This window comes from Streptomyces sp. f51 (assembly GCF_037940415.1).
GTDB lineage: Bacteria > Actinomycetota > Actinomycetes > Streptomycetales > Streptomycetaceae > Streptomyces.
The window spans coordinates 6,070,499-6,126,050 of the sequence record NZ_CP149798.1 but is presented as its reverse complement, the minus strand read 5'-3'; the positions used below and the strand labels follow the sequence as shown (position 1 = coordinate 6,126,050).

General features: G+C 72.3%; 54 protein-coding genes. 16 read left to right on the top strand and 38 right to left on the bottom strand.

Annotation, left to right across the window (positions count from 1 at the left end; all coding sequences use genetic code 11):
* Positions 1-205: 205 nt before the first annotated feature.
* Entirely contained in the window at positions 206-862 is a 657-nt protein-coding gene (locus WJM95_RS26560) for a response regulator transcription factor (RefSeq protein WP_339132319.1), read from the top strand.
* A 111-nt stretch (positions 863-973) separates the two neighbouring features.
* On the opposite strand, the gene WJM95_RS26555 is transcribed toward WJM95_RS26560, so the two are convergent.
* The 28 genes from WJM95_RS26555 to WJM95_RS26420 form a co-directional block, all read right to left on the bottom strand.
* Entirely contained in the window at positions 974-1,252 is a 279-nt protein-coding gene (locus WJM95_RS26555) for a hypothetical protein (protein ID WP_339132318.1), read from the bottom strand.
* A 76-nt stretch (positions 1,253-1,328) separates the two neighbouring features.
* Positions 1,329-1,766, bottom strand: a complete 438-nt coding sequence (locus WJM95_RS26550; protein ID WP_339132317.1) for a DUF6069 family protein — start codon at positions 1,764-1,766, stop codon at positions 1,329-1,331.
* 116 nt (positions 1,767-1,882) lie between these two features.
* Entirely contained in the window at positions 1,883-3,412 is a 1,530-nt protein-coding gene (locus WJM95_RS26545) for an FAD-binding protein (protein ID WP_339132316.1), read from the bottom strand.
* Between the two features lie 227 nt (positions 3,413-3,639).
* Positions 3,640-4,314, bottom strand: coding sequence for a DsbA family oxidoreductase (locus WJM95_RS26540; protein ID WP_339132315.1), 675 nt, complete (start codon positions 4,312-4,314; stop codon positions 3,640-3,642).
* 41 nt (positions 4,315-4,355) lie between these two features.
* Complete coding sequence (locus WJM95_RS26535; protein WP_339132314.1) at positions 4,356-5,948, bottom strand: acyl-CoA carboxylase subunit beta; 1,593 nt, start codon at positions 5,946-5,948, stop codon at positions 4,356-4,358.
* Entirely contained in the window at positions 5,945-6,790 is an 846-nt protein-coding gene (locus WJM95_RS26530) for a 4'-phosphopantetheinyl transferase superfamily protein (protein WP_339132313.1), read from the bottom strand. The genes WJM95_RS26535 and WJM95_RS26530 overlap by 4 nt, the downstream gene beginning before the upstream one ends.
* A complete protein-coding gene (locus WJM95_RS26525; protein ID WP_339132312.1) occupies positions 6,787-7,743 on the bottom strand; it encodes a Gfo/Idh/MocA family oxidoreductase in 957 nt (318 codons plus the stop codon). Before WJM95_RS26525 ends, WJM95_RS26530 begins: the two co-directional genes overlap by 4 nt.
* Positions 7,740-9,140, bottom strand: coding sequence for an NDP-hexose 2,3-dehydratase family protein (locus WJM95_RS26520; RefSeq protein WP_339132311.1), 1,401 nt, complete (start codon positions 9,138-9,140; stop codon positions 7,740-7,742). The genes WJM95_RS26525 and WJM95_RS26520 overlap by 4 nt, the downstream gene beginning before the upstream one ends.
* Before the next feature lie 107 nt (positions 9,141-9,247).
* Positions 9,248-9,994, bottom strand: coding sequence for an NAD(P)-dependent oxidoreductase (locus WJM95_RS26515; protein ID WP_339132310.1), 747 nt, complete (start codon positions 9,992-9,994; stop codon positions 9,248-9,250).
* 54 nt (positions 9,995-10,048) lie between these two features.
* Positions 10,049-11,353 (bottom strand): lipopolysaccharide biosynthesis protein RfbH, encoded by a 1,305-nt coding sequence (rfbH, locus tag WJM95_RS26510; protein ID WP_339132309.1) that lies wholly within the window; start codon positions 11,351-11,353, stop codon positions 10,049-10,051.
* Positions 11,350-12,402, bottom strand: coding sequence for an NAD(P)-dependent oxidoreductase (locus WJM95_RS26505; protein WP_339132308.1), 1,053 nt, complete (start codon positions 12,400-12,402; stop codon positions 11,350-11,352). The genes rfbH and WJM95_RS26505 overlap by 4 nt, the downstream gene beginning before the upstream one ends.
* On the bottom strand, positions 12,392-13,375 hold the full coding sequence (gene rfbB / locus WJM95_RS26500; protein ID WP_339132307.1) for a dTDP-glucose 4,6-dehydratase: 984 nt from the start codon (positions 13,373-13,375) through the stop codon (positions 12,392-12,394). The genes WJM95_RS26505 and rfbB overlap by 11 nt, the downstream gene beginning before the upstream one ends.
* Complete coding sequence (locus WJM95_RS26495; protein ID WP_339132306.1) at positions 13,372-14,439, bottom strand: glucose-1-phosphate thymidylyltransferase; 1,068 nt, start codon at positions 14,437-14,439, stop codon at positions 13,372-13,374. The genes rfbB and WJM95_RS26495 overlap by 4 nt, the downstream gene beginning before the upstream one ends.
* Positions 14,440-14,464: 25 nt before the next feature.
* The gene (locus WJM95_RS26490; RefSeq protein WP_339135858.1) at positions 14,465-15,592 is read right to left on the bottom strand and encodes a nucleotide disphospho-sugar-binding domain-containing protein; all 1,128 of its coding nucleotides are present in this window, start codon (positions 15,590-15,592) and stop codon (positions 14,465-14,467) included.
* A gap of 2 nt (positions 15,593-15,594) precedes the next feature.
* The gene (gene rfbC / locus WJM95_RS26485) at positions 15,595-16,176 is read right to left on the bottom strand and encodes a dTDP-4-dehydrorhamnose 3,5-epimerase (RefSeq protein WP_339132305.1); all 582 of its coding nucleotides are present in this window, start codon (positions 16,174-16,176) and stop codon (positions 15,595-15,597) included.
* On the bottom strand, positions 16,158-17,381 hold the full coding sequence (locus WJM95_RS26480) for a nucleotide disphospho-sugar-binding domain-containing protein (protein WP_339132304.1): 1,224 nt from the start codon (positions 17,379-17,381) through the stop codon (positions 16,158-16,160). The genes rfbC and WJM95_RS26480 overlap by 19 nt, the downstream gene beginning before the upstream one ends.
* Positions 17,382-17,425: 44 nt before the next feature.
* Positions 17,426-18,709, bottom strand: a complete 1,284-nt coding sequence (locus WJM95_RS26475; protein WP_339132303.1) for an activator-dependent family glycosyltransferase — start codon at positions 18,707-18,709, stop codon at positions 17,426-17,428.
* A gap of 102 nt (positions 18,710-18,811) precedes the next feature.
* Positions 18,812-20,014 carry an MFS transporter gene (locus tag WJM95_RS26470; RefSeq protein ID WP_339132302.1) on the bottom strand — a complete coding sequence of 401 codons (1,203 nt, stop codon included), beginning with the start codon at positions 20,012-20,014 and terminating at the stop codon, positions 18,812-18,814.
* 19 nt (positions 20,015-20,033) lie between these two features.
* Positions 20,034-22,010: an SDR family oxidoreductase gene (locus WJM95_RS26465; protein ID WP_339132301.1), complete on the bottom strand. Its 1,977-nt coding sequence runs from the start codon at positions 22,008-22,010 to the stop codon at positions 20,034-20,036.
* A 2-nt stretch (positions 22,011-22,012) separates the two neighbouring features.
* Complete coding sequence (locus WJM95_RS26460; protein ID WP_339132300.1) at positions 22,013-22,948, bottom strand: aromatase/cyclase; 936 nt, start codon at positions 22,946-22,948, stop codon at positions 22,013-22,015.
* A gap of 20 nt (positions 22,949-22,968) precedes the next feature.
* The gene (gene fabG / locus WJM95_RS26455) at positions 22,969-23,754 is read right to left on the bottom strand and encodes a 3-oxoacyl-ACP reductase FabG (RefSeq protein ID WP_339132299.1); all 786 of its coding nucleotides are present in this window, start codon (positions 23,752-23,754) and stop codon (positions 22,969-22,971) included.
* A gap of 66 nt (positions 23,755-23,820) precedes the next feature.
* Positions 23,821-24,090: an acyl carrier protein gene (locus WJM95_RS26450; RefSeq protein WP_339132298.1), complete on the bottom strand. Its 270-nt coding sequence runs from the start codon at positions 24,088-24,090 to the stop codon at positions 23,821-23,823.
* 174 nt (positions 24,091-24,264) lie between these two features.
* Positions 24,265-25,488, bottom strand: coding sequence for a ketosynthase chain-length factor (locus tag WJM95_RS26445; RefSeq protein ID WP_339132297.1), 1,224 nt, complete (start codon positions 25,486-25,488; stop codon positions 24,265-24,267).
* The gene (locus tag WJM95_RS26440) at positions 25,485-26,765 is read right to left on the bottom strand and encodes a beta-ketoacyl-[acyl-carrier-protein] synthase family protein (protein ID WP_339132296.1); all 1,281 of its coding nucleotides are present in this window, start codon (positions 26,763-26,765) and stop codon (positions 25,485-25,487) included. The genes WJM95_RS26445 and WJM95_RS26440 overlap by 4 nt, the downstream gene beginning before the upstream one ends.
* Positions 26,762-27,088, bottom strand: a complete 327-nt coding sequence (locus WJM95_RS26435; RefSeq protein WP_339132295.1) for a TcmI family type II polyketide cyclase — start codon at positions 27,086-27,088, stop codon at positions 26,762-26,764. The genes WJM95_RS26440 and WJM95_RS26435 overlap by 4 nt, the downstream gene beginning before the upstream one ends.
* A 13-nt stretch (positions 27,089-27,101) precedes the next feature.
* Complete coding sequence (locus WJM95_RS26430; protein ID WP_339132294.1) at positions 27,102-28,589, bottom strand: FAD-dependent monooxygenase; 1,488 nt, start codon at positions 28,587-28,589, stop codon at positions 27,102-27,104.
* A gap of 328 nt (positions 28,590-28,917) precedes the next feature.
* Positions 28,918-29,781 (bottom strand): hypothetical protein, encoded by an 864-nt coding sequence (locus tag WJM95_RS26425; protein WP_339132293.1) that lies wholly within the window; start codon positions 29,779-29,781, stop codon positions 28,918-28,920.
* Positions 29,782-29,911: 130 nt separating this feature from the next.
* On the bottom strand, positions 29,912-30,649 hold the full coding sequence (locus WJM95_RS26420; protein WP_339132292.1) for a TetR/AcrR family transcriptional regulator: 738 nt from the start codon (positions 30,647-30,649) through the stop codon (positions 29,912-29,914).
* Between the two features lie 118 nt (positions 30,650-30,767).
* Between WJM95_RS26420 and WJM95_RS26415 the strand changes: the two genes are divergently transcribed.
* The 3 genes from WJM95_RS26415 (at position 30,768) to WJM95_RS26405 (ending at position 34,243) form a co-directional block, all read left to right on the top strand.
* Positions 30,768-31,367: an NAD(P)H-dependent oxidoreductase gene (locus WJM95_RS26415; RefSeq protein WP_339132291.1), complete on the top strand. Its 600-nt coding sequence runs from the start codon at positions 30,768-30,770 to the stop codon at positions 31,365-31,367.
* Between the two features lie 37 nt (positions 31,368-31,404).
* Positions 31,405-33,018: an MDR family MFS transporter gene (locus WJM95_RS26410; protein WP_339132290.1), complete on the top strand. Its 1,614-nt coding sequence runs from the start codon at positions 31,405-31,407 to the stop codon at positions 33,016-33,018.
* 106 nt (positions 33,019-33,124) lie between these two features.
* Positions 33,125-34,243: an NADH:flavin oxidoreductase gene (locus WJM95_RS26405; RefSeq protein WP_339132289.1), complete on the top strand. Its 1,119-nt coding sequence runs from the start codon at positions 33,125-33,127 to the stop codon at positions 34,241-34,243.
* A gap of 59 nt (positions 34,244-34,302) precedes the next feature.
* Here WJM95_RS26405 and WJM95_RS26400 read toward each other — a convergent pair whose 3' ends face one another.
* Complete coding sequence (locus tag WJM95_RS26400) at positions 34,303-35,778, bottom strand: IucA/IucC family protein (RefSeq protein ID WP_339135856.1); 1,476 nt, start codon at positions 35,776-35,778, stop codon at positions 34,303-34,305.
* A gap of 147 nt (positions 35,779-35,925) precedes the next feature.
* Here WJM95_RS26400 and WJM95_RS26395 point away from each other — a divergent pair, with 147 nt between their 5' ends.
* From WJM95_RS26395 to WJM95_RS26385, 3 genes are read left to right on the top strand one after another with little or no spacing between them, the layout of a single operon-like run.
* Positions 35,926-37,437, top strand: a complete 1,512-nt coding sequence (locus tag WJM95_RS26395) for an IucA/IucC family protein (protein ID WP_339132288.1) — start codon at positions 35,926-35,928, stop codon at positions 37,435-37,437.
* A gap of 54 nt (positions 37,438-37,491) precedes the next feature.
* Positions 37,492-38,754, top strand: a complete 1,263-nt coding sequence (locus WJM95_RS26390; RefSeq protein ID WP_339132287.1) for a VWA domain-containing protein — start codon at positions 37,492-37,494, stop codon at positions 38,752-38,754.
* Positions 38,754-39,596, top strand: a complete 843-nt coding sequence (locus tag WJM95_RS26385; protein WP_339132286.1) for a hypothetical protein — start codon at positions 38,754-38,756, stop codon at positions 39,594-39,596. Before WJM95_RS26390 ends, WJM95_RS26385 begins: the two co-directional genes overlap by 1 nt.
* Before the next feature lie 159 nt (positions 39,597-39,755).
* On the opposite strand, the gene WJM95_RS26380 is transcribed toward WJM95_RS26385, so the two are convergent.
* Entirely contained in the window at positions 39,756-40,394 is a 639-nt protein-coding gene (locus WJM95_RS26380) for a helix-turn-helix domain-containing protein (RefSeq protein ID WP_339132285.1), read from the bottom strand.
* An 84-nt stretch (positions 40,395-40,478) separates the two neighbouring features.
* On the opposite strand from WJM95_RS26380, the gene WJM95_RS26375 reads away from it, so the two are divergent.
* The 4 genes from WJM95_RS26375 to WJM95_RS26360 all read left to right on the top strand — a co-directional run bounded on the left by WJM95_RS26375 (position 40,479) and on the right by WJM95_RS26360 (position 43,633).
* Complete coding sequence (locus WJM95_RS26375; RefSeq protein WP_339132284.1) at positions 40,479-41,696, top strand: pyridoxal phosphate-dependent aminotransferase; 1,218 nt, start codon at positions 40,479-40,481, stop codon at positions 41,694-41,696.
* 102 nt (positions 41,697-41,798) lie between these two features.
* On the top strand, positions 41,799-42,449 hold the full coding sequence (locus WJM95_RS26370; protein WP_339132283.1) for a histidine phosphatase family protein: 651 nt from the start codon (positions 41,799-41,801) through the stop codon (positions 42,447-42,449).
* Positions 42,450-42,503: 54 nt separating this feature from the next.
* On the top strand, positions 42,504-43,139 hold the full coding sequence (locus WJM95_RS26365) for a hypothetical protein (RefSeq protein ID WP_339132282.1): 636 nt from the start codon (positions 42,504-42,506) through the stop codon (positions 43,137-43,139).
* A gap of 71 nt (positions 43,140-43,210) precedes the next feature.
* Complete coding sequence (locus WJM95_RS26360; protein ID WP_339132281.1) at positions 43,211-43,633, top strand: acyl-CoA thioesterase; 423 nt, start codon at positions 43,211-43,213, stop codon at positions 43,631-43,633.
* A 40-nt stretch (positions 43,634-43,673) separates the two neighbouring features.
* Here the strand turns inward: WJM95_RS26360 and WJM95_RS26355 are convergent, their stop codons facing one another.
* A complete protein-coding gene (locus tag WJM95_RS26355; protein ID WP_339132280.1) occupies positions 43,674-44,075 on the bottom strand; it encodes a helix-turn-helix domain-containing protein in 402 nt (133 codons plus the stop codon).
* Between the two features lie 212 nt (positions 44,076-44,287).
* Here WJM95_RS26355 and WJM95_RS26350 point away from each other — a divergent pair, with 212 nt between their 5' ends.
* Together WJM95_RS26350 and WJM95_RS26345 are read left to right on the top strand one after the other, a co-directional pair.
* Complete coding sequence (locus WJM95_RS26350) at positions 44,288-45,730, top strand: MFS transporter (RefSeq protein WP_339135854.1); 1,443 nt, start codon at positions 44,288-44,290, stop codon at positions 45,728-45,730.
* Positions 45,731-45,833: 103 nt separating this feature from the next.
* Positions 45,834-46,649 (top strand): chitosanase, encoded by an 816-nt coding sequence (locus WJM95_RS26345; protein ID WP_339132279.1) that lies wholly within the window; start codon positions 45,834-45,836, stop codon positions 46,647-46,649.
* A 146-nt stretch (positions 46,650-46,795) separates the two neighbouring features.
* Here WJM95_RS26345 and WJM95_RS26340 read toward each other — a convergent pair whose 3' ends face one another.
* The 7 genes from WJM95_RS26340 to WJM95_RS26310 form a co-directional block, all read right to left on the bottom strand.
* A complete protein-coding gene (locus WJM95_RS26340; RefSeq protein WP_339135852.1) occupies positions 46,796-48,145 on the bottom strand; it encodes a nucleobase:cation symporter-2 family protein in 1,350 nt (449 codons plus the stop codon).
* Between the two features lie 307 nt (positions 48,146-48,452).
* A complete protein-coding gene (locus WJM95_RS26335) occupies positions 48,453-49,829 on the bottom strand; it encodes an 8-oxoguanine deaminase (protein ID WP_339132278.1) in 1,377 nt (458 codons plus the stop codon).
* Between the two features lie 74 nt (positions 49,830-49,903).
* Complete coding sequence (gene pucL / locus WJM95_RS26330; RefSeq protein ID WP_339132277.1) at positions 49,904-50,851, bottom strand: factor-independent urate hydroxylase; 948 nt, start codon at positions 50,849-50,851, stop codon at positions 49,904-49,906.
* A 5-nt stretch (positions 50,852-50,856) separates the two neighbouring features.
* The gene (uraH, locus tag WJM95_RS26325; RefSeq protein ID WP_339132276.1) at positions 50,857-51,264 is read right to left on the bottom strand and encodes a hydroxyisourate hydrolase; all 408 of its coding nucleotides are present in this window, start codon (positions 51,262-51,264) and stop codon (positions 50,857-50,859) included.
* Positions 51,265-51,355: 91 nt separating this feature from the next.
* Positions 51,356-51,886, bottom strand: a complete 531-nt coding sequence (gene uraD, locus WJM95_RS26320; protein WP_339132275.1) for a 2-oxo-4-hydroxy-4-carboxy-5-ureidoimidazoline decarboxylase — start codon at positions 51,884-51,886, stop codon at positions 51,356-51,358.
* 287 nt (positions 51,887-52,173) lie between these two features.
* On the bottom strand, positions 52,174-52,542 hold the full coding sequence (locus WJM95_RS26315; RefSeq protein ID WP_339132274.1) for a helix-turn-helix domain-containing protein: 369 nt from the start codon (positions 52,540-52,542) through the stop codon (positions 52,174-52,176).
* A complete protein-coding gene (locus WJM95_RS26310) occupies positions 52,539-52,799 on the bottom strand; it encodes a thiamine-binding protein (protein ID WP_339132273.1) in 261 nt (86 codons plus the stop codon). The genes WJM95_RS26315 and WJM95_RS26310 overlap by 4 nt, the downstream gene beginning before the upstream one ends.
* A gap of 239 nt (positions 52,800-53,038) precedes the next feature.
* Here WJM95_RS26310 and WJM95_RS26305 point away from each other — a divergent pair, with 239 nt between their 5' ends.
* From WJM95_RS26305 to WJM95_RS26295, 3 genes are all read left to right on the top strand, one after another.
* A complete protein-coding gene (locus WJM95_RS26305) occupies positions 53,039-53,878 on the top strand; it encodes a TIM barrel protein (RefSeq protein WP_339132272.1) in 840 nt (279 codons plus the stop codon).
* A gap of 47 nt (positions 53,879-53,925) precedes the next feature.
* Positions 53,926-54,819, top strand: coding sequence for a 2-hydroxy-3-oxopropionate reductase (locus tag WJM95_RS26300; protein WP_339132271.1), 894 nt, complete (start codon positions 53,926-53,928; stop codon positions 54,817-54,819).
* 467 nt (positions 54,820-55,286) lie between these two features.
* A complete protein-coding gene (locus WJM95_RS26295; protein WP_339132270.1) occupies positions 55,287-55,529 on the top strand; it encodes a hypothetical protein in 243 nt (80 codons plus the stop codon).
* Positions 55,530-55,552: the final 23 nt, after the last annotated feature.

Sequence of the window (55,552 nt, the reverse complement as noted above, 5' to 3'; positions counted from 1 at the left end):
CTTTGACGGATCGACTAAGTGGTCTGTACCCTCAAGGGGACCTTCTATTGCTTGGCGCGACGCTCGCTTGAACGGATGAATATAGGGGGAATCACGGATGGGGCACCATTCCATAAGGTTTGCGCAACCAAGCCATTCGGGGCAGGCCGCCGCGCGAAGTACGCAGGTCAGGCCAGAGACAAGGCGAGCTCGCAAGGCGTTACGCGTGCTCTCCGTCGACAGCGAGCCGCAGGTCGCGAAAGCACTCATCCGCAACCTGTACCGGCACGGATTCCAGGCGGAGAGCGTGCCGACCGGAGCGCAGGCGTTGCAGCGTTTCCAGAGCGCGGATCTGCTGCTCGTGGACCTCGATCTGCCCGACCTGGACGGGGTCGAACTCTGTCGCAGTATCCGGTCCGTCTGCGATGTGCCGATCATCGTCGTGACGGCACGTGACTCGGAACTGGACCGTGTGCTCAGTCTGCGCGCGGGTTCGGACGACTATGTGACCAAGCCCTACAGTCTCGCCGAACTGATCGCCCGCATCGAGGCCGTCATGCGCAGGGCCTCCTGGCGGCCGGCGTCCACCGAGGAGGCCATCACGGTCGGCCCGCTCGGCATCGACCCGCACGCGCGGGAGATAAGCCTCGACGGCCGGCCCGTGGACGTGACCCGCAAGGAATTCGATCTACTCTATCTGCTCGCCTCGCAGCCGGGCAGAGTGGTCACCCGCCGGCAGATCATGGCGCAGGTCTGGAGGGACTCCCGGTCGGAGCCGGGGCGCACCATCGACACGCATGTCAGCAGCCTGCGGAGCAAACTCGGATCGAGCGGCTGGATCGTCACCGCCCGCGGTGTCGGCTTCCGGCTGGGGCGCGCCTGACCCCTCCCCGAGGGTCACCCCGGCGACGGTCCCCCCAGGACACCCACCGCGCGCGTTCGCGCCGTGTTCCGCGGTGTACGCGGCCCGGGAGCCGGCCGGAGCAGGGCGTGCTCACGCCGCCCCGCGCCAGCCCGGCCGAGGGTCGGCGGCCCAGGACGTGGCCGTCCTGCGCCGCGCCGAGAACGGAGTCCACTGGGCCCCGGCCCGAGAGCCGAAGCCGGTCCCCGGCTGCGCGTGCTCCGTGGCCGACGCGCGTGCGGCCAGCACGGTGGAGAGCGCGACCGCGATCGCGGCGACCTCCTCGGCCGTCGGCGAGCCGCTGACGATCCGCCAGGCGTGCTCGGTCAGCCGCCGCGAGACACCGGCCGTGCCGTCTTCCTCTGCTGCCATGCTTCCTCCCCGTGAAGATGCCGGCGGCCCTGCGGAACCGGTCCGGTTCCGCAGGGCCGCGGGCGGGCCCCGTGCGTCAGGCGCGGGACCGGCGGATCGCCTCCAGCGCGCTCACCGCGACGAAGCCGACGAACAGGTGCATCGTGACCAGCGTGGCGGCGGTGCCGCCGTCGGTGTCCACCGTCAGCGGGCCGATGGCGGTGAGCAGCGCCACCGCGCCGCCCGCGAACTGCCCCACCCGGAGGAACACCGGCTTCCAGCGGGCCAGCAGCACGGCGGCGGTGACACCCAGGACCGGCGCGGCGATCGACATGAAGATCACGCCACCGGCGTTGATCTCGTCGGACTTGCCGTTGAGCTTCAGGACCAGCGAGGCGCCGGCGGCGTCACCGACGAACAGGACGATGAGATTGACGATCGCGGCGAGAGCAGCGGCCCCCGCCACCGCCTGCCACACGGGCAGCGCTCTTCGTCCACGGGCGGCGGGGTCGGCGGCGGGGAAACTGCTGGTCATGGAGCCCTCCGGGCTGTCGTGCCGTGCCCGGACCGGGAGCCGCCCGGTCCCGGCACGGCGGTCGTGGAGACGGTGCGTTCGCTTCCGGCGCGAGGACCGGACGCCCGGACGGTTCGTCAGGCGGGGTCCAGGGACAGGGCGTGCCGGAAGACGTTCTTGGGGTCGTAGGTGTTCTTGACCCGCTGGAGCCTGGGGTAGTTGTCCTTCCAGAACAGCGAGTACCAGGGCACCCCGGTCGTGTTCTGCGCCGGGTCGCGCATGTCGATGTCGGGGTAGTTGATGTAGCCGCCGTCCTGCCGGTCGTTGGGCACCGGGAAGCCCCCGGTCTCGGCATGGACGTTCTTGCGCAGCGTGCGCACCCAGTCGACCTCGGCCTCGTCCTGCGCGGGGTCGGACCAGTTGTTGGAGTACCAGAGCTTGATGACGGAGTCGCGCTGCGGGATCGCCGTCGCGGACGAGGGCACCGTGTTGATCCGGCAGCCGTAGGCCGCCAGATACACCAGGCCGACGCCGTAGTGGGTCGGATCGCTCAACGACCGGTAGACGGCGCCGACCTGAGTGGGCGTCAGAGGCTTGCGCAGGTGGCCGCCCATGGACTTCTGCCGCGAGTACGCGCCGTAGCTGGCGGTCGGCTCCAGGGCGATCTCCAGCCATGTTCCTTCCTTGACGTCGATCGTCGGCTGCACCCCGACCCCCGCGTTCACCGCGTTGATGTAGTCGTCGTGGAGCTGGGCGGTGTTCGGGAGCGTGGCGTCCATGCGGATCTCCAGCTGGATCGACCCCGCGATCGAGGAGTGCAGCTGGAACGAGCTGTGCATCACCGAGTACGGGGATCCCGGAGCGCTGTTCGCCGCGTGCCAGGCGCCGTGGTTCAGCACCAGACGGGTGAAGGCCGCCTCGGTCAGCTGGGCCCAGGGCCAGGTCACATACGTCTCCCGCATCCGCGCGGGCGGCTTGGGCAGCAGCGAGGACGGGCCGCCCGAGGCACCCGGGCTGCGGAACCAGAACCTGGTCACGATGCCGAACCCGCCGCCGCCACCGCCGGTGTGCGCCCACCACAGGTCGCGGTGCGGGTCGTTGCCCTCGCGGGTGGCGATGACCGTACGGGCCCTGCCGCCCCTGTCGGCGACGACGACCTCGACGGCGTACAGGTGGTCGACGACCAGGCCGAACCGGCGGGACAGCGGGCCGTACCCGCCTCCGGAGACATGGCCGCCGACGCCGACCTCGGGGCACACACCGCCCGGGACCGTCACGCCCCAGCCCTCGTACAGCGCCTTGTAGACCTCGCCGAGCCGGGCGCCGGCCTGGACGGCGAAGGCGTTCATCGCCGGGTCGAAGGTGATGTCCTTCATCTCGGACATGTCGACGAGCACCCGGAACTGGGGGTCGTCGACCAGCTTCTCGAAGCAGTGGCCGCCGCCGCGCACCGTAATGCGCCGGTTGTCGGCGATGGCCCGGTTGACCGCCTTCTCCACCTGGGAGGCGCAGTGCACGAGCCAGATCTCGTCCGGCGAGGCCACGAAGCGGGTGTTGTAGCCGCGCCCGGCGAGTGCGGCGTACCGGGCGTCACCCGGCTTGACGATCACCTCCGGATCGACCCGGGCGGCGACCCTGGCCGCGGCCTCGGCCGCGGTCGAGTTCAATGCGGTGAACCCCGCAGTGGCACCGGCCACCGCAATCGCGGAGCCCAGGAACGTGCGTCGCGAAAACATGTTGAGCCCAATCTGTTCTGGGATGCCGACAAATCACCGCATTGGCGGATGCGGGCCGGGGGTGGACTTCAGCCAACCAGTCCCCGTGGTGCGTCACCATGGGCTTGACATGGATCTGTCGTGCCTCGATGCCAAAGCTGATGTTCCGGACGGTCCCGTCAGCCGTCGGAGGCGGATCCCACCGCCTCACGCAGTGCCGACAGCAGCACGGCCTCCGGCTGGGATCCGGTCAACTGCCGTACGCCGTCGATGAAGAACACCGGCACACCGGTGATGCCGAGCCCGCGCACCCGGTCGAGTTCGGTGCGCAGCCGCTGGGTCTCCGCGGCCGTCTCCGGTACGGATCCCGCCGCCCCGGGGTCGTCCGCCGTGACGCCGGCCTCGGCGGCGAGCCGGGCGAGGGTGCCGGAGTCGCCGATGTGCAGTCCGTCGGTGAAGTGGGCGCGGAAGAGCCGCTCCACCATCTCCTCGGCCCGTCCCTGCCGGGCGGCCCGGGCGATGAGCCGGTGCGCCTCGAACGTGCCGGTCGCCACGGCACGTTCGTAGTGCAGTTCCAGCCCCTCCGCGGCCACCTGGCCGGCGAACTGGAGTGTCTGCCGTACCGCCTGCGGGCCGAACGCCCGCTCCAGGACGGGGAGCAGGGGCGCCCCCTCGGTGCCCGCGCCCGGCGCGAGTTCGAAGGGGAGGAACTCCACCTGGATCCGGTGGCCTTCGGCGCGCAGCCGGTCCGCCGCGCGGGTGAAACGGGTGTAGCCGAGGTAGGAGTGAACACAGATCACGTCGAGCGCGATCCGGACGCCCACCGTCGCGCCGCTCGTCGGTTGCTGCTCCATGTCGTGGTGCCTCCATCGGGCCTGTGTGGTCAGGTGCCCTGTCACTGTGGCGGATTGCCGTGTTTGCGGGAGGGCAGGTCCGCGTGCTTGGAGCGGAGCATGGCGAGGGCCCGGACCAGGACCTCGCGGGTCTCCGCGGGGTCGATGACGTCGTCGACCAGGCCGCGCTCGGCGGCGTAGTACGGGTGCATCAGCTCGGCCTTGTACTCCTTGACCATCCCGGCCCGCATCGCCTCGGGGTCCTCGGCTTCGGCGATCCGACGGCGGAAGACGACGTTCGCCGCGCCCTCGGCGCCCATCACGGCGATCTCGTTCGTCGGCCAGGCGTAGGTGAGGTCGGCGCCGACGGACTGGCTGTCCATGACGATGTAGGCACCTCCGTACGCCTTGCGCAGGATGAGCGAGATCCGCGGCACCGTCGCGTTGCAGTAGGCGTAGAGCAGCTTCGCGCCGTGCCGGATGATCCCGCCGTGCTCCTGGCCGACACCGGGAAGGAACCCGGGCACGTCCACCAGTGTGACCAGGGGGATGTTGAAGGCGTCGCACAGCTGCACGAACCGGGCCGCCTTCTCCGATGCCTCGATGTCGAGGACGCCGGCGACGGACTGCGGCTGGTTGGCGACGATGCCGACGACCTGGCCGTCGAGGCGGGCCAGCGCGCAGATGATGTTGCGGGCCCAGCGCTCGTGGACCTCGAGGTAGTCGCCGTCGTCGACGAGCTCCTCGATGACCTTGGTCATGTCGTACGGGCGGTTGCCGTCGGCCGGGACCAGGTCCAGCAGCGCCTCGCAGCGGCGGTCCGCCGGGTCGAGGGTCCGCTGCACCGGCGAAGTCTCGCGGTTGTTCTGCGGCAGCAACGACAACAGGAAGCGGACCTCCTCCAGACAGGTCCGCTCGTCGTCGTAGGCGAAGTGGCACACGCCCGAGGTCTCGGCGTGCACGTCCGCGCCGCCCAGACCGTTCTGGGTGATCTCCTCGCCGGTGACCGCCTTGACCACGTCCGGTCCGGTGATGAACATCTGCGAGGTCTCACGGACCATGAACACGAAGTCCGTCAGGGCGGGGCTGTAGGCCGCGCCGCCCGCACACGGGCCCAGCATCACCGAGATCTGCGGGATCACACCCGAGGCGCGGGTGTTGCGCTGGAAGATCCCGCCGTAACCGGCGAGCGCGGAGACGCCCTCCTGGATCCGGGCGCCCGCGCCGTCGTTCAGCGACACCAGCGGCGCACCCGCCGCGATCGCCATGTCCATGATCTTGTGGATCTTCGTCGCATGGGCCTCGCCCAGCGCCCCGCCGAAGATCCGGAAGTCGTGCGCGTACACGAACACCGTCCGGCCCTCGACCGTGCCCCACCCGGTGATCACACCGTCGGTGTACGGCTTCTTCGCCTCCAGCCCGAACCCGGTCGCCCGATGCCGGCGCAACTGCTCGACCTCCTGGAACGAGCCCGCGTCCAGCAGCAGCTCGATCCGCTCCCGCGCGGTCAGCTTCCCCTTGGCATGCTGCGCCTCGGTCGCCCTCTCGCTCGGGCCGGCCTGTGCCCGGGCACGGCTCGCGTGCAGTTCGGCCACCCGGCCGTGGGCGTCCGTGGGCTCGATCGCCGCCAGGGGCCTGTCGTCCAGTGCGGTCAAGGGAGTTCCTCCTCGGATGCGTAGGGAGCGTCACGCGCGTCGGGGTCTCCGCGGGCGTGACCGCCGTCAAGGACATGACGGACTTCCCCGGGCCGCGGTCGGCCGTACGGGACGCGACCGCCGACGAGCACGGCCTCGGGCGGGAGCCGGCGCACCGTGGCGCGGGGGGCCGGGCCCCGCGCCGCCACGGCCGCCGCGTGGCCCGGGCCGCAGGGCACGTCGAGGACGGTCCAGCCCTCGGGGCGCGACGGGGCGCCCGGGCCTCCGTCGCCGATGTACACCTCCGACGTCCAGCCGCCCACGCCGATACCGGTTCCCTTCAGGAAGGCCTCCTTGCGGGCCCAGAGCCGGGCGAACCGTGCCGGCCGCTCCGGGGCCCGCAGTGCCTCCAACTCCCTTTGCTCCCAGGGGTGGAGAGCCGACCGGCAGACGTCGACGCGTTCGGGGCGCGGCACCTTCTCGACGTCGACGCCCACCGGGACGCGGGCCACGCCGACGACGACCTCGCCACGGCTGTGCGACAGCGAGAAGTGCGGGGCGCCGGGCCCGGCTCCGTGCAGAACGGGACGGCCGTGCGGACCTCCGCAGCGCGGGCAGGCCGCTCGGGCGAACTCCACCTCCCGTGCCGTCGTGCGCAGATACCCGGCGAGAAGTCGGCGCAGCGCGATGTGCGCGGCCACGTAGAGCGCGCGGTCGCGGGGCAGCCGGAACGCGTCGGCGCGGCGCCGCTCGGCCCGGTCGAGTTCCTCGGACGCGAGCGGCCCGTCAGCGGGCGGCGTCAGCAACCACACCTCCACGGCGTCCTGTTCGGGATGCGGTGCGGACGCAGGGGCGGCTGTCACGCGGAGCCGCGTACGTCGTGGAGCAGCACCGCCTGTCGCAGGGTGTCCGCGCACGGGGCGCTTCCCTCGCGGACCGCGTCGACGAACGCGGCGACGGTGGCCGCGACCTGGTCGGCGGGTTCCAGGCGGATCTCCTCGGTGCCCGCGCCCCCGTGCAGGCCGATCACCGGCACGTGGTCCGCAGGCGGGGTGAAGGCCCGGTCGACGGTGATCCGCCCTTCGCTGCCCCAGAGTTCGTACCGGGAGGCGTAGGCGTGCTCCATGCCGAAGGTGAGGTGCGCGGTGACCCCGCCGGGGGTGGCCAGCAGCGCCGCCCCGGCGGTTTCGACCTCGCGTCCGGCCCGTCTGACCAGACGGGCGCCGACCACGTCGAGATCGTGTCCCAGGAAGTGCAGCGCGGCCCGCAGTGGATACAGGCCGACGTCCGAGAGCGCGCCGCCGCCGAGTTCGGCGGAGTAGCGGATGTCGCCGTCGGCGAGCGGGGGGATGGCGAACTCCGCTCGGAAGGAGCGGAGTTCACCGATCCGTCCGTCGGCGACCAGGCTCCGCACCGCCTCGTGCCGGGGATGGTGGACGAACATGACGTTCTCCATCAGGGCCACACCCCGCTTCGCGGCGAGGCCGAGGAGCCGCTCGGTGCTCTCCGGGTCCGTGGTCAGGGGCTTCTCGGCCAGCACATGCTTGCCCGCCTCCAGCGCGGCCTCCACCCAGGGGGCGTGCAGCGCGGCCGGCAGCGGCACGTACACGGCCTCGATGTCGTCGGCCGCCAGCAGTTCGGCGTACCCGTGGACGGGCCGGCAGCCGAAGCGCAGGCCGGCCTCCTTCGCTCTGGCCGGGTCGCGGCTGGCGATCGCGGCGAGTTCGAGACCGGGGGCGGCGGTGAACGCGGGGAGCATCCGCCGCAGCGCGATGTCGGCGCAGCCGAGCACCCCGACGCGTACCGGCCCGCTCATCGGGCCCGCGCCGCGGAGGCGTTGAGGCAGGCCAGGAGCGTGCGGGCCTGGACGTTGAGGTAGTGGCCGTGGCGCACCAGCCAGGTGAGCTGGTCCGGTGTGACCCAGGCGTAGCCGGCGGGAGGGTCGGAGGGCACGTCAAGACCGTCGGCGTCGACGAGGAGATACCGGCTCTCGGCGTTGAGGAAGCGGCCGCCCTCCTCCGAGTGCACGGCCTCGTACCGGACGCGGTCCGCCGGGGCGTCGAGCACCGTGTCGAGGAACGCCGGGCGCGATGTCCCGCGCAGGTGGGCGTAGTTGCCGGGGGTGTACTGCACCGTCGGGCCCAGCTCGACCGTGTCCAGGAACCCGCCCTCGACCCGGGCGTGCACCAGGACGTGGGGAATGCCCTCGAACGTGCGGGTGAGGAAGGCGGTGACGCCGAGACCCACCGGCTCGAACAGCGGCTGGGTCCAGCCGGTGACCTCGCGGTTGCCGGCCTCCACGGCGACCGCGACCACCTTGAAGTAGCGGCCCTCCTCGTGCTCGACGGTCATCTCGTCGCGCCGCCAGCCGGGCAGCCCGGCCAGCGGGACGCGTTCGGCGTGCACGTCGTGCCGGGAGCGCTCGCCGGTGATCCAGGACAGCAACTGGGCGTCGGACAGCAGCGCGTCGGCCGTCGTCTCCGGAACGGGCAGGCAGGACAGGACCGTACGGGAGTCCATGTTGATGACGTTGTCCTGGTGCAGGAGCTCAGCAATCTGCCCGAGGGTGAGCCAGCAGAAGTCGTCGAGGAGCGGTACGTCGTCGTCCGTCAGCACGATCATGTTGCGGTTCGACTTGCGGAAGAACCAGGAGCCGTGTTCGGACTGGAGGACGTCGGCGACGATCCGGCCGCGGCCCGGGCCGACGAAGTGCTCCAGATACTTCACGTCCGCGCCCTGGTGGACCTTGGTGTAGTTGCTGCGGGTGGCCTGCACGGTCGGCGACAGCTGGAGCAGGTTCGGGTTGCCGGGCTCCATCTTGGCCTGCATCAGGAAGTGCAGGACACCGTCGATCTCCTTGCCCAGGATCCCCAGGATGCCGACCTCGGGCTGCTTGATGATGGGCTGGTGCCATTCGGCGTACGGCCCGTCGCCGTACGGGTCGCCCCGCTCGGTGACGTGCAGGCCCTCGACGGTGAAGAACCGGCCGCTGCGGTGGCGGAGGTTGCCGGTGGTGTCGTGGAACGACCAGCCGTCCAGACGGGCGAAGGGGATGCGGTCCACGCGGAAGGCGTTGGCGCGGCCCCGCTCGGCGAGCCAGTCGGCGAATCCGGCGGTCGCCAGGTGCGCGCCACCGGTGGTGGCGGCCGACAGGGCGAGCCGGTCCGCCGACAGCTTCGCGTCTTCGCGCGGTTGAGGGACGAGAGGCAGCATCAGAGGACTCTCTCCGTGTTCGATGGGCCGGGTGGGCCCGGATGGGTGATGTCGGCTCACTCGGCGTCGGCCCCCGGTGGGCGGTCCCGGGCGATGTCTCTGCGTCGTCAGACGTACACGGACGCCGTGAAGTCGCCGAGGATCCGCCGGTGGTAGTCGGGGCCGAAGCCCATCTCCGCGACCCGCGGAACCAGGGCCCGCAGCTTCTCGGTGGAGATCACGTGCTGGCGGCCGCCCGTGTCGAGGTACTCCCGGCGCGCCCGCAGACCGAGGTCCTTCGCGAGCAGGTCGACGATCTCCTCCACCGGGGCCGCGAAACCCGACGCCACGTTGACCGTCTCGGCCCGCAGGTCCGCGGCGAGCAGGTGGTCGACGACGGTGACGACGTCGCCGACGTCGATGAGGTCGCGGGCCGCCCCGCGGTGCACGCGGACCACTCCCTCCCGCAACTGCCGTACCAGGGTGGGCAGCAGCTGGTGTTCGGGCTGGCCGGGGCCGACCAGATGCCCCAGCCGGAGAACGAGGTGATCGGCGCCGGTGTCGCGCAGGAGTTCCTCCAGGGCGAGTTTGTGCTCGCCGTAGGGGGTGCAGGGCGTCACCGGGACGTCCTCCCTGCCGGGGCCGTCGGCGAGTCCGTACATCCCGGTCGCCGCGGTGGAGAAGAAGAGCACCCGGCGTCCCTCGGCCGCGCAGCGCTTCGCGACCTCGCGCAGCAGCGCGGCCTCGCGGGCGAAGTCGGCGTCCGAGGTGCCGCTCGCCCAGGACACCCCCGCCGCGAGGGCCACGGTGTCCGGATGCCGGGCGGCCAGCGGACGCAGGTTCCGCGCCAGGAAGCCGTTTCCCACAATGTCCATACGTCGTCGTCCCGATCTCTAGGAGTTTCTCCGGGGGTGGGAGGGCCGGCCGGCTCAGCCGCGCGCGGCCACGAACTCCTTGATCGAGGCGGTGACGTAGTCCAGCATCTCGTCGGTGAGCGCCGGGTAGACCCCGATCCAGAAGGTGTGCTCGGTGATGAGGTCGCTGTTGGTCAGCTCGCCCACGACCCGGTGCGGCTGGTCGGTGTAGGCGGGGTGGCGGGTCAGGTTGCCCGCGAACAGCCGACGGGTGCCGATCTTGCGGTCCTCCAGGAAGTCCACCAGCTCGGCACGGCTGAACGGCGCCTCGGGGTCCACGGTGATCACGAAGCCGAACCAGCTGGGCTCGGAGCGCGGGGTGGGCTCGGGCAGCAGCAGTCCCGGAACCCCGTCCAGCCCCTCGCGCAGCCGCCGCCAGTTGCGCCGCCTCGCCTCGATGAAGGAGTCCAGCTTGGCCAGTTGGGTGAGCCCGAGCGCGGCCTGGATGTCGGTGGCCTTCAGGTTGTAACCGACGTGCGAGAAGATGTACTTGTGGTCGTACCCGGCCGGCAGGGTGCCCAGCTGGTACTTGAACCGCTTCAGGCACCGGTCGTTCTCGCCCGGCTCGCACCAGCAGTCCCGGCCCCAGTCCCGCAGCGACTCCACGATCCGGGCCAGGGCGAGGTTGCCGGTCAGGACGCAGCCGCCCTCGCCCATGGTGAGGTGGTGCGCCGGGTAGAAGCTGACGGTCGTCATGTCGCCGAAGGTGCCGGTCAGCTTCCCGTCGTACAGCGAGCCGACCGCGTCGCAGTTGTCCTCGATGAGGAACAGGTCGTGCTGTTCGGCGAGTTGGGCGATCTCGGTGACGGGGAACGGGTTGCCGAGGGCGTGGGCGATGATGATGGCCCGTGTCTTCGGGCCGATCGCCGCGGCCACCCGGTCGGCGGTGGCGTTGCAGGTGGTGAGGTCCACGTCCACGAACACCGGGACGAGCCCGTTCTGGAGGATCGGGTTGACCGTGGTCGGGAAGCCCGCCGCGACGGTGATGACCTCGTCGCCCGGCTTCAGCCGCCGGTCCTCCAGCGTGTGGGAGGTCAGGGCCGACACCGCAAGGAGGTTGGCCGACGAGCCGGAGTTCGTGAGGTGGGCCTTGCGGCGCTTGAGACGGCGGGCGAAGGCGGACTCGAACTTGCGGGAGCTGGTTCCGGCGGCGATGCGCATGTCCAGCGCCGCCTCGACCAGGGCCGCCCGGTCGTTCTCGTCCAGGACCGCGCCGGACGGCCAGATCTCGGTGGTGCCGGGGACGAACTCCCGGTTCGGGGAGGCCTCCCGGTGGTAGTCGCGGACCCCTTCGAGGATCAGGTCCTTGCGGTCGCTCATGGTCGTTTCCCTTCTTCGGCCGGTGCGTCGGCCGTGATCCCGAGTGGTGTGGCGGGCCGGGGATGCTCCGGCGGCAGTACGGAGGCGAGCAGGTCGCGCAGGGAGTCGTCGAGGCCGCGCAGCGGGGTCCAGCCGAGCAGGCGCCGTGCGCGGGAGATGTCCAGGCACTGCCGCGGGACGTCGGTGCGGGAGCCGGACCGCTCGGCCTCCTCGGCCACCGGCAGCTCCAGACCGCTGAGTTCGACCATCCGGTCGACCAGGGCGCGCATCGGGACCGCGGTGCCGCGGCCCACGTTGATCACTTGTCCTGCGACGTCCGCCGCCGGCACGGTGGCCGCGGCCAGCACGGCCGCTGTGACGTCGTCGGCGTCCACGAGGTCGCGGGCCGCGCGCAGCGCCGGAAGGCGCAGTTCGGCGGCCTTCTCGCCGCGCGCGTCGGCGCGGGCCGCCTCGCTGAGGTGCGCCGCGACCCGGCCGAAGAGGCTGCCCCGGGGGACCCCGGCGCCGATCACGTTGGCGAGCCGGAGCACCACGCCTTCCACCTCCCGCTCGCCCGTGGCGCGCAGTACGGCCCGCGTGCCCAGGAGCTTGGTGCGTCCGTACGGAGTGACCGGCGCGGGCTCGTGGTCCTCGGCGGTGGCGGCGTCCGGGGCCCCGGCGCCGTACTCGTGGACGGTGCCGAGCTGGACGAGCCGTACCTGCGGCCCCGGCAGCCCGGCGAGCGCCGTGAGGACCCGCTCGACCAGTTCGGCGTTGCCCGCGGCCATCTGCGCCTCGTCGGCCTGCCAGGCCCGCCCGGCCGCGTTGACCACGACGTCGGGCCGGGCCGCCGCGAACAGCTCGGCGATCTCCCGGGGCGAGGCCGTCACCAGGTCCAGGCCGACGGCCGACACGCCCGGCGCGGCGGCGGAGGCGGGCGCGGCGCGCGAGACCAGGTGCACCCGGGCGCCGTGCGCCGCGCACGCCGCGCCGATGCGGCGGCCCAGGAAGCCGGTGCCGCCGAGGACCACGACCGAGAGGCCCGTCACCGGGCGGTGCTCAGGCCGCACGGCTCGGTCCGTGCTTGACGGCCTTCCACCAGTCGGGGTTGTCCCGGTACCAGGCGACCGTGTCGGCCAGGCCCTTCTCGAAGCCGGTCAGCGGGGCGTAACCGAGCTCCTCGCGGATCTTCGACTCGTCGATCGAGTAGCGCAGGTCGTGCGCCTTGCGGTCCGCGACGCGGCGGATCATCTCCTCGCCCGCGCCGGTGAGTTCCAGCAGCCGTTCGGTCAGGGCGAGGTTGCTGTACTCGTTGCCGCCGCCGATGTTGTAGATCTCGCCCGCCCGTCCCCCGTTGAGCACGAGATGGATGCCACGGCAGTGGTCGTCCACGTGCAGCCACTCGCGGACGTTGCGGCCGTCGCCGTACAGCGGGACCTGGCGGCCCTCCAGCAGGTTGGTCACGAACAGCGGGATGACCTTCTCGGGGTGCTGGTAGGGCCCGTAGTTGTTGGAGCAGCGGGTGATCGAGAGGTCGAGGCCGTGGGTGCGCCAGTAGGCACGCGCGACCAGGTCCGAGCCGGCCTTCGAGGCGGCGTACGGGGAGTTGGGCGCGAGCGGCCACTCCTCCGTCCAGGAGCCCTCGTCGATCGAGCCGTACACCTCGTCGGTGGAGACGTGCACGACCCGCTCGATCCCGCTCTCCAGCACGGCGTCCAGCAGGGTCTGGGTGCCCAGGACGTTCGTACGGAAGAACTCGCCGGCGCCCTCCAGGGAGCGGTCGACGTGCGACTCGGCCGCGAAGTGGACGACGGCGTCGTGGCCGGGCACCAGTTCGCGCAGCAGGGCGCGGTCGCACACGTCGCCGCGGACGAACACGAGCCGTTCGTGCGCGGCGGGCAGGTTCTCCCGGTTGCCGGCGTAGGTCAGTTTGTCCAGGGCGGTGATCTGGGCGCCCTCCCAGCCGGAGTACCGGTCGGCCAGCAGGCCGCGCACGAAGTGCGAGCCGATGAATCCGGCCGCTCCGGTGACGAGGATCCTCATGCCGCGACCTCCACTCGGGTGTGGTCTCCGACGACCAGACGGTGCCGGCCCGCGCCCGGGCCGGTGGTGCCGACGGACGCGGCGCGCCCGATCAGCGAGTTGTGCAGTCCGTGCACGCCGGTGACCGACGCCTCGTCCAGGGCGATGGAGCCCTCCAGCCGGCTGTCGGTCACCGTGCAGTGGCGTCCGATGGAGGTGTGGGGGCCCACGTGGCTGTCCCGCAGGACCGTGCCGGCGCCGATGATCGCCGGCCCCTCGATCCGGGACCGTTCGACGCTGGCCCCGGCCTCGACCACGACCCGGCCGACGAGCACGCTCTCGGCGTCGACGTGTCCGTCGACGCGCCGGGTCAGGCCGTCCAGGAGGTGGCTGTTGCACTCCAGGACGTCCTCGACCCTCCCGGTGTCCTTCCAGTAGCCGTCGTAGACCCTGGCGCGCACGTCGGCGCCGGAGGTGACCAGCCACTGGATCGCGTCGGTGATCTCCAGTTCGCCCCGGGCGCTGGGCTCGATCGCGGCGACCGCCTCGTGGATGGCGGCGGTGAAGAAGTACACGCCGATCAGGGCCATGTCGCTGCGCGGCTGCTGCGGCTTCTCCACCAGGCGCAGCACCTCGCCGTCGGGGCCGAGTTCGGCGACGCCGAAGGAGCGCGGGTCGGAGACCTTGTGCACGACGACCTGGGCGGCCGGCCGCTGCCGGTTGAAGTCCTCGGCGATCTCCACGACGCCGTCGGGCAGCATGTTGTCGCCGAGGTACATCACGAAGTCGTCGTCGCCGAGGAAGCCGCGGGCGATGGACACGGTGTGGGCCAGTCCGCGCGGCGCGTCCTGGGGGATGTAGACGATCCGCAGGCCGAACGGGGCGCCGTCGCCGAGCACGGCCTCGATCTCGGGGCCGCGGTCGCCGACGATGACGCCGACCTCCGTCACCCCCAACTCCCGTACCGCTTGGAGCACATGCACCAGTACGGGGGTGTTGGCGATGGGGATGAGTTGTTTGGGCATCGAATAGCTGAAAGGCCGCAGGCGGGTTCCAGATCCGCCGGCGAGCACCAGAGCCTTCATCGAGAGGTCCTCTCGGTTCGTGTATTCATGCCTGTTCGAGCGCTTCGAGCACGCTCGCGGGCGAGGGCATGGCGGCGATCTCCCGGGAGAGTCCGCGGGCCCGTTCGCCGTATGCGTCGTCGGTCAGCAGTTCCTGGCAGCAGTGCGCGATCGCCTCGGCCGAGTCCTCGCCGGGCAGCAGCGTGAGCGCGGCCCCGAGGTCGGCGACGCGAAGGGCGGGCTTCTCCAGCACGGCCCCCTTGGGGACGAGCAGTTGGGGCACGCCGGCGTTCAGTCCGGTCAGTGTGCTGACGCCGCCGCCGTGATGCACGAGCAGGTCGCAGGTCGGCGCGACCACGTCGAGCGGGGTCCAGCCGGCCCGGACGTCCGGCAGTTCCTCGCGCAGGGCCTCGGCGACCGCCTCGGGCGCGGCGACGATCAGCTCGACGTCCCAGGCGGCGACCTCCTTGGCGAGGCCGCGCAGGAAGTCGAAGTTCTTGTCGTAGCTCTCCTTGGCGACCCGGCTGCCGGAGGTCACCAGGACGCGGCGGCGCTCGCCACGGCGGTACATCCAGGGTTCGAGCCGCCGCTGGCCGTTCGCCGGGACGTAGCGCATCGGCCGGGCGGGGGCGGCTCCCGGCGGCCGCAGACTCGGCGGGCAGATGTCCACGAACACATCGGGGTCGGGCAGCCGGTCGAGGCCGAACTCCGCCAGTTCGGGAGCGAGTTCGGTGTCCGCTCCGGGATGGATGCCGTCGGCCTCGATGGCGTCCCAGGTCTGGCGCACATGCGGTACGCCCAGGTGCAGGGCGAGCAGCGGGGCGACGTAGCTCATCGTGCCGCCGACGATCAGGTCGGGCCGCCAGTCACGGCAGAACTCCAGCATGCGCGGAAGACTCGACGCGGCCATCCGCGCGAACCAGCGCCCGGTGAACAGGGCCTGCTCGACCGGGTCCGAGGGGATCGTCTCGGGGTCGCCCGCGCGGTCCAGGGTGATGAAGTGCCGGATGGGCAGGTCGGTCGTCGCGATGCCCGGCAGTCCCGAGGAGGTGATGACCGGCACCATGTCGTCGTTCGCGGCCATGACCACCTGGTGGCCCGCGTTACGGGCGGCGGTGGCCAGCGGGGCCAGGGCGAAGACCGTGGCCGGGCTGCCCGCCGCCACGAAGAGCATTCTCACGGTGTCCCCGCCTTGCTGAATCGGGGCAGGAGCCCTGCCCGTACGGCCTCGGCCACGGTCGGCGCCTTCGCGTCCTTGTCCGAGATGAGGGGGGTGTCGGGGCAGTTCCAGGGCAGATCGAGTTCCGGGTCGAGCGGGTTGACGTCGATCTGGGTGCCCGGCACATAGGTGGTGGAGACGACGTAGCAGATGCAGGAGTCGTCGCTGAGCGCGAGGAATCCGTGGCCCACGCCCTCCGGGACGTAGACGGACCGGCCGGAGTCCGCGGTCAGTTCGTTGACGTGGTGCTCGCCGAACGTCGGGGAGCCGATCCGCAGGTCCACGACGATGTCGCGCAGCGCGCCGCGGACGCAGGTGACGACCTTGGCCTGGCCGGGCGGGATGAGCACGCTGTGGATGCCCCGCAGGGTGTGCCGTCTCGACACGGAGTAGTTGATCTGCTGGGGCCTGAAGGCGACCCCGGTGGCGCTCTCCAGCGCGTCGCTGCGCAGGGACTCGTAGAACGTCCCGCGCTCGTCCGGGATCTGGTCGGGTGTGATCAGGAAGGTCCCGGGCAGGGTCAGTTCCTCGATGTGCACGGCAGGCTCGCCTCTCTGGGTTCCGTGTGTGCTTCCGCGAGCCGTTCCAGGTCGGCGGCCACGGCGGCCGGGGACGGCATGGCGGCCATCTCCGCGGCCAGCCGGCGGGCCGAGCCGGTGTGCCGCGGGTCGGACAGCAGCTCGTCGAGGGCCTGGCCGACGAGCCGGGGGTCGTCCTGTTGCGCCGCCGTGTCGAAGGACAGTCCGGCCCCGGTCGCGGTGAGCCGGTCGGCGAGCGGGAAGTGGTCCGCCAGCTGCGGCAGGACCAGTTGGGGCAGCCCGAACGCGGTGGCGGTCATCGCCGTGCCGGCGCCGCCGTGGTGGACGACCGCGTCGCAGGTTCCGAGGAACAGGTGCAGGGGCAGCGGGTCGACCACCCTCACGTTCCCCGGCAGGGCTCCGACGGCCGAACGGTGGGGCTCGGGCAGCGTGAGCAGGATCTCGGCGTCGGACCGGGCGGCGAGGGCGTGCAGCAGCCCGCGGACGAAGCCCTCGCCGTGCAGGGCCGGTGTGTTGCCGAGCGACACGGCGACCCGCCGCCGTCCGGCTCCGGGGCCGGGGTCCGACCGCACCCAGGCCGGGGTGACGGCGCCCCCGCTGTAGGGCACGTACCGGATCGGCACACCCGCCTCGCCGTCCGGGAGCCGCAGCGACGGCGGGCACGGGTCGAGCAGCACGGTCGGGTCCGGCAGCCGCGCCGGATCCGCGGGCCCGGCCGCGTCCGGCGGACCGGCCGACCCGGCGCGTACGAAGCGCCGGGCGGGACCGGAGATGGCGTCGACCGTCCAGCGGTGGTGCGCCACCGGGACGCCCAGCCGGGCGCCGATGAGCAGGGAGCAGTACTCCAGCGGGTCGGCCAGGATCAGCCCGGGCCCGTACTCCTCGGCCAGGCCGGTGTAGCGGTCGAGCTGCGCCGTGGCGTGGGCCCACCACAGCCTGCCGTATCCGCCGAGCAGTTCGGGGGCCGGACGGGGTCTGGCCTGGAGGGGCCGCTGTTCGCGGGGCAGATTTTTCAGCAGCATGGCGTCGACGTCGAAGGGCTCGCCCACGCCGACGCCGGTGAGTCCGCAGTCCCGGACCGCGCCGAGCACGTCGCTCTGGCCGAGGACGCGCACCTCGTGGCCGGCCGAGCGCAGCGCCCACAACAGGGGCACCAGGGGCAGGAAGTGGGACGGTACGGGGGTGGCGATCACCAGTACGCGCATCTGACGGGCAGTCCTCTCCGGCCGCACCGGCCTCTTCGGGCGGGTCAGCGGCGCTCGGCGGTCAGGCGCTCCAGCAGGGGAACGACGTCCTTGGGCGCGGGCGCGGAGAGCATCTCGTCGTAGAGGCGGCGCGCGCCGAGCGAGAACGAGGGGTCCTCCAGGAGCCGTACGAGCTGCTTGTGCAGTCCCGGGACGTCCAGCGTCTCGGGATCGGCGACCAGTCCCGCGCCCATGTCCGCGACGTAGCGGGCGGTGACCATCTCGTCCCACATGGGCAGTGGCATCACGAGCTGGGGCACCTGGAAGGCGACCGCCGCGGAGAAGGTCCCGCCCCCGCCGTGGTGGATGACGGCCGAACTGGTCGGCAGGACCTGGTTGAGCGGTACGTACTCCAGCGTGCGGACGTTGTCGGGCAGGGTGCCGACCGCGGCGAGCTGCTCGCTGTTGAGGGTGGCGACGACCTCGATGTCCAGGGCGGACACCGACTCGAAGAACTCGCGCATCGGGAACCCGCTGTACTTGCCGAAGATTTTGCGGCGGCTGACGCCCAGGGTCAGGACCACGCGCGGGCGTTCGGGCCGGTCGTGCAGCCAGGTCGGGAGGGGGGCCGCGCCGTTGTAGGGGACGCGCCGCATCGGGACGTGGGTCAGCTCGACGGGCTGCCGCATCCTGGACTGGGTCAGGTCGAGGGTCCACTGGCCGAGCAGCATCTCGTCGCCGAACTCGAGGCCGTACCGCTCCAGTACGGGGCCGTACCAGCTCAGCCAGGGGTGCTCGGACAACTCCGTGTCCGGGTCGGCCAGTTCGCGCTTCGTCCGTTCGTGGATCAGCGCGATGTTGTCCATGCCCCAGACCAGGCGGGCGTGCGCGGCGCCGGTGACCCGCGCGGCGATGGGCGCGGGGAACATCAGCGGGTCCCACAGCACGAGGTCGGGCTTCCAGACGCGGGCGAAGTCGACCAGGTTGTCCAGCACGGGCCTGCGGCCGCCCGGTTCCGCGGGCTCGGGGTAGTGCATCCTGAACATGCCGTTGAGGACCGTCCGCGCCATGCGCCAGCCCTCGGACTCCTCCGGTTCGCACGCGTCGAAGGCGAGGGTCGGGCGGTCCGGCTTGGCGTCCCCGGTGTTCTTGCTCAGGGCTTCCGGCAGTTCCTCGGGCGATCCGAGCGGTACGGCCGTGAGCCCGGCCGCGCCGATGTTCGCGATCACCCCGGGGTCCACGACGCCCGCATGGCTCGCCACGACGACCTCGTGCCCGGCGCTCTGGAGCGCCCAGGCCAGCGGCACGACGGGATACAGGTGTGCCGTCGCCGGAAAGATGGTGAACATGACACGCATCGTTGGACTCCGTTCGTGTTCGGGTGCCCCGGGTGTGCGGGGACGTGGACGGGCGCGGCGGCCCGCGAGGACGTGCGGTCGGCCCGGGGCGGGTCAGGGCGCGGCGTGGGCCCCGCGGGTGCGGGCGACGAGCGCGCCCGTCGCCGAGAGGGCGGTGAGGAACCCGAGCGCGGTCTCCTGCCCGGCGCCGATGGCCACGGCCGTGACCGGCAGCGCGAGCACCGCGCCCAGCTGGACGGCCGTCTGGTAGACCGGCACCGCGGAGGCCCGGTGCTCGGCCGGGATCCCCGCCGTGGCCTGGAGGTTGAGGGCGGCGAAGGACAGGACGAAACCGGCCTCGACGAGCAGCAGCGCGGGCAGCACCCCGGTGGCGTACGTCCCGGATCCCGCGGTCGTGAGCGCGGTCGCGCAGCCGAGCGCCGCGGCGGTGCTTCCGGCCCTGATCAGCCGTTCGGTGCCGAAGCGCCCCACCATCCGGCCCGCGAAGGGCAGCGCGAGCGCCAGCGGCAGACAGGCGGGCAGGAGCGCGAGCGCCGTACGCCAGGAGCCCCACCCCCACTGATCGTGCATCCGGTGGACGAACAGCAGCAGCAGGCCCAGATAGGTGCCGTTCAGGGTGGCCGCGCAGACCGCCGAGCGCCGGAACGGGCCGTCGCGCAGGTGCCGTGCCAGGGTGGCGCCGAGCGGTGCGGCGGGCGCCGGCCCGTCGTCGCGCGGGATGAGCCGGAACCCGGCGACCAGCAGCACGAGGGCGACCGGGGCCGGGAAGACCGGGTTCCAGCGCCAGCTCAGTCCGGTCAGCGCCCCCGAGCACAGCAGCCCCGCGGTGAAGCCCGCCGCCCCGAAGAGCGAGTACACCGACACCGCCCGGCGCCGCTCCGCTCCCGGGGGGTACGCGGTGGTGATGATCGCGAGCCCGGTGGGCGCGGTGAGCGCGGCGCACATGCCCTTCACGACCCGGGTGGCGATCAGTACGGCGGCCTGGTCGGTGAGACCGCCGGCCACCGAGGCGGCGATGAACACCGGCAGCGCGGCCAGGTAGACGGGCCGTCTGCCCCAGCGGGCGACGAGCCGCGGACCGAGCAGCAGCAGGGCCGCGAATCCGGCGGCGAAGCCGCTCATCACCCACTGGCCGCCGAACGTCGACAGACCGAGGTCGCGCTCCACGGCCGGCAGGGCGACCAGGACGACGGAGACCTCCAGGGCGTCGATGAGCATGTTGCCGGCGAGCACGAGGAGCAGGGCCCCGCGGCCGGCTTCGGCTCGGGGCCCGGGGCGTGCGGAGAGCGTCGTCATGCGCTGGGCGTCCCCTCGCTCAGCCGAGCAGCGTGCCGCCGCTGGCGTCCAGGTAGGAGCCGGTGATCCAGCGGGAGTCGTCGCTCGCGAGGAAGGCCACCACGTCGGCCACGTCCCGGGTGTCGCCGACCCGGCCGAACACCGAGTAGTTCGCCATCGCCGCCACCGCTTCCGGGTCGTCGAAGACCGGTGTGCCGTTGTCGGTGATGCCGGGGCCCACGCTGTTCACGGTGATGCCGCGGGGGCCGAGGTGTTTGGCGAAGTGCAGGGTGAGCTGGTCGATCGCGCCCTTGGTCATCGCGTACGCCACCTCCTGCGGGTTGGCGACCCGGGTCAGTCCCGAGGAGATGTTGATGATCCGGCCGCCGTCGGGGAGGTTGTTCAGGGCGCGCTGCACGAGGAAGTACGGCGCCTTGGCGTTGACGGCGAAGAGCCGGTCGAACGCCTCGGGCGTGAGGTCCTCCGGGGCCACACCGCCCATGACCCCGGCGTTGTTCACCAGGATGTCGAGCGTGGTGGCGCCGGTGCGTTCCTTCAACTCCCTTTCCAGGGACAGGAACAGCTCGTGGACGTCGCCGGGGACGCCGAGCTCGGCCCGGACCGCGAAGGCCCGGCCGCCCTCCTTCTCGATGGCGGCGACGGTCTCGGCGGCGGCCTCGCCGTTGCTCGCGCCGTGGACGGCGACGAGCGCGCCCTCGCGGGCCAGCCGGAGCGCCGTGGCCCGGCCGATGCCACGGCTGGAGCCGGTGACGAGCGCGGTCTTTCCGGTCAGCTTGCCCATGGTGTTCCTCCTGTACGTGGTGTGCCTGTACGTCGTGTGCCGAGGAGTTGGTCCGGGAGCGGTGTGCGCGGCCGGGCCGCCGCCGTCGAGGCCACTGATCATCGCGGCGAGGTGGCGGCGGGCCGCCGGGATCGCGAGCAGTTCGCGGAACACCGCCCGTAGGCCGTCCAGTTCCGGGCCGCCGAACAGCAGGTGGGCCTGCGCCTCGATGTTGCCGAGCACGCGCGCGCCCACCGGATGACGGACGGCGTGGTAGGTGTCGAGCAGTTCCTCGCCCGCCCGCCCCGCGAGCCGCGCGGCGAGCTTCGCGCCGAGGTCCGCCGCGTCCTGGAGGCCGAGGTTGAGGGCCTGGCCGCCGACCGGCAGCTGCGCGTGGGCGGCGTCACCGGCGAGGAACACCCGGCCGGCGCGGTAACACGCCGCCTGCCGACGGGTGTTGTGGAACGCGTTGAGCCAGAGCGGCCGGGCGCCCGCGAGGTCCTCGCCGGTGACCTGGGCCCACACCGCGCGCACCTCCTCGAAGGCGGGCGTCTTCGAGGCGCCGGGGACCCGGCCGAAGGCGTGCACCATGACACGGGTGACACCGTCGGGTCCGCGGCGGGCGTTGGCCACCCCGAGGGTGTGCCGCTCGAAGCGCCGCTCCCTCAGGTCGACTCCCGTCAGGTCGGCGCGCAGCAGTTCCTTGGTGGGGCCGGTCCCGGGGAACGCGAAACCGGCGAGCCGCCGCACGGCGCTCTCCTCGCCGTCGCAGCCGACGACGTACGCGGCGCTCAGCCGCAGCCGCTCCCCCGCCGCGGTGACCGCGACGACGTGCACCCGGTCGGGTTCCTGGGACAGCCCGGTCACGGTGAGGCCGCGCCGGACCACGGCCCCGAGCCCGGTCGCCCGGTCCGCGAGCACGGCCTCCACAAGCGTCTGCGGCGCCTTCCACTGGCCGGCGTACGGGCTGTCGCCGGCCTCGGTCAGATCGAGGGGGATCCCGCCGAAGTGGCCGGGCCCTGCGTCGGGCGGCGGCCCGAGCCGTCCGACCAGGCCGCGCGCGTCCAGCAGTTCCATGGTGCGGGCGTGCAGGACCGACGCGCGCGATTCCGTCGTCGGCTCGGTCAGCCGCTCCAGCACGGTCACCCGTGCCCCGCCGGTGCGCAGTTCCCCGGCGAGCAGCAGCCCGACCGGTCCGGCTCCGACGACGACCACATCGGTGTCCAGGGCGGCCATGGTCAGCGCTGGTTCTCGGCGTGGTCCTTGGCGTGGCCCAGGGTGGCGCGGCTGTTGGCGCTCAGCGCGCCGCGGACGTACTCCCGGGCGTCGGCGACACTCGCGTCGGGTCCCAGGACGGCGGTGATGTTCGCCGTGTTGAGGACGACGGTGTGCTGCGAGGTCACGGCGACCCCGCCGGCGTTCTCCGCGAAGGTCCAGCGCCCGGTGTGCAGGGTCATCAGGGCGGGCAGGGTGACCTGCTTGTACGCGATCGTGTGGTGCGGGAAGACCACGCGGTACGACTTCGTGGTGTGCGTGGAGCCGTCCTTGGCGCGCGTGTCCATCTCCAGCACCTGGAGCCCCGGGGTGTCCTCGGAGAAGCGTACGGAGGCCACGTGCGGCAGCCGCTCGGCCCACAGCCCGGCCTCGTTGACGAAGTCGTAGGCGTCCTTGGCCGCGCCGGCGATCTGGACCGTGTCCTCGAAGGAGAAGGTGATCTCCTCGGAGGCGTGGGCCAGTTCGACGTTCGTCCTCAGCGCGGCCAGCTCCGAGCGGGAGTTGCGGTCGACGGCCTCGTCGATCCACTTCAGGCCGTCCGGGTCGTCGTCGACGGCCCGGTAGTCGTGCAGCAGCCGCACCCGCGAGGAGGTCCCGGAGAGCGGCTCGATGATCCAGGTGCCGCCCATGGCGGCGACCGGCGGGGTGGAGACCTCTTGGCGGAAGGTGATCCGCAGATGGGCGGCGTCCAGGGTGCGGCGCGAAGTCCAGTTCTTCGCCTCGCCGTTGGCGGTGGCCCAGATACGGATGCGTTCCTCGTCCGCGCCCCGCTCGACCTGGTCGACGTAGAGGGTGGGCGGGAAGATCCGCGGCCAGTTCTCCACCTCGGCGATCAGCCGGTAGACGGCGGCGGCCGGGGCCTCGACGGTGATGGTGTGCTCGACCTGACGGGTCGTCATCGTGTGCTCTCCTCCGTGTCTCAGAAGTTGCCCAGGCCGCCGCAGACGTTCAGCGCCTGGGCGGTGATGGAGGCGGCGGTGTCGGACGCCAGATAGCCGACCAGGCCCGCGACCTCGTCGGGCGTCGAGTAACGGCCGAGCGGGATCTTCGCCCGGAACCTCTCGAGGATGGCGTCCTCGCTGGTGTCGTACGCGGCCGCGTAGCCCTGGCGGACGCGCTGTGCCATCGGCGTCTCGACATAGCCGGGGCAGACCGCGTTGACGGTGATCCCGGTGGGCGCCAGCTCGTTGCCGAGCGCCTTGGTGAGGCCGACCACGCCGTGCTTGGAGGCCGAGTAGGGGGCGCCGAGCACCACGCCCTGCTTGCCCGCGGTGGAGGCGATGTTGATGATCCGGCCGCGGTCCTTGTCGCGCATGCCGCCCGTGGTGAGCACCTCGCGCGTCATCAGGAAGACACTGTTGAGGTTGGTGTCGATGACGTCGAACCACAGCTCGTCGGTGATGTCCGCGGTGACTCCGCCGCCGGAGCGGCCCGCGTTGTTGACGAGGACGTCGATCGTGCCGAAGCGCTCGACGGCCTGCCGCACGAAGCGCTTGACGTCGTCGGCCGAACGGACGTCGCAGGTGACGCCGTCCACCTCCAGCCCGTCGTCGAGGAGTTCCTTGACCGTACGGGTCACACCGTCCTCGGTACGGGCGCAGAGGAACACCCGGTGGCCCTGCTCGGCCAGCAGCCTGGTCACCGCCAGGCCTATGCCGCTGGTCGCGCCCGTGACGAGGGCGACCTTCGGGTTCTGCTGCGTCATGTCTGTCTCCTGGAGAAGGAAGGGAAGGCACGGGAGGGCGAAGGGGAGGCGCGGTCGGGGGCGGGCTCAGCCGATCTCGGCGGGCACCAGCAGGGCGTTGACCGCGTCCATCAGCTCGCGCGGGGTGCGGGCGTCGGTCAGCGTGTCGTCGTCCAGGGTGATGCCGAACTCGCGCTCGATGCGCCCGCCGGTCTCCAGCATCGCGAGGGACTCGTAGCCCAGCGACTCGAAGTCGGTGTCCGCGATGTCCCCGTCGAGGTCGGCGGATTCGTCGGCGCCGGCCCCGTCGCGCAGGATGCGCCTGAGGTCGTCGAGGGTGAACTCGTTGGAGGGCATGGGTACGTGTCCTTTCGTCGCTGGGGTGGGGATGGGGGCCACACCGGTCCTCCGTGAGCCGGGGTGACCCGCGCCGCTCGTCACGCCGGTCCTCCGTGAGCCGGGGTGACCCGCGCCGCTCGCCCGCGCGCCACGCCTCGGTGTCGCGGCGGGCCGCGGTCCTGGGGGGACCGCTCAGGCGGCGCGGACCACGACCGCGGAGTTGAACCCGCCGTGGCCGCGGGCGATCACCAGGGCGGAGCGCACGGTGGCGGTCCGTTCCTGGCCGACGACCAGGTCGAGGCCGTGTTCGGGAGCCGGGGAGACGCCGATGGACGGCGGGATCACCCCGTCCCGCATGGAGAGGAACGCGGCGGCGAGATCGAGGGGCGCCGCGCCCGAGTAGAGCCGCCCGGTCATGGTCTTGGGCGCGGTCACCGGCACCGCCCGCGGACCGAACACCTCGGTGATCGTCTCCGCCTCGATCCGGTCGAGGCCGGGGATCGCGGCCGCGTCGGCGAACACCACGTCGATGTCGCGGGGGTCGGCCCCGGCGTCGGCCAGGGCCAGTTCGACGGCCTTGCGCAGACCCGGGGGGCGCCCGCTGCCCGGCCGGGGGTCGAGGGTGGAGCCGTATCCGGCGATCTCGCCGTAGATCCGCCGGGCGCCCCGGGCGCGGGCCTGCTCCATCTCCTCAAGGACCAGCAGGGCGCCGCCCTCGCCTGCCACGTGGCCGGCGGCCGCGGGGTCGAAGGGCAGATAGGCCCGGTCCGGGTCGCGGCTCGTGCTCAGCCGGTTGCTCGCCATCTGGGCGACCCAGCCCCAGGGGCAGATGGAGGCGTCGACGGCGCCCGACATCACCAGCCGGGTGCCCTTGCGGATCTGCCGCCGCGCCTGGGCGACCGCGTCGAGCCCGCCCGCCTGGTCGCTGACGACCACACCGCTCGGGCCGCGCATGCCGTTGCGAATGGAGATCTGGCCGCTGTTGACGGCGTAGAACCACGCGAACGACTGGTACGCGCTGACGTACCGGCTGCCCTTGCTCCACAGGGCCTGCAACTCCCGCTGCCCGAACTCGAATCCGCCGGACGAACTGGCCGTGATCACGCCCATCTCGAACTCGGGCAGCTCGCCCGGGCGCACCGCGGCGTCCTCGAACGCCCAGTCGGCGGCCACCAGGGCCATCTGGGTCATCCGGTCGGTCTGCGGCAGCAGCCGGCCCGGCAGATGCTCCGCCGCGTCGAACCCGTCCACCTCACCGGCCAGTTGGCTCGGGTAGCCGTCGGGCACGAAGCGCGTGATCCGGCCGATGCCGCTGCTCCCCTTGCGGGTCGCCGCCCAATAGGCCTCCGTGCCCAGGCCGTTGGGCGCGACCACGCCGAGACCGGTGACGGCGACCCGCACTCCCGTCGCGCTCATGCGGCCCTCCGATCGGGACGGGCGAGCACCATGGCGCTCTGGAACCCGCCGAATCCGCTGCCCACGGACAGCACCGCGTCGGTCCTCCAGTCCCGGGCGGTGAGCGGCACGTAGTCGAGATCGCACTCGGGGTCGGGCGTGTGCAGATTGGCGGTGGGCGGCACGACGTTGTTCTCCATCGCCAGCGCGCTCGCGGCGATCTCGATCGAGCCGATGGCGCCCAGTGAGTGCCCCACCATCGACTTGATGGAGCTGACCGGCACGGCGTACGCGTGCTCGCCGAGGCTGCGCTTGAACGCGGCGGTCTCGTGCCGGTCGTTCTGCTTGGTCCCCGAACCGTGCGCGTTGACGTAGTCGACCGATTCCGGGGCGAGCCTCGCCTCGTCCAGGGCCGTCCGGATCGCCTCGGCCATCTCGCGTCCGTCGGGCCGCAGACCCGTCATGTGGAAGGCGTTGCTGCGGGTGGCGTACCCGGCTATCTCCGCGTACACATGGGCGCCGCGCCGCCGCGCGCTGTCCAGTTCCTCCAGCACGAAGACGGCCGAACCCTCGCCCAGGACGAAGCCGTTGCGGGTCCCGTCGAAGGGGCGGGAGGCGTGCTGCGGGTCGTCGTTGCGCGAGGTGGTGGCCTTGATCGCGTCGAAGCAGGCCACGGTGATGGGCGAGATCGGGGCGTCCGCCGCACCCGCCACCATGACGTCGGCCGATCCCTCGCGGATCAGCTCGGCGGCGTAGCCCACGGCGTCGAGGCCCGAGGTGCAGCCGGTGGAGACCACCGTGCTCGGGCCCTCGGCGCCCACCGCCCAGGCCACCTCGGCGGCGAAGGAGCTGGGCACCAGGTAGTTGTAGAGGTGCGGGACCGCGTAGGTGTGGTCCACGAGGTCGAGCCGCCCGCTGTCGCTGACGGTCCGGTACTCCTCGTCGAGCCCCATGGTCGCGCCGACCGCGCTGCCGATGGTCACGCCGGTGCGGTGCGGGTCGAGCAGGTCGAAGTCGAGCCCGCTGTCCGCCACCGCCTCCCGCGCGGTGACCACCGCGAACTGCGCGGCCCGGTCCATCCGCCGTACCTCCTGGGCGCCGAGGCCGAGGAGTTCGGTGTCGAAGTCGACCTCGGCGGCGACCTGCGAGCGGAACGGGGACGGGTCGAAGAAGCTGATGCGCCGGGTCGCGGTGCGCCCGTCGGACAGCAGGCTCCAGAAGTTCTTGGCGCCCACGCCTCCGGGCGCGGTGACACCGATGCCGGTGATGACGACCCGCCGGCCGTACGGGCCGCTCACTGCGAGGTCCAGTGGTAGAACCGCTGGGCCATGGCGTCGGCCGGGGAGCGCCAGGTGGCGGGGTCGTAGGCCGTGATGAAGGGCTTGAGGTCCTGGCTGATCCCGACGAAGCGCGGGTCCTCCTTGGCCGCCTCGATCCGTTCGCCGCCGTCCTCGGAGTCGAAGTCCTGGAGGTGGAAGTAGAGGCCCCGGTAGGTGAAGAGCTGGCGCCGCCTGGTACCCATCCGCTGCGGCATGTCCGTGCCGTCGAACTCACCGAAGAGGCGGGCCACGTCCTCGGCCGAGCGGGGTTCCATCCGGGCCACGATCAATGTGCTGTGCATGCGTCTCTCCTTGTCAGGACTGCTGGATACGGGACGGGCCGAACCAGCGCTCCAGCGCCATGGGCAGGTCGTGGTGGCTGCCCGGCGCGGCCCAGGCCACGTGTCCGTCGGGGCGCACCAGCACGGCCGAGGTGCCCGCGAGCGGAGCATCGGCCGCCACGGCGTGGGGCTCGGCGGTCACGATGTCCACCCGGTCCGCCCATCCGGCCGCGCGGTCGCGGAGCACCGGGCTGTCCGCCAGGTCGAGCAGCAGTCCCCGCCCCGCGCGCAGCAGTTCGGTGCTGCTGGTCTTGCGCCGGTCGCCGACCAGTTCGAGGTGCGGCATCCGCAGGCCGAGCAGCGGGTGGCCGCCCCGGCCGACGTCGTAGCGGATCTCCAGTCCGCTCACCATGCCGGCGAGATGGCGGCTGACCTCCTCGTAGCGGATGAGTTCCCTCAGCACGTCGCGCAGCGGCTGGACCTCCTCGCCGCTGAGGAAGAGCAGCCCCTGTGCCTTGGTGTTCATCATCAGGCGCTCGCCGACCGCGTGGCGTTCGTCGTGGTAGGTGTCGAGCAGGTCCTCGGGTGCGGTGCCGCGGACCTGGGCGGCGAGTTTCCAGCCGAGGTTCACGGCGTCCTGGATGCCGGTGTTCATGCCCTGGCCGCCGGCCGGCAGATGGATGTGCGCGGCGTCGCCCGCGAGCAGCACCCGGCCGCGCCGGTACTGGGTGGCGAGGCGGGTCGCGTCGCCGAAGGCGCTGACCCACTCGTGCTCGGCGTGCGAGATGTCGATGCCGGTGATCCGCTGCCAGGCCGCCGCCACCTCCGCGTAGGCGGGCGGTTCGGTGCGCCGGCGGGGCGGTGTGCCGCGTTCGCAGACGATGATGCGGGTGACCCCGCGGTCGCCGAGCGGACCGCACATGACCATGCCGCCGGCGAAGGTCTCGCCGATCAGCCGCGGCGCCAGGTCGACGCCCTTGATGTCCGCGAGGAACATCTCCATGGTCGCCGCGGTGCCCGGGAAGTCGAAGCCGGACGCCTTGCGCACGGTGCTGCGGCCGCCGTCGCAGCCCACCAGATAGGAGGCCGTCAGCCGGCTCTCCTCTCCGCCGGGACCGCGCACCACGACCTCGACGTGGTCGCCGTGGTCGTGCAGGCCGACCAGTTCGTGGCCGCGCCGGAGGTCGGTGCCCAGTTCGCGCACCCAGTCCTCCAGCATCGTCTCGGTGTCCGACTGGGGCACGGTCTTGGCCGCCTGGTGAACGCTGTCGAGGACGCCGAAGTCGACCGGCAGACCGCCGAAGTGGCCCGCGTTGCTGGTGCCCATGTCACCGAGGCGGTGCAGGAGTCCGCGCTGGTCGAAGACCTCCATCGTCCGGGTCGTGAAGCCGAGTCCGCGGGATTCGCCGGTGCGCTCCCCGAGCCGGTCGAGCACGATGACGTCGACTCCCGCAAGCCGTAGTTCCCCGGCGAGCATCAGTCCGGTGGGACCTGCGCCGGCGACGATGACGGAAGCGTCCATGGATGTGTCCTCCGGGGGCGTCGGAATGGCCGATACGACGAAGCGGCGCACCGGAATGGACCTCGGTGCGCCGCTCGATGCTTTTTCGCGGTGACTGTGTCCGGCGACTGCCTGCCGGGTAATCGACACAGTGATGCGGAAGCTAATGAAGAGCTTCTTCGGAATCCCCGCGGATGTCAACACCGGTTTTTCCGTGCAACGACACGTTTGGGTCAGGGAATTGTCAAGCGTGCTTTTCCGGGTGCGTTCGGGCGCGATGCAAAAAGGCTCCACCAGGGGTGGTTCACCCTGGTGGAGCCGTGGACGGGCGCGGTCGGCGCGCCCGGTGTCAGGCGCGGGCGCCGAGCGAGGCGCGGACGTCCTGTTCGTGGTAGTAGGTGCGGCCGTTGACGGAGCGGCGGCGCCACCGGGCCTGGCTGGCGTGGCGGTAGACGCTGCCGGGCGCGGTGCCCCACAGCGCCGCGATGTCCCGGGCGGTCAGCCAGCGCACGGCAGGCTCGGTGCGGTTCGCCGCGGGCCGGCCGTGCCGCAGCCGCAGCCACTCCTGTCCCGACCAGGTGTGCGCCGGCTCGGTGTCGCAGCCGACCTCGATCGCCGGGTGGGCGCCGCCGCGCCGGATCGCCGCGGTCAGGGCGCCCCCGCAGTCCGGTACGACGCACTCCCCGACCGTGACGCGGCGCCGCGGCGCCGGGTCGACGACCCGCCCGGCCCGGCGGACACACCGCGCGACCTCGTCGGACAGCTCACCGGCGGCCTGGTGCTCGACGAGCCAGCCGGAGTACCGGAGCAGGAAGTCGGTGATGCCGGCCGCGCTGTCGTGCGGGGCGCCCACGCGCCGCTCCTGGACCACCAGCGCGCCCCAGGAGCGCAGGGTCCCGAGGATCCCCGAACGGGCCTCGGCCGCGGCCGTGTTGAAGGGCAGCCCGGATGCCGTGCCGCCGCCGGAGGTGCGGTCGCGCGGCCGGTCGGCGCCGGTGAGCAGTTGTCCGCACTCGTCGTACAGGCGCGGCAGCCGCCGCAGGTCGCGGATGAGGCGGAGCCGGCAGCCCGGGCAGAGGCGGGAGCCGACGACGGCCGGCTCGGCGGCGCGCCCTCCGGCCTCGCGGCGCCGGCACTCGGCGCCGTCGCACTCCGCCGGTTCCGGGGTCGTCGTACAGGTGGTCTCTGTGGTCTTCGCGAATCCGTAAGTCATTTCCCCCACCACTCTGAAGTGGGGCGAATCTATTTCCGGAATTCTTGAACGGACAAGCTCCGGCCCGCTACATGTAATTTATCTGTAGCGGGTCTACGGTTTTCCGCACCGAGCTGTCCTGGCGATGTCCTCAGATCGAGAGGCGCGCCGCGATACCGTCGAGGACGGAATCGAGACCGGCCTCGAACTGCCACTGCTGGTCGTCCTTGCGCCGGGCCTCGGAGATGTAGCGCGCGTACATCGGGAAGCGGCCGGTGCTCATGAGCCAGGCCATCTGCGAGGCGAGTCCCGCGCGGGCCTCCTCCCGGTTGGACCAGCCGCGCACGCGCAGCATCTGCGTCATCCCGACCTCGGTGTCCACCGCGCCGTACACATAGGCGGTGAGGGTGCCGTAGACCGCCATGGCGGTGTCCGCGTCGAGCCCGAGACCGTCGAGCACCGCCAGGACGGCTTCGGGCACGGCCAGTTGGTTCGGGGTCGGCGCGCACCAGGTGGCCCGCGTCACCCACGAGTGCCGCAGCAGGACCTCCCTGGTCCGCAGGGCGACGGAGCGCATCGACGCGCGCCAGCCCTCCTTGCCGTCGGGCAGTTCCAGCTCCGCGTAGACGAAGTCGACCATCAGCTCCAGGAGTTCGTCCTTGCCGGTGACGTAGCGGTACGCGGCCATGGGCGCGACGCCGAGTTCGGTGGCCAGACGGCGCATGGTGACCGCGTCGAGCCCCTCCGCGTCGGCGATGCCGACGGCGGCCCTGGCGATCCGCTGGGGTGTGAGGGTGGTGCGGGGGGCGGGCGTGGGCCGTTCGAGGCGCTCCCACACGGAGACGTGGTCCTTGTCCTCGTTCGCTGCCGGTCTCTCCTGGGCGGCCATCGCTTCGGTCCCTTTCGACGGACGGTGCTGTGTACAGCGTATCAGAAGTAGACAACGTACACTCGACTGTGTACGTTGTACGTGAACGATACGGCGTACACACACCGAGGAGTCCCCCATGGCCGACGCGACTGACGACAGCCTCCGGATCGCGGTGATCATCGGCAGCACCCGGGACGGACGGTTCGGTCCGGTCGTCGCGGACTGGATCGCCGGACACATCGCCCAGCGCGAGGACATGGAGGCCGACCTGATCGACCTCGTCGAGACCCCCGTGCCCACCGTCTTCCCGGCGTTCGGGCAGGCTCCCTCCGACGAGGTGGTGGCCCAACTGGGCGCCGTGTCACCGCGGTTGGAGCGGGCCGACGCCTTCGTGATCGTCACTCCCGAGTACAACCACAGCTTCCCCGCACCCCTGAAGAACGCCATCGACTGGCACAACGAGCAGTGGCACGCCAAGCCCGTCGGATTCGTCTCCTACGGCGGCCTCGCGGGCGGTCTGCGCGCGGTCGAACAGCTCCGTGTCGTCCTCGCCGAGCTGCACGCGGTCACCATCCGCAACACCGTCAGCTTCCACAACTACGCCGCGGTCTTCGGTCCCGACGGCGTCCCGACCGACCCCGGATGCGACGGCGCGGCCAAGGCGATGCTCGACCAGCTCACCTGGTGGGGCCAGTCCCTGCGCGAGGCCAGGCGCGTCCGCCCGTACGCCGTCTGACGTCTGACGTCCCGCCACTCGTGCCCTGGGGGCAGCGATGACCGACCACCCGACCGACACTCCCGCGCCCGACCGGCCAGGTCTGCCCCGGCTGGGCCTGCTCGGGCTGATGCTCAGCATCTTCCTGGCGACCCTCGACGGACAGATCGTCAGCACCGCGCTCCCCACGATCGTCGGTGACCTCGGCGGCCTCGACCACTTCTCGTGGTCGGTGACGTCGTACCTGCTCACGATGGCCGCCTCCACTCCCATCTGGGGCAAGCTGGGGGACCTCTACGGCCGCAAGGGCGCCTGCATGAACTCCGTGGCGCTCTTCCTGGCCGGGACGGTGCTGTGCGGCCTGTCCCAGAGCATGGGACAGCTCATCGCGTTCCGCGGTCTCCAGGGCCTCGGCGCGGGCGGCCTGATGGTCGGCGCGCTCTCGGTCATCGGTGTGGTGGTGCCCGCGCGGGACCGCGGCCGCATCCAGTCCGTGGTGGGTGTCATGATGCCGATCGCCTTCGTCGGCGGCCCCCTGCTCGGTGGATTCATCACCGACAGCGTGAGCTGGCGCTGGGCGTTCTACGTCAACGTGCCCATCGGCCTCTTCGCGCTGCTGGCGATCGCCAAGGGCGTACGGCTGCCCGCCGGCCGCGTCGCGGGGCGGATCGACTACCTCGGTACGGCCCTGCTGACCACCGGCATCCTGTCCCTGACCCTGCTGGCCGGGTGGGCGGGCACCACGTACGCCTGGTCGTCGTGGCAGATCACCGGGCTCGCCGTGGTCGTCGTGCTGAGCCTGGCCTGGTTCGTCCGGGTGGAACTGCGCACGGACGACCCGATCACCCCGCCCCGGCTGTTCGCCGGCCGGAACTTCACCCTCGCGCAGATCCTCAGTCTGCTGGTCGGCGCGGTCCTCTTCTCCGTCGTCAACTACCTTCCGCAGTACATGCAGTTCGTCCAGGGCGCCTCGTCCACGTCCAGCGGTCTGCTCATCCTTCCCCTGATGCTCGGCATGCTGACGGCCCAGCTGATCACCGGGCGCCTGATGGACGGCGGAGGCCTGGGCCGTGCCGTACCCCTCGCCGGGGGCGCCTTCACCTTCGCGGGGGCGCTGCTGCTGCTCGTGCTCGGCACGGGCACCCCGGTCGCCGCGGCCTCCGCGCTCACCCTGGTCATCGGGGTGGGCGTCGGGGCCCTGTTGCAGAGCACGGTGGTCACCACCATGAGCGGCGCCGACCCGCGGGACATGGGCGCGGCCACGGGCACGGTGACCCTGGTGCGCACCATCGGCGGCTCCCTCGGGGTCGCCGTGCTCGGCGCCGTGCAGAGCGGCCGCATGAACGAGGTGCTGGCCCAGCGGCTCGGCTCCGGCACGCAACAGCGGCTGACCGCGGGCGGCGGACTGACCCCGGCGCTGCTGAAGGACATGCCGGGCGCCATGCGCGAGGCCGTCAGGGACGCCGTCAGCAGCGGTCTGCACGGTGTCCTGGTCGGCGCGGCCGTCCTGTCCGCGCTCGCGTTCGGCACGGCGTGGTTCGTCCGCGCGGCGCCGGCTCCGGCGGCCGACGTCACACCGGTCCCCGGAGCCGGTTCCGGCAAGGACTCCGTCCGGGCCGACCAGGACCCAGGTGCCGGCAAGGACTCCGTCCGGACCCTGCTGGAGGACTGAGCGCGGCCCCCGGGCCCGCCCGCGTCCCCCACCCACACAAGCCGCCGACCGCACGGTCGAATCCCCCGTCGCCGTGCGGTCGGCCCCCTATCGAAGGCGAACACCGATGCCCACGAATTCCGTCGACCGCGTCAGGGACATCCTGGTCCGGCCGTTCTCCCTGGGAAACCTCACCCTGCCCAACCGGGTCGTGATGGCCCCGATGACCCGCGAGTTCTCCCCCGGCGGCGTGCCGGGCGAGGACGTGGCCCGGTACTACGCCCGGCGGGCGGCCGCGGGCGTCGGCCTGATCATCACCGAGGGCACCTACGTCGGCCACGACTCGGCGGGAAGCAGCGCCCGGGTCCCGCACTTCCACGGCGCCGAGGCACTCGCCGGCTGGTCGGCCGTGGCCGACGCCGTCCACGCGGCGGGCGGCCGGATCATGCCGCAGCTGTGGCACGTCGGGATGGAGCGGGTCGCCGGCAGTCCCCCGGTTCCCGACGCCCCGCGGATCGGCCCCTCGGGCATCGCCCTTGACGGCACGCGGTCGGGCCGGGAGATGACCCAGGCGGACATCGACAACGTGGTCGCCGCCTACGCCACGGCGGCTGCGTCGGCCGAGGAGCTGGGCTTCGACGGCGTGGAGATCCACGGCGCCCACGGCTATCTGATCGACCAGTTCCTGTGGGCCGAAACCAACCGGCGCGACGACGCCTACGGCGGTGACATCGTCGGCCGCACCCGCTTCGCCGCCGAGACCGTGGCCGCCTGCCGGGAGAGCGTCTCCGGCGGCTTCCCGATCTCCTTCCGCCTCTCCCAGTGGAAGCTGAACCACTACGGGGCGCGGGTCGCGGAGACCCCGCAGGAGCTTCAGACGATGCTCGGCCTGCTGGCCGACGCGGGCGCCGACGCCTTCCACTGCTCGACCCGGCGCTTCCACCTCCCGGAGTTCGAGGGGTCCGACCTCAACCTGGCGGGCTGGGCCAAGAAGGTGTCGGGCAAGCCCGCCGTCAGCGTCGGATCGGTGGGCCTGAGCAACGAGTTCCTCCAGGTGTTCCAGGGCGAGCAGGCCACGGTCACCGACATCGGGGCGCTGCTGGACCGCATGGAGCGCGACGAGTTCGACCTCGTGGCGGTCGGCCGGGCCCTGCTCGGGGACCCGGAGTGGCTGGAGAAGGTCCTCGCCGGACGCGTCGAGGACCTCACTCCCTTCCACGTGGGTCTCATCCGCAGCCTCGACTGAGCCGTCCGTGGCTCAGGGACCGTCCCGCCGCGCGGCGGGACGGTCCCTGAGGTACGGCGTCACGTCCCGGCCAGCGGATTGGGCAGCGGCACATAGCGGGCGTCGGCGCCGTCCGCGTCCGTCCAGCGGAGCAGCAGGTTCGTCTTGCCCGGCAGGGTCGGCGAGGAGAGCAGCGCGGCGGCCTCGGGGAGGCCCAGCTCCGCGCCGCAGCGGCGGAGTTCCCGGCGTACGGCGGGCCAGGGGTCCACGCCCGGGAACCGTTCGGCGAGGAGTCCTGCCAGCTCGGAGAGGTGGTTGACGACCAGGCAGTAGACGAGCCGTTCCCAGCCGGCCGCGCGGCTCACCCCGGACAGCAGTTTCACGCCTTCCGCGTCCCGGAACAGGGCCTGGACGGGGATGCCGTCCGCGTCCACGGCCACGAGCGTGTTCTGGAGATGGGCCTCGACGACGACTCCGTGGCGGGCGAACGCCTCGAGGACGGGGGGCACCACCTGGCGCAGGTAGGCCGCCCACCAGCCGCCGGGGTCGGTGAGCCGGTCCAGCGGGCTGCCCTCGAAGCCCTCCACCAGGGCGGCGGCCAGCAGCGGAACGGCACCGGGGACGAGATGACCGCGCAGTCCGTCGCGGACCAGCACGGCGAGTTCCTCGAAGGCGAAGCCGGCGGTGCGCCAGCCGCGGTCGCTCAGCCAGGCGGCGGGCCCGTCCTGCGCGGCGAAGGCGCCGGCGGTGGCCGCGTCGGTGGCCCGTGCCTTCAGCAGGTCGTGCCGCCACAGCCGGCGGATGTCGTTGGTGATGCGGACGTCGAGGCTGAACTTGAGGAACAGGTCGTCCTCGGGGGCGTGGAGCGTGCGGACGGCGGCGGTCGGCCACAGCGGGCGCCGGGTCCGTCCCAGGCGCAGGAGCCTGCCGTCCGCGAAGGCCTCCCGGATCGCGGGGGCTGAGCCGGTCAGGGCCAGCTGCCACGGGTGGGCGGGCAGCAGCCGGTAACCGGCGGGGGCGCGGCCCAGGGCGTCGAGCGCGCTCGTGTCGCCCTCCTCGACGACGGTGTCCTCGCGCACCGCGAGCAGCTCCAGTGGGAAGCGGGTGCGGGCCTCGGGGGCGTAGGGCAGCCACCCTTCGGCCGGACCGCCACCGCGGGTCTTGGGCGCCGGGTGGTAGGGGTGCCCCATGATCAGGGACTGTTCGGAGCGCAGATACGGGTCCTCGGGGGGCGTCGTGCGGGCACGGGCACGCAGGAGGGCGGCGACGACGTCCCTGCTGTCGGTCATCTCCGCGGGCAGGGTGGTGTTGTCCACGCCGGTGAACAGGCGCAGCTCGTCCGCGGCGAGGGCGACGAGCTCCGGATGGGTGAGCCGGTGCCAGGCCCCGCCGGTGTGCGCCTCCGGCGCGTAGGGCCGCCGGGTCCCCCGCACGCGCAGACTCCGGCCGCTCGCGCGCAGCCGGCGGACGCCCGGCCGCCCCGTGGGCTCCGCCAGCTCGCGAAGGAGACAATTGAGCAACGGCGCGGCGGCGTACGCGTCGGCGGCCTCGTCCATGTCGCCACCGGTGAGCTGGGGGAACACGGTCGGCTTGAAGTCCACGCGATCCACCCGGTCCAGTCGATTCATACGGTGCACTGGTGATCAGTATGTCCGCCGCGGCGGACGACCACGACGCAGTCCCCGTACGCAAGGAGCCCGCCCGTGTCCCGTCCCTCCACGCCCGACACCGAGGCCGCGTTCGCCGAGGAGCTGAGCGTCGTGCGCCCCGGGTTGTCGGGGCCCTACGCGCGGGCCCTGCCCGGCGCCCGGGCCGCCGTGCTGACCCGGCTGTGGCGGGCGCTGGCGTACGAGCCGCTGCCCTGGATCGCCGGCCGGGACACGGACCGCGAGGGCCTGACGCTCCGCCTGAGCGACGGCCGCCGGCTGCGCGGACCGCTCCCCGATCCGTACGACACCTCGGGCCGTGTCGCCGAAGTGATGCTCGGCGAGCGGGTGTACGACCGGCCGCAGGCGCTCGTCGGCGCGCTCGGCGTGCCGCACGGTGATGCGTTCTCGGCCGAACTCGCGGACAGTGTCGCCTCCTTGGCGCTGTCGCGGGCGGACCGGACGGCGGACGGCGTGCCGGGGCCTTCGGCGGCGAGCTGGGCGTGGGAGCAGCGGATCGTCGACGGGCACCCGTACCACCCCAACTGCCGCTCCAGGCCGGGGTTCTCGGTGGCCGAGCAGCTCGCGTACGGGCCCGAGCACAGGACGTCGGTCCGGCTCGACCTGGTGGCGGTGGACGACGCCCTGGTCACGGGCGAGTGGCCGAAGTGGCTGCGGGACGGGGAGCGGGTGCTGATCCCGGTGCACCCCTGGCAGGTCGCCCATGTGCTGGACACGCCGGTCCAAGAAGGCTTCGCGGGGCGCCCGTTGATGTCCCTGCGGACCCTGGCCGTGCCGGACGGGCCGCATGTGAAGACGGCGCTGAGCGCCCGGCTGACCTCCTCGGTCCGGGACATCTCGGTGTACTCGGTGCGCGCGGCGGACACCGTCTCGGCGTTCATGGAGGGGATGGCGGCCCGCCTGGACGCGCCGCTGCACATCACCCGCACGCTCGGCGCGGCCACCGCGGGTTCCCCCGATCTCGCGGCGGTGGTGCGGGAGTCGCCGGACGGGTACGCGGACGAGGGCGAGCGGTGTCTCCCGGTGGCCGCCCTGCCGCTGACCCGGCTGCCCGAGAACCCCTCCTGGATGGCCGAGTTCACCCGTCTCGCGCTCACGGCGGGGCTGCGGCTGCTGGAGCTCGGGGTGGCCCTGGAGGCGCACGGACAGAACCTGCTCGTGATCCTCGACCGCGCGGACCGGCCCGTCCGGCTCGTCTACAGGGACCTGGCCGACATCCGGGTGAGCCCGGCCCGCCTCGCCCTCCACGGCATCCCCGTACCGGAGTTGTCGGGGCGGAACGTGACCGACGACGAGACCGCCCTGCGCCGCAAGCTCTTCGGCTCCCTCGTCGGCGGCGCGCTCGGTGCCACGGCGGGCTCGGCGGACGCCCTGCGCCAGGCTCTCACGAGGGTCGCGCCGGATCTCCCGCGCACCGCGGACCTTCCCGCGCTCCTCGGCGAGCCGATCCCCGCCAAGGCGCTCACGCTGATGCGGCTTTCGCCCGGGACCCCCGGTGACCTGTGGACTCTGCTCCCCCGGCCCCTCGGCGGACCCCGCTCGTCATGACGCGGGACACCTCTCGTTTTTACGAGCGGCACCTTTGATCAATAGGATCCGCCGATGATCACAAGACAACGGCTGGCGGCGGGCGTCTGCGCCCTGCTCGCCGCCCTGGCCGCCGGGATCGCCTTCCCGGCCGGGGCGGTCGCCGACGAAACCACGGCGACCGCGCCCAAGGTCGAACTCCTGCTGGACGTCAGCGGTTCGATGCGGGCCCGGGACATCGACGGCGAGTCGCGGATGTCCGCGGCGAAGCAGGCGTTCAACGAAGTACTCGACGCGACACCGCAGGAGGTACAGCTCGGCATCCGCACCCTCGGCGCCAACTACCGGGGGAACGACCGCAAGACGGGCTGCAAGGACACGGCCCAGCTGTACCCGGTGGGGACGCTGGACCGCACCGAGGCCAAGACCGCGGTCGCGACGCTCAATCCGACCGGCTGGACCCCGATAGGCCCCGCGCTGCTCAAGGCGGCGGACGACCTCCAGGGCGGTGAGGGCACCCGTCGCATCGTGCTGATCAGCGACGGCGAGGACACCTGCCAGCCGCTCGACCCGTGCCAGGTGGCCCGCGAGATCGCGGCCAAGGGCATCGACCTGACCATCGACACCCTGGGTCTGGTCCCCGACGTCAAGGTGAGCAGGCAGCTGAGCTGCATCGCCGAGGCCACGGGCGGCACGTACACCTCGGTGGAGCACAAGGAGCAGCTCAGCGACCGGGTCAACCAGTTGGTGGTCCGCGCCGCCGACCCGGTGGTGAAGCCGGTGGCCGTGCAGGGCGCCGACTCGTGCACCGGGGCACCCGCCGTCAAGTCGGGCATCTACACCGACCGCGAGGAGTTCTCGCAGCACCGCTGGTACCGGGTGGAGGTCGCGCCCGGCAAGGAGCTGCGCGCCTCGGTGAGCATCGCGGCCGACCGCCAGGTCAACCCCGACTACGGGGTGCTGCTGCGTGCCGTCACCCTGCACGGCCGGGAGATCGTGCGCGGCGAGTCGGCCGGGAACGGCCGTACGGACGTCGTCTCGACGGGTCTGCGCTACCCGAAGGCCGACAGCGACGACGACAACGCGCCGGCCGAGGTCGTGTGCCTCCAGGTGTCCAGCTCCTTCTCGGCCGCGCCCGGCGTGAAGACCACGCCCGGTCTGCCGCTGGAGCTGACGGTCGACGTCGTCGCCGGTCCCGACCAGGCGTCCGACGTGGCCTCCTTCGGCCTCGGACGCGGCTGGTGGCTGCTCGGCGCCCTGGTGCTGACCGGCTTCCTCGCGGGCCTGCTGTGGGGCTGGATCTCTCGCTGGCGGTTCTCGGTCTGGAGGACCAACTGATGCGCATCCGACGTGTACTGAGCACCGCGGCCCTGCTCGCGGGGGTCGCGGCGGCGCCCGCGTTGCTCGTGGCGGCCGCCTCTCCCGCGCTCGCCGACGCCTCGCCGTCCGCGAGCCCGTCGGGTGACGGCTCCGCTCCCACCGAGGCCGGTACGTCGTTCCGTACGGCGACCGAGATCGAGCAGGGGGTGCAGGCCACGGCCGGTGCCTCCACGGGTGACTACCTGTACTGGCAGTTCGCCGCGGACGCGGGGCAGCGGCCCACCGTGAAGGCGACGGTGAAGCTGCCCGAGGCGTCCAAGCGCTCGGGCACCGAGACCTGGCAGATCGACGTGTACGACGGGCTGCGGCGCCGCCAGGCCTGCCAGTACGGGGCGCAGACCCGGACCGCGGGGGCGGACGCGTCCTCCGTGGAGCTCTCCTGCACGCTGCGCACCGTGCGCGCCTGGTCGGAGCCGTGGGCCGACGACCCGCTGCCGGGCACCTACTACGTCCGGCTGACCGCCACCGCGCTCGGGGCGACCGATCTGGGTCTGCCGATGAGCACCGAACTCCAGGTGGACTCCAAGGACATCGGCGGTTCGGCCGCGGTCGACGGCTCGCTCGCCAAGCCGCTGGTCCCGGGCATCGCCGTGAAGTCCGCTTCCGACGACACCTCCGGCGACGGTTCCGGTTCGAAGACGGCGGTGCTGTCCTCGCTCCGGCCCGACGGTTCGGGCTGGTGGTCCGACCGCTGGGTGTGGACGGCGATCGGCGGGGTCCTCGCGGCACTCGCCGGCATCTGGGGCTACTCGCTGACGCGGGGCCGCGGACGCCCGTCCCGGATCCCGCCGGGCGCCTGACCGCGGACCGCCGACCGGGGCCCGCGCCGCTCTCCTTCTGGGGGCGGCGCGGGCCTCCGGCTTGCCGGGCGAGGTTCCCGTCCGGTCGCGTCACGGTCCGCGCACGGGTCGCGTCAAGCGCCGAGCCCGGGTGGCATCACGCTCGGCGCCCGGGTCGCCTCACGCCTCGCGGAGCGCCTGGGCGAGGGGGCCGTCGCCCGTCACGTCGACGGCGCGCTCGCGCAGGGCGTCGAGCAGCGTCGACGTGCCCCAGTTCAGGGCCTCGCACGTCCGCGCGTCCGGCGCCAGCCGGGCGTCCGGCTCCCGCGGGGCGGGTCCCTCGCCGTAGAGCGGGCCTTCCCCGGTGCCGAGCCACACATGGAACAGGCCCTCGTCCAGGCGGACTTCGACCAGCCCCTCGCCCTCCCACGCGGTGTCGAGACCGCGCAGCAGCGGCAGCGCGAACCAGTGGGCCCGCACGGCGTCGGTGGGCCGCCGCTCGCCCAGCGCCGACCCGCCCCACTCGCCGAGCGCGTGCAGGACGGGCAGCAACTCACGCCCGCGTCCGGTGAGTTCGTACACGTAGGCCGCTCCCGGAGGCGGCAGACGCCGGCGCGTGGTCAGGCCGTCGCGTTCCATGTCCTTGAGCCGGGAGGCGAGGACGTCGGTGCTGACCCCCGGAAGGTCGGCGTGCAGATCGGTGTAGCGGCGCGGTCCGCCGAGCAGTTCACGGACGATCAGGAGGGTCCACCGGTCCCCGACGACGTCGAGGGCACGGGCGGCGGAACAGTACTGGTCGTAGCTTCGGCGCGGTGGCATGCGAGGCAGTCTAGCTATCTTGTTGGACTTTCCAAGCTCACACTTGGTAAAACCAAGCAACACCACAACCGGAGGGCGCAGCGCATGGAGTTCCGGCAGTCGAGCAAGCTCAGCGAGGTCTGTTACGAGATCCGCGGCCCGGTGATCGAGCACGCCGACGCCCTGGAGGCGGCCGGCCACAGCGTGCTGCGCCTGAACACCGGCAACCCGGCCCTCTTCGGCTTCGAGGCGCCCGAGGAGATCCTCCAGGACATGATCCGGATGCTGCCCCGGGCGCACGGCTACACCGACTCGCGCGGGGTCCTGTCCGCGCGCCGGGCCGTGGCCCAGCGCTACCAGGACCGGGGCCTGGACGTCGGCGTGGACGACGTCTTCCTCGGCAACGGCGTATCGGAGCTGGTCTCCATGGCCGTACAGGCACTGGTCGAGGACGGGGACGAAGTCCTCATCCCCGCACCGGACTTCCCGCTCTGGACGGCGGTCGTCACACTGTCCGGCGGCAAGGCCGTGCACTACCTCTGCGACGAACAGTCCGACTGGTACCCGGACCTGGAGGACATGGCGGCGAAGATCACCGACCGCACCCGCGCGGTCGTCATCATCAACCCCAACAACCCGACGGGCGCGGTCTATCCGAAGGAGATCGTCGAGGGCATCCTCGATCTCGCCCGCCGGCACGGCCTGATGGTGTTCGCCGACGAGATCTACGACCAGATCCTCTACGACGACGCCGTGCACCACTCGGCCGCCGCCCTCGCCCCCGACCTGGTGGTCCTCACCTTCTGCGGGCTGTCCAAGACCTACCGCGTGGCCGGATTCCGCTCCGGCTGGCTGGTCGTCACCGGCCCGCGGCAGCACGCGCGCAACTACCTGGAGGGGCTGACGATGCTGGCCTCGATGCGGCTGTGCGCCAACGCCCCGGCGCAGTACGCCATCCAGGCCGCGCTCGGCGGCCGCCAGTCGATCCACGAACTGACCGCACCGGGCGGCAGGCTCCGGGAACAGCGCGACCGTGCCTGGGAGAAGCTGAACGAGATCCCGGGCGTCTCCTGCGTCAAACCCAAGGGCGCGCTGTACGCGTTCCCGCGCATCGACCCCGCCGTGCATCCGATCCACGACGACGAGAGGTTCGTCCTCGACCTGCTGCTGCGCGAGAAGATCCAGGTCGTCCAGGGCACCGGCTTCAACTGGCCGCGCCCCGACCACTTCCGCATCCTCACCCTCCCGCACGCCGACGACCTGGACGCGGCGATCAGCCGGATCGGGCGGTTCCTGAGCGGGTACCGGCAGGAACGGGTCTGAGGCCCGGGGTGGGCCGACCGGAGGATCCGGTGCTGCGGCCGCGCCCGCCCGGTGTCACCGTACGAGGGACAGCACCCGGCACAGGGACGGAAGGGCGCGGCGATGGGTGACCTGCTCCTCGTACGGCACGGTGAGACCGAGTGGTCGATGTCCGGGCGGCACACGGGGTCGACCGATGTCCCGCTGACCGACAACGGCCGTGAGCAGGCGCGACGGCTCCGTCCGCTGATCGCCCGGCACCACATCGCGGCGGCGTTCGTCAGCCCGATGCGCCGGGCCCGGGAGACGGCCGAACTGGCCGGGATCGGCCATGCCCGCGTGGACGCGGACCTCTGCGAGTGGGACTACGGCGGGTACGAGGGGGTCACGACCGTCGAGATCCACCGGGAGCGGCCCGACTGGTTCCTGTTCACCGACGGGGTCGTGGCAGGACCTCCCGAGCACCCCGGGGAGAGCCCGGAACAGGTCGGGGTGCGCGCCGAGCGGGCGCTGGCCAGGATCGACGCGGCGCTCGCGGAGTCGGAGGGCAGCGTGGTCGTCGTCTCGCACGGCCACTTCCTGCGGGTGCTGACCGCGCGGCGCCTCGGTCTGACGGCCCAGTCCGGCGCCCTCTTCCAGCTCGGCACCGGGACGATGAGCCGGCTGAGCACGGAGCACCGCCGCCATGTGGTGGCCGGCTGGAATGTCAGACCCGACGCGTACTGTTCCCATGAAGGCCTCTCCCCGGCGGGAGAGGGGCCGGAGGAACACTGAGCCACGGCGGGGACCGGAGTGCCGTGGCGGCACCGGGTGGGGAGGGAGCGGGCCGTGACACGACCGCCGACCGCCGCGCAGCGGCGCATCGTCGAGGCGGCCGACCCCGTGACCGGGCGGCTGCGGGGTACGGAGGCGCAGCTCGCCGCCCTGGTGAAGCGGGGGCTCGCCTTCCGTCATCCGCGTCCCCCGCGCGACCACTTCCTGACCCCGGCCGGGCACCGGCTGCGCGAGGACCCGGGACCCGCCGAGCCCGCCGCGGCCTCCGAGGTGTCCGCCCCCGCGGATTCCGGGGTGTTCTCGGCGCGGGTCGGCGGCGAGGAGCGGACCGAGGACGGACCCGCGCGGCTCAGGGAGGTGCGCAGCGCCTGGCAGGGGCTGCTGGAGCTGCGCCGGATGACCCGTCCGGACGGGTCGGCCGGCCTTCCGTGCGCCTGGGAACGGACGCATCTGGTGCAGGCCGCCGCGCTCGCGCTGGAGGCGGCGGGACACCGGCCCGCAGCCGCGGAGGGCGGCGGATACCGGATACGGGCGACACCGCAGCCTGAGGCCGTCGCCGTGCACGAGCCGGACCAGGCGGCGCTGCGGGCCTGCGCGGCCACGCTGGAGAAGTCCGGCTGGCAGGTCGGCGAGCACACGCAGCCGCGCACGGGCACCCGGTACGTCCTGGCCTCACCCCGGCGGACGTGAGCCGCGCGCCCCGAGCCCCCGAGCCCCCGAGCCCCCGAGCCATGGAAACAGTCGTCGTCGAAGGGAAAGTCGTGGCAGAGCCGTTCTTCGTCCCCGTGACCGTGCGCGGATACGAGACCGATGTGCAGGGCCATCTCAACCAGAGCGTGTATCTCCAGTACGCGGAGCACGCGCGCTGGTCGCTGCTCCGGGCGGCCGGGATCGGCCAGACGGAACTGCTGGCCCGCGGTGTGGGCCCGGTGGCGCTGGAGACGACCATCCGGTACCGGCGCGAACTGCGGGCCGGTGACGAGGTCGAGGTGACGTGCGCGTTCCTCTGGGGCGAGGGCAAGACCTTCCGCATCGAGCAGACGATCAGGAAGACCGACGGCACGGTGTCCGCCGAGATCACGGCGGTCGGCGGGCTGATGGACCTCACCGAGCGCCGTCTGCTGCCGGGCGCACGGGACGCCTTCAAGTCGCTGGCCACCGACCCGGGCCCCCTGGCTCTGTGACCACGGGGCCGGCCTCCGGGGAGGCGTGTCCGCGTACGGCCTACGCGTCCACCGACTCCGGCCGGTGCTCGGCGTCGTAGGCCGCGCGCGACTCGGCGATCGTGACGCGATGCCGCTCGGCCCAGTCGGTCAGCGAGAGCAGCGTCTTGTGCAACTCACTCGCCACCGGAGTGAGTTCGTACTCGACCTTCGGCGGCACGGTCGGATACACGGTGCGCGTGAGGAGACCGTCGCGCTCCAGGTTGCGCAGGGTCAGGGTCAGCATGCGGCGGCTGATCCCCTCGACGCTGCGCTCCAGTTCGGTGAAGCGGATCGGGCCGTGCGCGGCGGCCACGATGATCAGCACGCTCCATTTCCCGGCGACCCTGTCAAGAACCTCGCGGACCGGGCACGCCTGCGCGAGCACTGCCTGCGACGTAACACCGGTGTTCCCCTGGGACATCGAAGTGCCTCCTTTCGCCGGTCTCCCATGGTCACTGACGATGTACCCCGTTACAAGTCGTGCACCAAGGGAGAACACCCGTGGAACCCCAGCGGTCCGCGGAGAACGCGGAGGTCACCGTCATGCTGTCCCGGACCGGACCGGCCCGATCGCCGGAACGACGAACCCGCTCGCGGTGGGCCTCACTCGCGGTGCTGTGCGCGGGAACCCTGATGACGGTCCTGGACGGGAACATCGTCACCGTCGCCATGCCCGCCGTCCAGAGCGACCTCGGCTTCTCCGCCGCCGGTCTCGCCTGGGTCGTGAACGCCTATCTGATCCCGTTCGGGGGGCTGTTGCTGCTCGTGGGCCGGCTCGGCGATCTGCTCGGCCGCAAGCAGATGTTCACGGCCGGGCTCGCCGTGTTCACCCTGGCGTCCGTGCTGTGCGGTGTCGCCGGCGGGCAGGGCACGCTGATCGCGGCCCGTGCCCTCCAGGGCGTCGGCGGGGCCATGACCTCGGCCGTGGTCCTCGGCATGCTCGTGGCGCTCTTCCCCGAACCCCGCGAACAGGGCCGCGCCATCGCGGTGTTCAGCGCGGTCGGCGCGGCCGGCGGGGCCCTCGGCACCTTCCTCGGCGGCGCGCTGACCCAGACCCTCGGCTGGCACTGGATCTTCCTGATCAACCTGCCGATCGGCGTACTGGCCCTGGTCGCCGCGCTGCGGATCCTCGCCCCCGACGAGGGAGCCGGGCTCGGCGCGGGCGCGGACTATCCCGGCGCGGTCCTGGTCACCGGCGCGCTCATGCTCATGGTGTACGCGATCGTCGGGGCCGGAACGCGAAGCCCCGGCGGCACGCTCGCGCTCGGCGCCTTCGCGCTCGCCCTCCTCGCCGGCTTCACGGTCCGTCAGGCGCGGGCCGCGCGCCCTCTGTTGCGGCTGCGACTGTTCCGCTCGCGGACCCTGACGAGCGCGAACGCCGTACAGATCCTGATGATCGCCGGGATGTACGGCTTCCAGTACATCGGCGCGCTCTACCTCCAACGCGTGCTCGGCTTCAGCGAGTTGCTCACCGGTACGGCGTTCCTGCCCGCGCCGGTCACCATCGGCCTGCTGATGCTGACCCTGTCGGCGCGCACGGTCGCCCGCTTCGGCCCGTACCGCGTCCTGCTCGCCGGACTCGCCCTCGTCACGGCGGGCCTCGCCCTGCTCGGGCGCGCCCCGACCGCGGGCGCGTACGTCACCGACGTGCTGCCCGCGCTCCTGCTGCTCTCCGCCGGGTTCGCGGCCGCGATGCCCGCGGTGACGGGTCTGGCCATGTCGGGCGCCCGCGCGGAGGACGCCGGTCTGGCCTCGGGACTGTTCAACACCACGCAGGTGGTGGGCGGTTCGCTGGGTCTCGCGGTGCTGACGACCCTGGCCGCGGGCCGCACCGAGCGGCTGACCGCCGCGGGCGAGCACGTCGCGGCGGCGTCGGCGGACGGCTACCGGCTGGCGTTCACGGTCGCCACGGCGGCCACGGCCACGGCCCTGGTCCTGACCGCCGCGCTGCTGCGACCCCGACGCGCCGCACCGGCTCCCGGCCCGACGACGTCCGCCGACCCGACGACAGCCGCCGACCGGGCGGCAGCCGGCCCCGGGCGGACGGCCGACCCCGAGCCGATCGCGAGCAGGTAAAGCGTCAACTCCCTTTGCCCCAACGGGTGTACGCCATCTCCGAACTCTGGTAGGAAACTTTCCTAACAGTACGCGGCAACACCGCTCCCCCATCGGAGGTCCCGTGCACACCCCCCACATACGCCCCTCGCGGCGCACCCTGCTCACCCTGATCGGCGCCTCACTGGTGGCAGGACCCCTGATCGCCGGCCAGACCGCGACCGCCTCGCCGATCGGCCTGGACGACCCGGCGAAGAAGGAGATCGCCATGAAGCTCGTCTCCAGCGCGGAGAACTCCTCGCTGGACTGGAAGGCGCAGTACAAGTACATCGAGGACATCGGTGACGGACGCGGCTACACCGCCGGGATCATCGGCTTCTGTTCCGGCACCGGCGACATGCTCGACCTCGTGGAGCTGTACAACCGGCGCAAGCCCGGCAACGTCCTGTCCCCATACCTGCCGGCCCTGCGTGACGTGAACGGCAGCGACTCGCACGACGGCCTGGACCCCGGCTTCCCCGCCGCCTGGCGCCGGGCCGCCCAGGACACCGCGTTCCAGCAGGCCCAGAACGACGAACGCGACCGTGTCTACTTCAACCCCGCCGTGGCGCAGGGCAAGGCCGACGGCATCGGGGCGCTCGGCCAGTTCACGTACTACGACGCCATCGTGATGCACGGCAACGGTGACGACAGCACCAGCTTCGGCAGCATCCGCAGGCGCGCCCTGGCCAAGGCCAAGCCGCCGGCCCAGGGCGGCGACGAGGTGACGTATCTGAACGCCTTCCTCGACGCGCGGGTGTGGGCCATGAAGCAGGAGGAGGCCCACTCCGACACCACCCGGGTCGACACCGAGCAACGGGTCTTCGTCCGCAACCGGAACCTGAACCTGAACACTCCGCTGGACTGGAAGGTCTACGGCGACAGCTATCACATCGGCTGACCCGCGCGGCGCGGGGCGCGGCACGTTCTCGTGCCGCGCCCCGTGCGTGTCCGCCACGGCCCCTGCGTGTCCGCCGTGGCCGTGCGTGTCCGCCACGGCCCCTGCCTGTCCGCCGTGGCGGACACGCACGGGGCGCGGCCCGCCGGTCAGCGGGCCGGTGCCGCCGCGAGGTCCTCGCCCGCCTCCATGGGGTGCGTCACCTCGCCCGCGTCCGCGCGGCCCCTGCCCAGGTGGTTGAAGACCAGGTTGAGGACGACGGCGGTGACACAGCCCGTCGAGATGCCGGAGTCGAGGACGATCCGGGCCGTCTGCGGGAACGCGTGGTAGAAGCCGGGAGCCGTGATCGGGATGATGCCGACCGCGAGCGAGACGGCCACGATCAGGACGTTGTTGTCCTTCTCCAGGCCCGCCCTGACCAGGGTCTGGATCCCGCTGGCGGCGACCGATCCGAACAGGACGACACCCGCACCGCCCAGCACCGGGCGCGGTACGACGGCGATCAGTGACGCGGCCGTCGGGCACAGTCCCATCAGCACCAGGAATCCGCCGCCGGTGGCGACGACGTACCGGCTGCGGATCCTCGTCATCGCGACGAGACCGATGTTCTGGGCGAAGGCGCTGCACATGAAACCGTTGAACACCGGGCTCAGCGCGGAGCCGAGGGTGTCGGCACGCAGTCCGGCCGCGATGGTCCGCTCGTCGGCGGGACGCTCGACGATCTCGCCGAGCGCCAGCATGTCGGCGGTCGACTCGGTCATCGAGACGACCATCACCACGCAGAGCGAGAGGATCGCCGCGAGATGGAACTGCGGGGCGCCGAAGTGGAACGGCGTCGGGAAGCCCACCACGTCCGCCGAGGCGACCGGCCCGAAGTCAGTAACGCCGAGGGGGATCGCCATGAGCGTGCCGGCGACCAGGCCGAGCAGGACCGCGATCTGCTTGACGAAGCCCCGGGTGAAGCGGCGCAGCAGGAGGACGACGAGGAGGGTCGCCGCGGCGAGTCCCAGGCTGGTCCGTGAACCGTAGTCGTCCGCCGTGGGGTCCGGGCCCTGGGCCCAGCCGAAGGCGACGGGGAGCAGGGACACGCCGATGAGGGTGATCACGCTGCCGGTGACGACGGGCGGGAAGAAGCGGACGGCCTTGCCGAAGTAGGGGGCCGCCAGGAATCCTAGGGCACCGGCGACCATGACCGCGCCGAAGATGACGGGCAGGGCGTCGCTCCTGTCCTCGACGGAGGCGGCGACCGCGGTCATGGGGGCGACGCCGGCGAAGGTGACGCCGTTGACGAAGGGCAGCCTGGCTCCGATCCTCCAGACGCCGAGGGTCTGGAGGAAGGTGGCGAGGCCCGCGGTGAACAGACAGGCGCCGGTGAGGAAGGTGAGTTCACCGGCGGACAGGCCGACCGCGGCGCCGACGACGAGGGGCGGGGCGACGACTCCCGCGTACATGGCGGCCACGTGCTGAAGGCCGCTGGCCGCCATCTTGAGGACGGGCAGTCTCTCGTCGACCGGATGGACCGGTCGGCCGGTCGATCCAGGGGGTCGTGCATCGGTGCTCGGCTCGGGCTTGGCTGCCACGGCGGCTCCTCCGGTCGGGTACACGTCGTCGTCCGACGTGGGTGTCAGGGAGGTGATGCGCGGTCGTGCGGGACCGGGACGGTCGCCGTCGCGCGGACCCGGTGTCCGCGCGGCGGTGGCCGCCCCGGGGCGCGCACGGTCGTGCGCGCCCCGGGCGACCGCCGTGGACCGGGGTCCACGGCCACCGGCCGAGGGCCGTCCCCCTCGGCCGGAGTTCTGGGGCGGGTCAGTCCTGTCCGGCGATCCGGGCGAGGCGCCGCGCCTCGTCCCGGGTGGAGCGGGCGACGGCGTCCTCGTCCACGTGCAGCAGGCGGCCGTCCTCGACGACCGGGCGGCCGTCGACGAGCGAGAGGGTGACCGGGGCGGCGGCGCCGAGGACCAGCGCCGTCACCGGGTCGGCGATCGAGGCGTGCGCCAGGGTGTCCAGGCGCCACAGCACGAGGTCGGCGAGCTTGCCCGCCTCCAGCGAGCCGATCTGGCTTGCCCGACCCAGGACTTGAGCCCCTCCGTAGGTGCCGAGGCGCAGGGCCTGACGGGCGTTCAGGGCTGCCTCACGGTGGGCGCCGAGCCGGTTGATGAGCAGGGCGTTGCGCAGTTCGGTGTGGAGTTCGCCGGACTCGTTGGACGCGGTGCCGTCGACGCCGAGCCCGACCGGGACGCCGGCGGCGAGCATGTCGGGGACCCGGGCGATGCCCGCGGCGAGCCGGGCGTTGGAGGAGGGGCAGTGGGCGACCCCCGTCCGCGTGCGGGCGAAGGCGGCGATGTCGGAGTCGTTCATGTGGACGCAGTGCGCCATCCACACGTCCTCGCCGAGCCAGCCGGTCGACTCGAAGTAGTCGGTCGGGCCCATGCCGAACAGTTCCTTGCAGAACTGCTCCTCCTCCACGGTCTCCGAACCGTGCGTGTGCAGCCGCACCCCCTTACGGCGGGCCAACTCGGCTCCCTGCCGCATGAGTTCGGTGGACACGGAGAAGGGCGAGCAGGGGGCGACGGCGATCTGGGTCATGCTGGCGAAGGAGGGGTCGTGGTGCTCGTCGACGGTGGCCTCGGTGGCGGCCAGGGCGTCTTCGAGGGTCTCGACGGCGAAGTCCGGCGGCAGTCCGCCGTCCTTCTCGCCGCGGTCCATGGAGCCGCGGGCGAGGGTGAAGCGGACGCCGGTCTCGCGGGCGGCCCGGATGATCGCGCCGGACAGGTCCCCGGAGCCCCGCGGGAAGACGTAGTGGTGGTCCATGGCGGTGGTGACGCCGCCGCGGGCCATCATGGCGAGGGAGCCCTGGGCGGCCGCGTGGACCATCGGCTCGTCGATGCGCGCCCAGGTCGGGTAGAGGGCGACGAGCCAGTCGAAGAGGTTGTGGTCCGTGGCGAGGCCCCGGGTGATCCACTGGTAGAAGTGGTGGTGGGTGTTGACCAGACCGGGTGTGGCCAGATGTCCGGTGCCGTCGACGCGGCGGACCACGTTCTCCAGGCCGGCGGGGGCCGCTCCGGCGCCCACGGACTCGATCAGGTTGTCGGCGACGACGATGTGGCCCGAGGCGTACTCGGTGTCGTCCGTGTCCACGGTCGCGATGGCGCAGTTCTCGATGACGATGCGCTGGACTGCCACTGCGGTTCCTCGTTCTTCCGGGTCGGCGGACGGACCCGGCGGCCGAGTGGGGGGCCGGGTCCGTTGCGGCGGTTCTAGAGATGGGTGAGGTCCACCGGGATGCGCGGCTCGCGGCCCTCGCGCAGGACGGTGGCCTCGATCAGCCCGTAGGGGCGGTCGGCCGCGAAGTAGACCTCGTTGTCGTTCTCGAGGCCGAACGGCGCCAGGTCGACCAGGAAGTGGTGCTTGTTCGGGAGCGAGAAGCGGACCTCGTCGATCTCGTCGCGGTGGTCGATGATCCGCGCGCCCATCTCGTACAGGGTCTGCTGGAGCGAGAGGGAGTAGGTGTCCGCGAAGGCCTGGAGCATGTGCTTCCTGACCTGGTCGTAGGACGTGTCCCAGTCGGGCATGGTCCCTTCGTCGCCGGTCCAGTTGAAGCGCCAGCGGCTGGACACCTGGGTGGCCAGGATGCGGTCGTGGGCCTCGGGCAGCGTCGTGTACCTGTCCTTGACGAAGCCCCAGAACTCGGAGTCCGTCGAGTTCATCACGACGAGGTCCTTCAGGCCCGAGATCACCTCCCACGCCTCACCGTCGTAGGTGATCTGGGTGACGCGGGTCTCCTGGCCCTTGCGGACGAAGGAGTGCCGCGGCTCGTCCGCGCCGGCGGGCCGGGAGGCGGTGTCCGGGGCCTCGATGCGCTCCCAGGCGTACTCCTCGATGCGGATGCGCGCCCGGTGGATCGGCTCCTGGCTGGTCACGAAGTGCCGGGCGAGATGGATGCCGAACCGCTCGGCGGACTCGATGCCGTGTTCCTTGGCGAAGGCGTACACCGTGTTCTTGGTGGTGTCGGTCGGCAGGACGTTGGCGTTGGAGCCGGAGAGGTGGACCTCCTCCATGTCGCCGCTCAGCGCGACGGACACGTTCAGGTCCTTGATGTGGTGCGTGGCGCCGTCGCGGGTGATCCTGACGACGCGGTTCTCGGCCTTGCCGTACTGGTTCTGGCCCAGGAGCACCGGGCGGCCCTTGCGGGAAGGTTCGGTCATGTCTGCTAGCTCCCTCGGTAAACGGAGTAGCCGAACGGGTTGAGCAGCAGCGGTACGTGGTAGTGCTCGCCCGGCCTGACGGCGAAGGTGACGGTCACCTCGGGGAAGAACGCATCGCTGTCCCGAGTCGCGGGGGCGTCCTGCTGCGCATCGGCTCGCTGTGTCGGTGTCGCCTGATCCTGTTCGAAGTACCGCTCGACCTCGAAGTCGAGCCGTACGTGGGTCGCGCCCTCCGGCAGGGCCGGAAGGTCCTTGCACCGGCCGTCCGCGTCGGTCGCGGAGCCGCCGAGTGCCCGCCAGTCGTCCTCGCGTCCGGCGCGGACGGCGAGCCGGACGGCGACGCCCCGGGCGGGGCGGCCCACGCTGGTGTCCAGGATGTGGGTGGACACGGAGGCCGTGGTGTCGGTGCTCATGTCTCTTCTTCCTGTACGGGGCCGCCGGGCCCTTCCTGGGTGGATGCCCGTTCAGCCGCCTTGCGCGCCGGGCACGTCCTGGACGGGACCGTCAGCCGCCTTGTGCGCCGGACGGCTCGTCCCGCACGAGACCGCCGAGCCGGATGCGGTTGATCTTCCCCAGTTCGACGCGGACGATCTCGCGCTCCCGCTCGGCGGTGTTGCCGATCCGCTCCCTGACCGCGTCGCGCATCTGCTCACCGGTCCGGCCGGTGGCGCAGATCAGGAAGACGTGGCCGAACCGCTCCTGGTAGGCCAGGTTCAGTTCGAGCATCTCCGCTCTGAGCTCCGCGGAGGCGCCGGCCATCCCGCGCTGTTCGCGCGAGGAGGCCGCATCGCCGGGTTTCGGCCGTCCGATGGGCGGGTGCCCCGCCATCGCCTCCGTCAGGTCGGCGGTGGTGAGGTCCGCCGTGGCGGCGTCGCTCTCGGCGTACAGGTCGGCGGCGGCCGCGTACGGGCGGGCGGCGAGCAGCCGCTCGGCCCAGACGCGGGAGGCGCACACCTCGTGGAGAACGGCGAGGGCCGCGGCGCCTTCAAGGGCGTTGAAGCGGGCGAGGCCGCCTGATGCCGTACCCGACGTCATGGGAAGCCTCCCTGGCCTGGTGCTGGACGGGCTGCGCACAGCTAACGCCCTCGGCGAGACCACGTCAACACTTTGTTGAAAACTTCGGGTTACGAGAGGTTGCGGAAAGCGCCGCCCGCCCGCCGCGGACGACGGTGGACGGCGACGACCGCGACCTGTCGCCCGGAGGTGGTCGGCCACGGCCGCGGGAGCCCTGCCGCCCCGAGACGGCCGGCGGCGCCCGCGGGAGCCGCGTCGTCCGGGAACGGTCAGCGGCGGCCGGGAGTCCGGAGACGCATGGCCGCCGGTCAGGCGCCCTTCTCGCGGTTCAGGTAGTTGTAGACGGTGAAGCGGCTCACGCCGAGCGCGCTCGCGACGGTCTCCACCCCGTGCCGCACGGAGAAGGCCCCGCGGGCCTCCAGCATCCGTACGGTCTCCTGCTTGGCCTTGCGGTCGAGTTCCGCGAGCGGCCTGCCGTGCTTGCGCTCCAGGGCGGCGAGGATGTGGTCGAGCGAGTCGGCGAGCTGGGGCAGCCGTACGGCGACGACGTCCACGCCCTCCCAGGACAGCACGACGTCGTCGACGCCGGCCAGTCCGGGCGCCAGCATCTCGCCGCCCATGGCGTCGACCAGCGGCTTGACCGCCGCGACGAACGGATCGTCCGCGATCCCGGTCACTTACCGCCCTCCCCCGCCTCGCCCAGGACGTTCAGCTGGAGCGAGACCCGGGTGGCGCCCGCCTCCAGGACCTGGCGCAGGAGCGCGTCGACGGCCGTGAGAACGGTGTCCGCGCCGCCTTCCGCGGTGTTGCCGAACGGGCCGACGTCCACGGCGTCCAGCTCGGCCGCCTCGATGACCTCGCGGGCGACCAGGGCATGCCGGGGCGCTTCGTCGAGGTCGAAGGGCTCGGTCGTGAACTCCACTCTCAATCGCACGGGCTCAACCTACTGCGCGCCGCCGACCCCCAGGCAAGCCCCCCGCGGCCCGAACGGGCCACGGCCACGGCTTTCCGCCCGACCCCCTTGACAACCCTCGCGCCCCGACTGCAATCTTCCATTGGGCAGAAACGAACTTCCGCAATACGGAATTGCAACGGATCGCCCCTCGACGGAACAGCCCTCAATCGGCCCGGCCGGCACGCACGGCCGCCAGTACGGAAGGGAGCGCCGACCCCATGGGATTCGCGGACCAGCGCTTCAGCGTCAACCTGTCGATCCTCTTCACGGAACTCCCGCTCCTGGAGCGTCCGGCGGCCGCCGCGGCGGCCGGATTCACCGCGGTCGAGCTGTGGTGGCCCTGGGCGGACTCCCCCACCCCCGAGCGGTCCGAGCTCGACGCCCTGAGGCGGGCGATCGAGGACTCCGGCGTCCGGCTGACCGGGCTGAACCTCTACGCCGGCCGCCTGCCGGGACCCGACCGGGGCGCCCTGTCCCTTCCCGGGGAGGAGTCCGCGAGGTTCCGGGCGAACATCGAGGTGGCCACCGGTTTCGCCGGGTCCCTGGGCTGCACGGCGCTCAACGCCCTGTACGGCAACCGCGTCGACGGCGTGGACCCGGACGAGCAGGACGCGCTCGCGCTGGAGAACCTCGTCCTCGCGGCGCGGGCCGCCGACGGGATCGGCGCGGTCCTCCTCGTAGAGGCGCTCAACGAACGCGAGTCGCCCGACTATCCGCTGGTGAGCGCGCCGGCCGCCGTCGCCGTCGTCGACAAGGTGAACGCGGCGACGGGCCTCGGCAACGCCCGGTTCCTCATGGACCTCTACCACCTCGCCATGAACGGCGAGGACCTCCCGGCGGTGATCGCCGCCCACACCGGCCGGACCGGTCATGTGCAGATCGCCGACAGCCCCGGTCGGGGCGCGCCGGGCACCGGGACGCTCCCCCTGGAGAGGCTCCTCGACCAGCTGGCCGAGGAGGGGTACGGGGGCTGGGTCGGCCTGGAGTACAAGGCGGGCGACCGGCCCGGCGCGCGGGCCTTCGACTGGTTGCCGGCCGCGGCCCGCGCCGCCCGGTGAGCGGCACCCCCGAAGACGCAGCAGAGATCTCAGTGAGAGGCACCCTCATGAGCGACAACCTCCCCAAGGTGGCATGGATCGGCCTCGGCATCATGGGCTCGCCGATGTCGGAGAACCTGATCAAGGCCGGGTACGACGTCACCGGGTTCACGCTGGAGCGGGACAAGCTGGAGCGCCTGGCCGCCGCGGGCGGCACAGCCGCCGCTTCGATCGCCGAGGCCGTACGGGACGCCGACGTGGTGATCACGATGGTGCCCGCGTCCCCGCAGGTCGAGGCCATCGCGTACGGGCCCGACGGCATCCTGGAGAACGTGCGGCCCGGCGCTCTGCTGATCGACATGTCCTCGATCACCCCGGGGACTTCGGTCGACCTCGCGCGGGCCGGCGCCGAGAAGGGTGTCCGTGTGCTGGACGCCCCGGTGTCCGGCGGCGAGGCCGGAGCCGTCGAGGCGGTGCTGTCGATCATGGTCGGGGGCGAGCAGGCCGCCTTCGACGAGGCGGAACCGATCTTCGAGGCGCTCGGCAGGACCATCGTGCTGTGCGGTCCGCACGGCTCGGGCCAGACCGTGAAGGCGGCCAACCAGCTCGTCGTCGCGGTGAACATCCAGGCGTGCGCCGAGGCGGTGGTCTTCCTGGAGCGTTCCGGCGTGGACCTCAAGGCCGCGCTCGACGTCCTCGGCGGCGGCCTCGCGGGCTCCACCGTGCTGGCCCGCAAGAGGGACAACTTCCTGAACCGCGACTTCCGGCCGGGCTTCAGGATCGACCTGCACCACAAGGACATGGGCATCGTCACGGACGCCGCCCGCGCCGTCGGCGCGGCCCTGCCGGTGGGCGCCCTGGTCGCCCAGCTCGTCGGCGGCCTGCGCGCACAGGGCGACGGCGGCCTGGACCACTCCGCGCTGCTGCGCGCGGTCGAGCGCCTCTCCGGCGCCCAGGTCTGAACCACGTCCGGGAGCCGGGCCGTCCAGGCCCAGGGTCCCGGCACCTCGAACTTCCGGGTCGCGGTGGCGCCGACAACTGTCCTGTCGCGCCAAGGCGCCACCGCGACCCGGATCCGCGTCCGGAGAGATGAGCTCCCGGACCGCGTCACGGACGGCCCGGACGAGGGGTGGCCGTCCCGGGACGCGGTGCGGGCAGGGTGGGGACCGCGGCGGCGTGCGAGCCAGTGCGGTGGTGAAGGTTCCGGTTCCCCTTCCCGACCTGAGGGAAGGGCGACCCGGGTCCGTCGCGGCCGCCGCGGTCCCGTCCACACCCCACCGACCCCGTCCGGCGGCGCGAACGTACTGTCGCGCCCAGCCTCGCGCCGTCGGACGGCAACCATCCCCGGCCCCGCGCCGCGCGCCGCGCGCCGCCTCCGGGTGCGGATTCCGGCCAGGGCCAGCAGCCTTGGACCATGGAGGCTGACGGCATGGAATTCCCCCGGATCGTGGTGCACACACCGGGGCTGGACGGGTCGCGGCGGGTCACCGAGGGCGACCGGGTGCTCGGCATCGCGTACCACCTCGACGACGTGGTCGAGATCCTGCGCCAGGCGGACGTCGATCTCGACGCGATCGAGGTCGAGGAGAGCGACATCATCGACTGGCAGGGCGGCGGTCCCGACGACTGGCCCGGCCTCTCCGAGCACCACGCGGACCACCCGGACGGATGAGGTCCGTGGCACGGGCCCGCCTC

What these genes read in the sequence shown, in the direction of transcription:
- WJM95_RS26555 (WP_339132318.1), bottom strand. Translation starts at nt 1,252, where the DNA reads ATGGCAGCAGAGGAAGACGGCACGGCCGGTGTCTCGCGGCGGCTGACC.
- WJM95_RS26550 (WP_339132317.1), bottom strand. Translation starts at nt 1,766, where the DNA reads ATGACCAGCAGTTTCCCCGCCGCCGACCCCGCCGCCCGTGGACGAAGA.
- WJM95_RS26540 (WP_339132315.1), bottom strand. Translation starts at nt 4,314, where the DNA reads ATGGAGCAGCAACCGACGAGCGGCGCGACGGTGGGCGTCCGGATCGCG.
- WJM95_RS26525 (WP_339132312.1), bottom strand. Translation starts at nt 7,743, where the DNA reads ATGAGCGGGCCGGTACGCGTCGGGGTGCTCGGCTGCGCCGACATCGCG.
- WJM95_RS26520 (WP_339132311.1), bottom strand. Translation starts at nt 9,140, where the DNA reads ATGCTGCCTCTCGTCCCTCAACCGCGCGAAGACGCGAAGCTGTCGGCG.
- WJM95_RS26515 (WP_339132310.1), bottom strand. Translation starts at nt 9,994, where the DNA reads ATGGACATTGTGGGAAACGGCTTCCTGGCGCGGAACCTGCGTCCGCTG.
- rfbH (WP_339132309.1), bottom strand. Translation starts at nt 11,353, where the DNA reads ATGAGCGACCGCAAGGACCTGATCCTCGAAGGGGTCCGCGACTACCAC.
- rfbB (WP_339132307.1), bottom strand. Translation starts at nt 13,375, where the DNA reads ATGAGGATCCTCGTCACCGGAGCGGCCGGATTCATCGGCTCGCACTTC.
- WJM95_RS26495 (WP_339132306.1), bottom strand. Translation starts at nt 14,439, where the DNA reads ATGAAGGCTCTGGTGCTCGCCGGCGGATCTGGAACCCGCCTGCGGCCT.
- WJM95_RS26490 (WP_339135858.1), bottom strand. Translation starts at nt 15,592, where the DNA reads ATGCTCTTCGTGGCGGCGGGCAGCCCGGCCACGGTCTTCGCCCTGGCC.
- WJM95_RS26480 (WP_339132304.1), bottom strand. Translation starts at nt 17,381, where the DNA reads ATGCGCGTACTGGTGATCGCCACCCCCGTACCGTCCCACTTCCTGCCC.
- WJM95_RS26475 (WP_339132303.1), bottom strand. Translation starts at nt 18,709, where the DNA reads ATGTTCACCATCTTTCCGGCGACGGCACACCTGTATCCCGTCGTGCCG.
- WJM95_RS26470 (WP_339132302.1), bottom strand. Translation starts at nt 20,014, where the DNA reads ATGACGACGCTCTCCGCACGCCCCGGGCCCCGAGCCGAAGCCGGCCGC.
- WJM95_RS26465 (WP_339132301.1), bottom strand. Translation starts at nt 22,010, where the DNA reads ATGGCCGCCCTGGACACCGATGTGGTCGTCGTCGGAGCCGGACCGGTC.
- WJM95_RS26460 (WP_339132300.1), bottom strand. Translation starts at nt 22,948, where the DNA reads ATGACGACCCGTCAGGTCGAGCACACCATCACCGTCGAGGCCCCGGCC.
- fabG (WP_339132299.1), bottom strand. Translation starts at nt 23,754, where the DNA reads ATGACGCAGCAGAACCCGAAGGTCGCCCTCGTCACGGGCGCGACCAGC.
- WJM95_RS26450 (WP_339132298.1), bottom strand. Translation starts at nt 24,090, where the DNA reads ATGCCCTCCAACGAGTTCACCCTCGACGACCTCAGGCGCATCCTGCGC.
- WJM95_RS26445 (WP_339132297.1), bottom strand. Translation starts at nt 25,488, where the DNA reads ATGAGCGCGACGGGAGTGCGGGTCGCCGTCACCGGTCTCGGCGTGGTC.
- WJM95_RS26435 (WP_339132295.1), bottom strand. Translation starts at nt 27,088, where the DNA reads ATGCACAGCACATTGATCGTGGCCCGGATGGAACCCCGCTCGGCCGAG.
- WJM95_RS26430 (WP_339132294.1), bottom strand. Translation starts at nt 28,589, where the DNA reads ATGGACGCTTCCGTCATCGTCGCCGGCGCAGGTCCCACCGGACTGATG.
- WJM95_RS26425 (WP_339132293.1), bottom strand. Translation starts at nt 29,781, where the DNA reads ATGACTTACGGATTCGCGAAGACCACAGAGACCACCTGTACGACGACC.
- WJM95_RS26420 (WP_339132292.1), bottom strand. Translation starts at nt 30,649, where the DNA reads ATGGCCGCCCAGGAGAGACCGGCAGCGAACGAGGACAAGGACCACGTC.
- WJM95_RS26415 (WP_339132291.1), top strand. Translation starts at nt 30,768, where the DNA reads ATGGCCGACGCGACTGACGACAGCCTCCGGATCGCGGTGATCATCGGC.
- WJM95_RS26410 (WP_339132290.1), top strand. Translation starts at nt 31,405, where the DNA reads ATGACCGACCACCCGACCGACACTCCCGCGCCCGACCGGCCAGGTCTG.
- WJM95_RS26405 (WP_339132289.1), top strand. Translation starts at nt 33,125, where the DNA reads ATGCCCACGAATTCCGTCGACCGCGTCAGGGACATCCTGGTCCGGCCG.
- WJM95_RS26400 (WP_339135856.1), bottom strand. Translation starts at nt 35,778, where the DNA reads ATGGACGAGGCCGCCGACGCGTACGCCGCCGCGCCGTTGCTCAATTGT.
- WJM95_RS26390 (WP_339132287.1), top strand. Translation starts at nt 37,492, where the DNA reads ATGATCACAAGACAACGGCTGGCGGCGGGCGTCTGCGCCCTGCTCGCC.
- WJM95_RS26385 (WP_339132286.1), top strand. Translation starts at nt 38,754, where the DNA reads ATGCGCATCCGACGTGTACTGAGCACCGCGGCCCTGCTCGCGGGGGTC.
- WJM95_RS26380 (WP_339132285.1), bottom strand. Translation starts at nt 40,394, where the DNA reads ATGCCACCGCGCCGAAGCTACGACCAGTACTGTTCCGCCGCCCGTGCC.
- WJM95_RS26375 (WP_339132284.1), top strand. Translation starts at nt 40,479, where the DNA reads ATGGAGTTCCGGCAGTCGAGCAAGCTCAGCGAGGTCTGTTACGAGATC.
- WJM95_RS26370 (WP_339132283.1), top strand. Translation starts at nt 41,799, where the DNA reads ATGGGTGACCTGCTCCTCGTACGGCACGGTGAGACCGAGTGGTCGATG.
- WJM95_RS26355 (WP_339132280.1), bottom strand. Translation starts at nt 44,075, where the DNA reads ATGTCCCAGGGGAACACCGGTGTTACGTCGCAGGCAGTGCTCGCGCAG.
- WJM95_RS26350 (WP_339135854.1), top strand. Translation starts at nt 44,288, where the DNA reads ATGACGGTCCTGGACGGGAACATCGTCACCGTCGCCATGCCCGCCGTC.
- pucL (WP_339132277.1), bottom strand. Translation starts at nt 50,851, where the DNA reads ATGACCGAACCTTCCCGCAAGGGCCGCCCGGTGCTCCTGGGCCAGAAC.
- uraH (WP_339132276.1), bottom strand. Translation starts at nt 51,264, where the DNA reads ATGAGCACCGACACCACGGCCTCCGTGTCCACCCACATCCTGGACACC.
- uraD (WP_339132275.1), bottom strand. Translation starts at nt 51,886, where the DNA reads ATGACGTCGGGTACGGCATCAGGCGGCCTCGCCCGCTTCAACGCCCTT.
- WJM95_RS26305 (WP_339132272.1), top strand. Translation starts at nt 53,039, where the DNA reads ATGGGATTCGCGGACCAGCGCTTCAGCGTCAACCTGTCGATCCTCTTC.
- WJM95_RS26300 (WP_339132271.1), top strand. Translation starts at nt 53,926, where the DNA reads ATGAGCGACAACCTCCCCAAGGTGGCATGGATCGGCCTCGGCATCATG.
- WJM95_RS26295 (WP_339132270.1), top strand. Translation starts at nt 55,287, where the DNA reads ATGGAATTCCCCCGGATCGTGGTGCACACACCGGGGCTGGACGGGTCG.